Source organism: Hydrogenophaga sp. NFH-34 (genome assembly GCF_021401345.1).
GTDB lineage: Bacteria > Pseudomonadota > Gammaproteobacteria > Burkholderiales > Burkholderiaceae_C > Hydrogenophaga > Hydrogenophaga electricum.
On record NZ_JACBGE010000011.1, the window covers coordinates 1 to 53,939 of the forward strand.

General features: G+C 61.0%; 57 protein-coding genes, 20 tRNA genes and 2 pseudogenes (1 of these 79 running past the window's edge). 13 read left to right on the plus strand and 66 right to left on the minus strand.

What is annotated here, in order from left to right; genetic code table 11:
* Positions 1-211 precede the first annotated feature (211 nt).
* The 3 genes from L0977_RS11730 to L0977_RS11740 are packed head-to-tail and all read right to left on the minus strand — an operon-like array spanning position 212 to position 3,823.
* On the minus strand, positions 212-2,068 hold the full coding sequence (locus L0977_RS11730) for a glutamine--tRNA ligase/YqeY domain fusion protein (protein WP_234265055.1): 1,857 nt from the start codon (positions 2,066-2,068) through the stop codon (positions 212-214).
* Positions 2,069-2,088: 20 nt separating this feature from the next.
* Positions 2,089-3,240, minus strand: a complete 1,152-nt coding sequence (locus L0977_RS11735; RefSeq protein WP_234265056.1) for a glycoside hydrolase family 19 protein — start codon at positions 3,238-3,240, stop codon at positions 2,089-2,091.
* A gap of 13 nt (positions 3,241-3,253) precedes the next feature.
* Positions 3,254-3,823, minus strand: a complete 570-nt coding sequence (locus L0977_RS11740; RefSeq protein WP_234265057.1) for a hypothetical protein — start codon at positions 3,821-3,823, stop codon at positions 3,254-3,256.
* A gap of 269 nt (positions 3,824-4,092) precedes the next feature.
* Between L0977_RS11740 and L0977_RS11745 the strand changes: the two genes are divergently transcribed.
* The gene (locus tag L0977_RS11745; protein ID WP_234265058.1) at positions 4,093-4,458 is read left to right on the plus strand and encodes a hypothetical protein; all 366 of its coding nucleotides are present in this window, start codon (positions 4,093-4,095) and stop codon (positions 4,456-4,458) included.
* 149 nt (positions 4,459-4,607) lie between these two features.
* On the plus strand, positions 4,608-5,060 hold the full coding sequence (locus L0977_RS11750; protein WP_442786632.1) for a hypothetical protein: 453 nt from the start codon (positions 4,608-4,610) through the stop codon (positions 5,058-5,060).
* A 20-nt stretch (positions 5,061-5,080) separates the two neighbouring features.
* Here L0977_RS11750 and L0977_RS11755 read toward each other — a convergent pair whose 3' ends face one another.
* From L0977_RS11755 to L0977_RS11770, 4 genes are read right to left on the minus strand one after another with little or no spacing between them, the layout of a single operon-like run.
* The gene (locus tag L0977_RS11755; protein ID WP_234265059.1) at positions 5,081-5,917 is read right to left on the minus strand and encodes a LytR/AlgR family response regulator transcription factor; all 837 of its coding nucleotides are present in this window, start codon (positions 5,915-5,917) and stop codon (positions 5,081-5,083) included.
* The gene (locus L0977_RS11760; RefSeq protein WP_234265060.1) at positions 5,914-6,972 is read right to left on the minus strand and encodes a sensor histidine kinase; all 1,059 of its coding nucleotides are present in this window, start codon (positions 6,970-6,972) and stop codon (positions 5,914-5,916) included. Before L0977_RS11760 ends, L0977_RS11755 begins: the two co-directional genes overlap by 4 nt.
* Before the next feature lie 46 nt (positions 6,973-7,018).
* On the minus strand, positions 7,019-7,294 hold the full coding sequence (locus L0977_RS11765; RefSeq protein WP_234265061.1) for a 2TM domain-containing protein: 276 nt from the start codon (positions 7,292-7,294) through the stop codon (positions 7,019-7,021).
* A 29-nt stretch (positions 7,295-7,323) separates the two neighbouring features.
* Entirely contained in the window at positions 7,324-7,869 is a 546-nt protein-coding gene (locus tag L0977_RS11770) for a DUF6622 family protein (RefSeq protein ID WP_234265062.1), read from the minus strand.
* Between the two features lie 200 nt (positions 7,870-8,069).
* Between L0977_RS11770 and L0977_RS11775 the strand changes: the two genes are divergently transcribed.
* A complete protein-coding gene (locus L0977_RS11775) occupies positions 8,070-8,651 on the plus strand; it encodes a DUF1439 domain-containing protein (protein ID WP_234265063.1) in 582 nt (193 codons plus the stop codon).
* 27 nt (positions 8,652-8,678) lie between these two features.
* Here the strand turns inward: L0977_RS11775 and L0977_RS11780 are convergent, their stop codons facing one another.
* From L0977_RS11780 to mutS, 4 genes are all read right to left on the minus strand, one after another.
* Entirely contained in the window at positions 8,679-10,631 is a 1,953-nt protein-coding gene (locus L0977_RS11780; RefSeq protein ID WP_234265064.1) for a PAS domain S-box protein, read from the minus strand.
* A gap of 108 nt (positions 10,632-10,739) precedes the next feature.
* On the minus strand, positions 10,740-11,579 hold the full coding sequence (locus L0977_RS11785; protein ID WP_234265065.1) for an alpha/beta fold hydrolase: 840 nt from the start codon (positions 11,577-11,579) through the stop codon (positions 10,740-10,742).
* Between the two features lie 327 nt (positions 11,580-11,906).
* Complete coding sequence (locus L0977_RS11790) at positions 11,907-12,737, minus strand: proteasome-type protease (protein WP_234265066.1); 831 nt, start codon at positions 12,735-12,737, stop codon at positions 11,907-11,909.
* Entirely contained in the window at positions 12,734-15,463 is a 2,730-nt protein-coding gene (gene mutS / locus L0977_RS11795; protein WP_442786633.1) for a DNA mismatch repair protein MutS, read from the minus strand. Before mutS ends, L0977_RS11790 begins: the two co-directional genes overlap by 4 nt.
* A gap of 215 nt (positions 15,464-15,678) precedes the next feature.
* On the opposite strand from mutS, the gene L0977_RS11800 reads away from it, so the two are divergent.
* Positions 15,679-16,944, plus strand: a complete 1,266-nt coding sequence (locus L0977_RS11800) for a tyrosine-type recombinase/integrase (RefSeq protein WP_234265068.1) — start codon at positions 15,679-15,681, stop codon at positions 16,942-16,944.
* Here the strand turns inward: L0977_RS11800 and L0977_RS11805 are convergent.
* The 9 genes from L0977_RS11805 to L0977_RS11845 all read right to left on the minus strand — a co-directional run bounded on the left by L0977_RS11805 (position 16,904) and on the right by L0977_RS11845 (position 21,425).
* Positions 16,904-17,194 (minus strand): helix-turn-helix transcriptional regulator, encoded by a 291-nt coding sequence (locus L0977_RS11805; RefSeq protein WP_326491064.1) that lies wholly within the window; start codon positions 17,192-17,194, stop codon positions 16,904-16,906. The genes L0977_RS11800 and L0977_RS11805 overlap by 41 nt on opposite strands.
* Positions 17,195-17,247: 53 nt before the next feature.
* The gene (locus tag L0977_RS11810; RefSeq protein WP_234265069.1) at positions 17,248-17,478 is read right to left on the minus strand and encodes a hypothetical protein; all 231 of its coding nucleotides are present in this window, start codon (positions 17,476-17,478) and stop codon (positions 17,248-17,250) included.
* Complete coding sequence (locus L0977_RS11815; protein WP_234265070.1) at positions 17,475-17,822, minus strand: hypothetical protein; 348 nt, start codon at positions 17,820-17,822, stop codon at positions 17,475-17,477. The genes L0977_RS11810 and L0977_RS11815 overlap by 4 nt, the downstream gene beginning before the upstream one ends.
* Positions 17,823-17,865: 43 nt before the next feature.
* A complete protein-coding gene (locus tag L0977_RS11820) occupies positions 17,866-18,933 on the minus strand; it encodes a hypothetical protein (protein ID WP_234265071.1) in 1,068 nt (355 codons plus the stop codon).
* On the minus strand, positions 18,930-19,466 hold the full coding sequence (locus tag L0977_RS11825) for an HD domain-containing protein (RefSeq protein WP_234265072.1): 537 nt from the start codon (positions 19,464-19,466) through the stop codon (positions 18,930-18,932). The genes L0977_RS11820 and L0977_RS11825 overlap by 4 nt, the downstream gene beginning before the upstream one ends.
* A 135-nt stretch (positions 19,467-19,601) precedes the next feature.
* Positions 19,602-19,748 carry a hypothetical protein gene (locus L0977_RS11830; protein WP_234265073.1) on the minus strand — a complete coding sequence of 49 codons (147 nt, stop codon included), beginning with the start codon at positions 19,746-19,748 and terminating at the stop codon, positions 19,602-19,604.
* Positions 19,749-19,842: 94 nt separating this feature from the next.
* The gene (locus L0977_RS11835; RefSeq protein ID WP_234265074.1) at positions 19,843-20,292 is read right to left on the minus strand and encodes a hypothetical protein; all 450 of its coding nucleotides are present in this window, start codon (positions 20,290-20,292) and stop codon (positions 19,843-19,845) included.
* A 239-nt stretch (positions 20,293-20,531) separates the two neighbouring features.
* Positions 20,532-20,759, minus strand: coding sequence for a hypothetical protein (locus L0977_RS11840; RefSeq protein WP_234265075.1), 228 nt, complete (start codon positions 20,757-20,759; stop codon positions 20,532-20,534).
* 99 nt (positions 20,760-20,858) lie between these two features.
* On the minus strand, positions 20,859-21,425 hold the full coding sequence (locus L0977_RS11845) for an HNH endonuclease (protein WP_234265076.1): 567 nt from the start codon (positions 21,423-21,425) through the stop codon (positions 20,859-20,861).
* A 163-nt stretch (positions 21,426-21,588) separates the two neighbouring features.
* On the opposite strand from L0977_RS11845, the gene L0977_RS11850 reads away from it, so the two are divergent.
* Positions 21,589-22,806 carry an RNA-guided endonuclease InsQ/TnpB family protein gene (locus L0977_RS11850; protein ID WP_234265077.1) on the plus strand — a complete coding sequence of 406 codons (1,218 nt, stop codon included), beginning with the start codon at positions 21,589-21,591 and terminating at the stop codon, positions 22,804-22,806.
* A 25-nt stretch (positions 22,807-22,831) separates the two neighbouring features.
* Here the strand turns inward: L0977_RS11850 and L0977_RS25455 are convergent, their stop codons facing one another.
* Positions 22,832-23,221: an RtcB family protein gene (locus L0977_RS25455; protein ID WP_267966432.1), complete on the minus strand. Its 390-nt coding sequence runs from the start codon at positions 23,219-23,221 to the stop codon at positions 22,832-22,834.
* 47 nt (positions 23,222-23,268) lie between these two features.
* Positions 23,269-23,604 (minus strand): annotated as a pseudogene (locus L0977_RS25460) (RtcB family protein); the annotation flags it as partial.
* Between the two features lie 114 nt (positions 23,605-23,718).
* Here L0977_RS25460 and cutA point away from each other — a divergent pair.
* Positions 23,719-24,027: a divalent-cation tolerance protein CutA gene (cutA, locus tag L0977_RS11860; RefSeq protein ID WP_234265236.1), complete on the plus strand. Its 309-nt coding sequence runs from the start codon at positions 23,719-23,721 to the stop codon at positions 24,025-24,027.
* Between the two features lie 19 nt (positions 24,028-24,046).
* Here the strand turns inward: cutA and L0977_RS11865 are convergent.
* From L0977_RS11865 to L0977_RS11970, 22 genes are all read right to left on the minus strand, one after another.
* Positions 24,047-24,121, minus strand: a tRNA-Val gene (locus tag L0977_RS11865).
* Positions 24,122-24,125: 4 nt separating this feature from the next.
* Positions 24,126-24,201, minus strand: a tRNA-Lys gene (locus L0977_RS11870).
* Positions 24,202-24,218: 17 nt separating this feature from the next.
* Positions 24,219-24,294 (minus strand) — tRNA-His (locus tag L0977_RS11875).
* Positions 24,295-24,303: 9 nt separating this feature from the next.
* Positions 24,304-24,378 (minus strand) — tRNA-Ile (locus L0977_RS11880).
* A gap of 179 nt (positions 24,379-24,557) precedes the next feature.
* A tRNA-Asn gene (locus L0977_RS11885) sits at positions 24,558-24,633 on the minus strand.
* Positions 24,634-24,649: 16 nt separating this feature from the next.
* Entirely contained in the window at positions 24,650-24,817 is a 168-nt protein-coding gene (locus L0977_RS11890; RefSeq protein WP_234265078.1) for a short-chain dehydrogenase, read from the minus strand.
* Between the two features lie 34 nt (positions 24,818-24,851).
* Positions 24,852-24,928, minus strand: a tRNA-Arg gene (locus L0977_RS11895).
* Between the two features lie 9 nt (positions 24,929-24,937).
* Positions 24,938-25,023, minus strand: a tRNA-Cys gene (locus L0977_RS11900).
* Positions 25,024-25,052: 29 nt separating this feature from the next.
* Positions 25,053-25,128 (minus strand) — tRNA-Trp (locus L0977_RS11905).
* The gene (locus tag L0977_RS11910) at positions 25,119-25,520 is read right to left on the minus strand and encodes a hypothetical protein (protein ID WP_234265079.1); all 402 of its coding nucleotides are present in this window, start codon (positions 25,518-25,520) and stop codon (positions 25,119-25,121) included. Before L0977_RS11910 ends, L0977_RS11905 begins: the two co-directional genes overlap by 10 nt.
* Positions 25,493-25,582, minus strand: a tRNA-Ser gene (locus tag L0977_RS11915). Before L0977_RS11915 ends, L0977_RS11910 begins: the two co-directional genes overlap by 28 nt.
* A gap of 20 nt (positions 25,583-25,602) precedes the next feature.
* Positions 25,603-25,680: transfer RNA gene (locus L0977_RS11920), tRNA-Leu, on the minus strand.
* 18 nt (positions 25,681-25,698) lie between these two features.
* Positions 25,699-25,783: transfer RNA gene (locus tag L0977_RS11925), tRNA-Leu, on the minus strand.
* Between the two features lie 113 nt (positions 25,784-25,896).
* Positions 25,897-25,972, minus strand: a tRNA-Phe gene (locus tag L0977_RS11930).
* Positions 25,973-26,114: 142 nt separating this feature from the next.
* Positions 26,115-26,191: transfer RNA gene (locus L0977_RS11935), tRNA-Asp, on the minus strand.
* An 8-nt stretch (positions 26,192-26,199) separates the two neighbouring features.
* A tRNA-Pro gene (locus L0977_RS11940) sits at positions 26,200-26,275 on the minus strand.
* An 8-nt stretch (positions 26,276-26,283) separates the two neighbouring features.
* Positions 26,284-26,359, minus strand: a tRNA-Ala gene (locus L0977_RS11945).
* Positions 26,360-26,604: 245 nt separating this feature from the next.
* A tRNA-Tyr gene (locus L0977_RS11950) sits at positions 26,605-26,693 on the minus strand.
* Between the two features lie 6 nt (positions 26,694-26,699).
* Positions 26,700-26,777 (minus strand) — tRNA-Arg (locus tag L0977_RS11955).
* Between the two features lie 13 nt (positions 26,778-26,790).
* Positions 26,791-26,868 (minus strand) — tRNA-Arg (locus tag L0977_RS11960).
* A 164-nt stretch (positions 26,869-27,032) separates the two neighbouring features.
* Positions 27,033-27,121 (minus strand) — tRNA-Ser (locus L0977_RS11965).
* A 124-nt stretch (positions 27,122-27,245) separates the two neighbouring features.
* Positions 27,246-27,320 (minus strand) — tRNA-Gly (locus L0977_RS11970).
* 477 nt (positions 27,321-27,797) lie between these two features.
* Between L0977_RS11970 and L0977_RS11975 the strand changes: the two genes are divergently transcribed.
* Positions 27,798-28,199 (plus strand): hypothetical protein, encoded by a 402-nt coding sequence (locus L0977_RS11975; RefSeq protein WP_234265080.1) that lies wholly within the window; start codon positions 27,798-27,800, stop codon positions 28,197-28,199.
* Between the two features lie 623 nt (positions 28,200-28,822).
* On the opposite strand, the gene L0977_RS11980 is transcribed toward L0977_RS11975, so the two are convergent.
* Genes L0977_RS11980 through L0977_RS11990 form a run of 3 tightly spaced genes read right to left on the minus strand, consistent with a single transcriptional unit; the run spans position 28,823 to position 30,744 of the window.
* Positions 28,823-29,464: a hypothetical protein gene (locus L0977_RS11980; RefSeq protein WP_234265081.1), complete on the minus strand. Its 642-nt coding sequence runs from the start codon at positions 29,462-29,464 to the stop codon at positions 28,823-28,825.
* A gap of 6 nt (positions 29,465-29,470) precedes the next feature.
* A complete protein-coding gene (locus L0977_RS11985; RefSeq protein ID WP_234265082.1) occupies positions 29,471-30,172 on the minus strand; it encodes an SOS response-associated peptidase in 702 nt (233 codons plus the stop codon).
* Positions 30,173-30,177: 5 nt separating this feature from the next.
* Positions 30,178-30,744 carry a hypothetical protein gene (locus L0977_RS11990; RefSeq protein ID WP_234265083.1) on the minus strand — a complete coding sequence of 189 codons (567 nt, stop codon included), beginning with the start codon at positions 30,742-30,744 and terminating at the stop codon, positions 30,178-30,180.
* Between the two features lie 458 nt (positions 30,745-31,202).
* On the opposite strand from L0977_RS11990, the gene L0977_RS11995 reads away from it, so the two are divergent.
* Both L0977_RS11995 and L0977_RS12000 read left to right on the plus strand, forming a co-directional pair.
* On the plus strand, positions 31,203-31,592 hold the full coding sequence (locus L0977_RS11995) for a LexA family protein (RefSeq protein ID WP_234265084.1): 390 nt from the start codon (positions 31,203-31,205) through the stop codon (positions 31,590-31,592).
* A 3-nt stretch (positions 31,593-31,595) separates the two neighbouring features.
* On the plus strand, positions 31,596-32,900 hold the full coding sequence (locus L0977_RS12000) for a Y-family DNA polymerase (protein WP_234265085.1): 1,305 nt from the start codon (positions 31,596-31,598) through the stop codon (positions 32,898-32,900).
* Positions 32,901-33,002: 102 nt separating this feature from the next.
* On the opposite strand, the gene L0977_RS12005 is transcribed toward L0977_RS12000, so the two are convergent.
* The 9 genes and pseudogenes from L0977_RS12005 to L0977_RS12045 form a co-directional block, all read right to left on the minus strand.
* Positions 33,003-33,845 carry a hypothetical protein gene (locus tag L0977_RS12005; RefSeq protein ID WP_234265086.1) on the minus strand — a complete coding sequence of 281 codons (843 nt, stop codon included), beginning with the start codon at positions 33,843-33,845 and terminating at the stop codon, positions 33,003-33,005.
* Positions 33,846-33,984: 139 nt separating this feature from the next.
* Positions 33,985-34,497: an HNH endonuclease gene (locus L0977_RS12010; protein WP_234265087.1), complete on the minus strand. Its 513-nt coding sequence runs from the start codon at positions 34,495-34,497 to the stop codon at positions 33,985-33,987.
* The gene (locus L0977_RS12015; RefSeq protein WP_234265088.1) at positions 34,467-34,904 is read right to left on the minus strand and encodes an ASCH domain-containing protein; all 438 of its coding nucleotides are present in this window, start codon (positions 34,902-34,904) and stop codon (positions 34,467-34,469) included. Before L0977_RS12015 ends, L0977_RS12010 begins: the two co-directional genes overlap by 31 nt.
* 203 nt (positions 34,905-35,107) lie before the next feature.
* Positions 35,108-38,449, minus strand: coding sequence for a hypothetical protein (locus L0977_RS12020; RefSeq protein ID WP_234265089.1), 3,342 nt, complete (start codon positions 38,447-38,449; stop codon positions 35,108-35,110).
* A 357-nt stretch (positions 38,450-38,806) separates the two neighbouring features.
* Positions 38,807-39,106 (minus strand): annotated as a pseudogene (locus L0977_RS12025) (DUF6283 family protein).
* Between the two features lie 276 nt (positions 39,107-39,382).
* Entirely contained in the window at positions 39,383-40,261 is an 879-nt protein-coding gene (locus L0977_RS12030; RefSeq protein ID WP_234265090.1) for a hypothetical protein, read from the minus strand.
* Complete coding sequence (locus tag L0977_RS12035; protein WP_234265091.1) at positions 40,258-41,880, minus strand: ATP-binding protein; 1,623 nt, start codon at positions 41,878-41,880, stop codon at positions 40,258-40,260. The genes L0977_RS12030 and L0977_RS12035 overlap by 4 nt, the downstream gene beginning before the upstream one ends.
* A gap of 75 nt (positions 41,881-41,955) precedes the next feature.
* Positions 41,956-42,138, minus strand: a complete 183-nt coding sequence (locus L0977_RS12040; RefSeq protein WP_234265092.1) for a hypothetical protein — start codon at positions 42,136-42,138, stop codon at positions 41,956-41,958.
* Between the two features lie 176 nt (positions 42,139-42,314).
* Positions 42,315-42,578, minus strand: a complete 264-nt coding sequence (locus tag L0977_RS12045; RefSeq protein ID WP_234265093.1) for a hypothetical protein — start codon at positions 42,576-42,578, stop codon at positions 42,315-42,317.
* A gap of 399 nt (positions 42,579-42,977) precedes the next feature.
* Here L0977_RS12045 and L0977_RS12050 point away from each other — a divergent pair, with 399 nt between their 5' ends.
* Positions 42,978-43,226 (plus strand): hypothetical protein, encoded by a 249-nt coding sequence (locus L0977_RS12050; RefSeq protein WP_234265094.1) that lies wholly within the window; start codon positions 42,978-42,980, stop codon positions 43,224-43,226.
* Here L0977_RS12050 and L0977_RS12055 read toward each other — a convergent pair.
* The 9 genes from L0977_RS12055 to L0977_RS12095 all read right to left on the minus strand — a co-directional run bounded on the left by L0977_RS12055 (position 43,214) and on the right by L0977_RS12095 (position 50,008).
* A complete protein-coding gene (locus L0977_RS12055) occupies positions 43,214-44,137 on the minus strand; it encodes a ParB/RepB/Spo0J family partition protein (RefSeq protein WP_234265095.1) in 924 nt (307 codons plus the stop codon). The genes L0977_RS12050 and L0977_RS12055 overlap by 13 nt on opposite strands.
* A 57-nt stretch (positions 44,138-44,194) precedes the next feature.
* Positions 44,195-44,608, minus strand: a complete 414-nt coding sequence (locus tag L0977_RS12060; RefSeq protein ID WP_234265096.1) for an A1S_2505 family phage non-structural protein — start codon at positions 44,606-44,608, stop codon at positions 44,195-44,197.
* Between the two features lie 8 nt (positions 44,609-44,616).
* A complete protein-coding gene (locus L0977_RS12065; protein ID WP_234265097.1) occupies positions 44,617-44,898 on the minus strand; it encodes a hypothetical protein in 282 nt (93 codons plus the stop codon).
* Complete coding sequence (locus L0977_RS12070) at positions 44,899-46,389, minus strand: UvrD-helicase domain-containing protein (RefSeq protein ID WP_234265098.1); 1,491 nt, start codon at positions 46,387-46,389, stop codon at positions 44,899-44,901.
* 44 nt (positions 46,390-46,433) lie between these two features.
* A complete protein-coding gene (locus L0977_RS12075; RefSeq protein WP_234265099.1) occupies positions 46,434-46,886 on the minus strand; it encodes a hypothetical protein in 453 nt (150 codons plus the stop codon).
* The gene (locus L0977_RS12080) at positions 46,883-47,827 is read right to left on the minus strand and encodes a recombination-associated protein RdgC (protein WP_234265100.1); all 945 of its coding nucleotides are present in this window, start codon (positions 47,825-47,827) and stop codon (positions 46,883-46,885) included. The genes L0977_RS12075 and L0977_RS12080 overlap by 4 nt, the downstream gene beginning before the upstream one ends.
* A 74-nt stretch (positions 47,828-47,901) precedes the next feature.
* A complete protein-coding gene (locus L0977_RS12085) occupies positions 47,902-48,543 on the minus strand; it encodes a FlhC family transcriptional regulator (protein ID WP_234265101.1) in 642 nt (213 codons plus the stop codon).
* Positions 48,540-48,965: a hypothetical protein gene (locus L0977_RS12090; protein ID WP_234265102.1), complete on the minus strand. Its 426-nt coding sequence runs from the start codon at positions 48,963-48,965 to the stop codon at positions 48,540-48,542. Before L0977_RS12090 ends, L0977_RS12085 begins: the two co-directional genes overlap by 4 nt.
* A gap of 17 nt (positions 48,966-48,982) precedes the next feature.
* On the minus strand, positions 48,983-50,008 hold the full coding sequence (locus L0977_RS12095; RefSeq protein ID WP_234265103.1) for a hypothetical protein: 1,026 nt from the start codon (positions 50,006-50,008) through the stop codon (positions 48,983-48,985).
* Between the two features lie 124 nt (positions 50,009-50,132).
* Between L0977_RS12095 and L0977_RS12100 the strand changes: the two genes are divergently transcribed.
* The 3 genes from L0977_RS12100 to L0977_RS12110 are packed head-to-tail and all read left to right on the plus strand — an operon-like array spanning position 50,133 to position 53,787.
* Complete coding sequence (locus tag L0977_RS12100) at positions 50,133-51,248, plus strand: hypothetical protein (protein ID WP_234265104.1); 1,116 nt, start codon at positions 50,133-50,135, stop codon at positions 51,246-51,248.
* A complete protein-coding gene (gene traD, locus L0977_RS12105) occupies positions 51,248-53,161 on the plus strand; it encodes a conjugative transfer system coupling protein TraD (RefSeq protein WP_234265105.1) in 1,914 nt (637 codons plus the stop codon). Before L0977_RS12100 ends, traD begins: the two co-directional genes overlap by 1 nt.
* Positions 53,158-53,787, plus strand: a complete 630-nt coding sequence (locus L0977_RS12110; RefSeq protein WP_234265106.1) for a DUF4400 domain-containing protein — start codon at positions 53,158-53,160, stop codon at positions 53,785-53,787. Before traD ends, L0977_RS12110 begins: the two co-directional genes overlap by 4 nt.
* Positions 53,788-53,923: 136 nt before the next feature.
* Here the strand turns inward: L0977_RS12110 and L0977_RS12115 are convergent, their stop codons facing one another.
* On the minus strand, positions 53,924-53,939 hold the 3' portion of the coding sequence (locus tag L0977_RS12115) for an IS5 family transposase (RefSeq protein WP_234265107.1). 968 nt of this gene lie beyond the right edge of the window; only the last 16 of its 984 coding nucleotides appear in the window; its start codon lies beyond the right edge, outside the window; the stop codon is at positions 53,924-53,926.

A 53,939-nucleotide genomic window follows, 5' to 3' on the forward strand; every position in this document is an offset into this window, starting at 1 on the left:
AGAAGTACCTGCTGCTGGCCTGCCTCAACCTCGTGGAGTGCGTGGCCTACATCGGTGCAAAGTAGCAGTCCAAATGAGCCGCTTGCGGCCGGTCAAGATGGGTTGACTGGACGCTCACGTTCGGGCTGAGGTCTGCATTAAGAAGTGAAAAAAAAGGCCAGTGAGCGTCGCGCTCACTGGCCTTTTGGGATGGGTGTTCCTGACTAGGGCGCTACTTACCCCAAGAATCCTTCAACCCCGTCACCCGGTTGAACACCACCTTCCCGCCCACGCCGTGGTCCGCCCGGTCGGCCACAAAGTAGCCGTGCCGTTCAAACTGTAATTTCTGGTCCGGCTTGGCGGCGGCCAGTGACGGCTCCACGTAGGCCGTCACCACCTTCAGGCTGTCGGGGTTCAGCGCGTCCAGGAAGTTCTTGCCGCCCGCGTCGGGTTGCGGGTCGGTGAACAGGCGGTCGTACAGGCGCACTTCGGCGCTCACGCCGTCGGCAGCGCCCACCCAGGTGATGGCGGCTTTGGCCTTGACGCTGTCGGCGCCGGGGGTGCCGCTCTTGGTGCCGGCGATCACTTTGGCGTGCACTTCGGTCACCTGGCCGTCGGCGTCTTTGGCGCCCACGCCGGTGCATTCGATGACGTAGCCGCCCTTGAGGCGCACGACGTTGCCGGGGAACAGGCGCTTATAGCCCTTGGGCGGCACTTCTTCAAAGTCTTCGCGTTCGATCCACACGTCCTTGCCGATCTTGAACACGCGGTCTGGCGGCGGGGTCTGGCCTTCGGCAATTGCCGAGTGGGGCAGGGCGGGCTGGGTGCAGTCTTCGGTGTAGCCGTCGGAGCCGAACACTTCGGCCCAGTTGGTCAGCACCAGCTTGACGGGATCGAGCACGGCCATGCCGCGGTGGGCCTTGTTTTCCAGGTCTTCGCGCAGGCAGCCGTCGAGCGTGCTGTAGTCGATCCACGAATCGCTCTTGGTCACGCCGATGCGTTCGGCAAACAGCTGGATGGCTTCGGGCGTGTAGCCGCGGCGGCGCAGGCCGACGATGGTGGGCATGCGCGGGTCGTCCCAGCCGCTGACCTTCTTCTCGTTCACCAGTTGCGCGAGCTTGCGTTTGCTGGTGATGACGTAGGTGAGGTTCAGGCGCGCAAATTCGTACTGCCGCGGCGGCGGGGCCTTGAGCAGGCCGCCTTCGATCAAACGCTCCATCAGCCAGTCGTAGAAGGGGCGCTGGTCTTCAAATTCCAGCGTGCAGATGGAGTGGGTGATCTGCTCCAGCGCGTCCTCGATGGGGTGCGCGAAGGTGTACATGGGGTAGATGCACCAGGCGTCGCCCGTGTTGTGGTGCGTGGCGCGGCGAATGCGGTAGATGGCCGGGTCGCGCAGGTTGATGTTGGGCGACTGCATGCTGATCTTGGCGCGCAGCACGGCGGCGCCGTCGGCGAGTTTGCCGTCGCGCATTTCGCGGAAGCGGGCCAGGTTTTCTTCGGGGCTGCGGGCGCGGAAGGGGCTGTCCACGCCGGGCTTGCCGAAGTCGCCGCGGTTGACGCGCATTTCTTCGGCGGTCTGTTCGTCCACATAGGCGTGGCCGGCGGTGATGAGGTGTTCGGCCGCGCGGTACATGAAGTCGAAGTAGTTCGACGCGTAGTACAGGTGCTGTTCTGTCTTGCCGCTGAAGCTGCTCTGCCAGTTGAAGCCCAGCCACTGCACCGCGTCGAGGATGGAGTCCACGTACTCCTTCTCTTCCTTCTCGGGGTTGGTGTCGTCAAAGCGCATGTGGCAGACGCCGCCGTAGTCGCGCGCCAGGCCGAAGTTCAGGCAGATGCTCTTGGCGTGGCCCACGTGCAGGTAGCCGTTGGGCTCGGGCGGGAAGCGGGTGCGGATCTTGGCCGGGTCGGGCTGGCCGGCGTCGTGGAAGGCCGCATCGCCCGGGCCGCCGCCCCACTGGCGCTGGGCGTAGGTGCCGTGCTCCAGGTCTTTTTCGATGATCTGGCGCAGGAAGTTGGAGACCTTGTGCTCGGCGCCGTCGGCGGCGGGGGCGTTGTTTTTGTGGTGGGAAGAGGTGTTGCTGGAGCTCATCCGCCCATTCTAGGGCGGCGTCAGCGCTGCAGCGCCAGCGGTTCGGTGCCGCTCGCGAAGGCGAGGTCTACACCGGTTTCCCGGGGGGCCGGGGTGGCGGCCAGGGCCAGTTGCGTCACCGATTCGCTGGCCGGCGTGTTGGCCGCATCCAGCGCGCCCATCTGCCCTTCTTGGAGCGGGCTGCCATTGCCGTTGAACTGGGCAAAGTGGATGAGACCCTGTTCGACCTTCAGGTGCGTGATGCCGGTCAACCCCTGCGCCTGGGCTCGCTGAGCCAGGGCGAAGACGGTGTTGTCCATGCCCGGGTCCCAGGGCAGGCGGTAGCGCTCGGCGAGGTTGCGGACGTGGTGCTCGCTGTCTTGGATGAGCTGCAGGCTCTGCGGTGAGAGGCTCAAACTGGGTTGGAGGCGAAGCGGTGTCTGCTCGGGCGGGGTTGGTGAGCGCGTTGCTTGCTCGTCAGGCAAGGGGTGGCGCGCCAGCGCTTCTTGCAGGTAGCCTTCTTTGCCAAGGGCGGCTTCCCAGGCGGCAGCATTGGCTTGGCGGTCGGCGAGGCCTTTGACCTGATTTCCGATGCTTCCCGTGTTGATGATGGAGCCCGCCTCGACGACATCGGTGCGCGCCTGTCCCTTTGATTGAACGGCGGTTTGCCAGTAGTTGATGGCCAGGAGCTCGGCGTTTGGCTCGTTGGCAGCCAGTTCAGGGTGGTTCAGCAGATCGAGGCCCGTTGATGTGGCGTAGGCAGCGTAGTTCTTCTTGCCGGTAAGTTGCACATAGCCGCGGCCCCGGTAGTTGTAGCCGTCTCCGGGTTCGGTGTTGCCCAAGGCCCTGGCACCGTAGGCGCCTCCGTAGACCTGTTCGGCAACGGTCCGAGCGCGTTCTGTTTTGTCCGGAATGGCCGCAATGTCATTTGCCCGTTGGCTAGTCAGGCCATTGCGGGGGCCGAACACGTCAAACAGGCGGCCGCCGCTGTAGTTCAGGTTTTCTTCCAACTTGGAGAAGTTCTGACTTTCGTGCTGAACCTGCCCCATGAAGTTAGCGAGTTCTTTGGGATCGGTGATACCGCTGCGGTAGGCGTGTGCCAGAAGCGACTCGGCGCGTTGCCGCTGTTGATCGCTGTTCAGATGTGGGACATACGGGGCTGCCACAAGCACTCCTTCGGTTTCATTCGGCATGCACTCGGGTTGCTCAGTTCGTCGCAGGAGGGAGCTGGAGCAATACCGCATCGAAGTTTTCTCGATGCACTCTGTTCGTACAGTACGAATTGCCTCTCGTGGGTGCAGTCTCCACATGCCAGCCGGGAGGGAGGTTTTCAGGTGTCAGGCTGACCGGCGTCTCGGCGTCGCCATTCGCGTAAAAGAAGGTGCCTTTTTGAGACACTGCCTTCACGTAGGGCCAAGCCGACATCGTGGTCCCCGACGACAGGTATTTCTTGTACTCGCTGGGTTTGTCCGGGTAGCTGTATTGCACTTGCCCATGGAGCGAGCCCACGACAAGGTAGGCGTAGCCCGGGTTGTCTTTGGGCTGGCCGGCGAACTTCTCAAACCCTGGCGAGGCACACAGCGACAGCAGCCGGTGATCGTGCAGTTCGCAGGAGAAGCCGACCGTTTCCTGAGGTTGGCAGTTGTGGGTCAGGGTTGGTGCGCTGTGCTGGGGGTGCGGCTGGGAAGGGCCTGCAGCGCAGGCGCTGAGCGACAGTGTGAGCGCTGCCCATGCAGGCAGCGTGCCGACGCCGGCGGGACGGTTGAGGAAATGCATGGCAACCCTGAATTTGTAGAAGATTTAATTCATTTTATGTACACCTTCGGGCCCGTGATGGCGCGGCTTGCCACCCGGACTGTGAGCGGATGGGCAAGGGCATGGCGGGCTGCGTCTGCCGTCGTAGGGCTTGAGGGGCTGGCCGGGAAGGGGTGGCCGGGGTGTGAGCGCTGTGGCGCCGGGTGTTTGGGCTTACGCTTTGTTTCGGCTATCGTTGCAATCCAGCCGGCTGAAAAGCCGTGCATCAGCACTGAAACTGGAGGAACCCGATGCAGCCGAACGACAACCCGGACACCGTGAGCGTAGACGAACACTCCCACTGGGAAGCCACGCAGATGGAAGATGTGTTCCTGCCGTCGGTGCGGGTGCAGCTCGGCTGGGCCGATGTGGAGAAGGCGGTGGACCGGGGCGCGATCGTGCCGCAGCACGCGCATGCGCTCTGGGCAGCCTGGGCTGCGCCGGGCAGCCCCACCCGGGTGGGCGCCGACACGCACCAGCCGGCGTTTGAAAACACCGTGGCCGATGACCCTGACCTGCTGCCGGCGTCGGACACGAGCCCGTCGTCTTGGTGGCGTTGGGGTTCGTTGGTGGTGGCCGCGTTGTTGGGGGCCGGTGTGACTTTTTTCCTGCGTTGACGCAGCGGGTTCCTGCCAGCGCCCAGATTCGGCGCGCAATTTAACGTTTGGTAACGCCTTTGACCGAAGAAGCGGCATGCGTTACAGCGTGAACGCCTCTAATGCGGTCAGGGCAGAACAGGTGTTTTGCCCCCAACAGGAGCAAGACGATGGAAACGACAACTTTGCGTGCGGACAGCGGCCGTGGCGCGCGCTGGCTGGCGACGGCGGCGCTGGCGGCCGGTGCCTGGGGCTTGAGTGCGATGGCCACCCAGGCGCATGCGCGGGACGACGTTTACTGGTCGATCGGTGTGAACTCGCCCGGCGTGTCGGTGGGTGTGTCCAACGCGCGTCCGGTGTATGTGCAGCCGGCACCCGTGTACGTGCAACCGGCGCCGGTCTATGTGCGACCGCCACCGATGTATGTGCAGCCGGCACCTGTGTATGTGCAGCCGGCCCCGGTGTACCGGCCGGGCTATTACGTGCAGCCGGTGGTGCAGCCGCAGCCGGTCTATGTGTACCCGGGCTGGCGCCATGGGCACAACAGGTGGCGCGATGACGACCGCCGCGGCCCGCGCCACCGTGACCGCGACGATGACCGCCGGGGTGGCAACCGCTACTGATCGCCGAGTTCGCAGGGCGGTTACATCGCCTTGAACAGCGGGGCGTAGAGCCGGCTGACGGCCCAGCGCCCGGGGTGGTTGCGCAGCGTCAGATGCAGTTTGCCGGCCTCGTCGCGCAGCACGCTGTGAATGGCGGTGGCGCGAACCACGGTGCTGCGGTGGATCTGCCAGAACACGCTGGCGTCGAGCCGGGGCAACAATTCCCGAAGGGGCGTGCGAATGAGCAGTTCGCCGCCCCTTTCTGCTGCGTGCGCGGTGGTGATCACGCGCACGTATTTGTCGGCTGCTTCGAACACCAGCACCTCGTCCACCGGTACCAGGCGCAGGTGGGTGCCGGCATGGGCCTGGATCACTTTCAGCGTGGCGTGGGGCGGTGGTGCCAGCAGGGCGCGCAGGCGCTGCAGCGTGGCGTCATCGGGCCGCAGGGCGTCGCGGGAGGCGGGGGCCACCAAAGGGCGCCGTGTCGCCAGCAAGGCCTGCACCCGTTGCACCGTGCGTGCCAGTCGCTCCGGCACCACGGGTTTGAGCAGATAGTCCACCGCCTGGGCCTCGAAGGCCTGCAAGGCATATTGGTCGTAGGCCGTCACGAACACCAGCACCGGGAAGGGGGCCGCATCGGGCCCGCTGTCGGGCCACTCTTCGGCCAGCTCGGCCGCGGCCTCCAGGCCGCTCTGGCCGGGCATGCGGATGTCGAGAAACAGCACGTCCGGCCGGCAGGCCAGTGCCTGCTGAACGGCCGCCACGCCGTCGCAGGCCTGGGCCACGATGCGCAAGTCGGGCCAGGTTTGCGCCAGTTCGGCCTGCAGCGCGGCGGCGAGCAGGGGTTCGTCTTCGGCGATAAGGGCGGTGGCGTTCATGGCGATGGGGTGGCCGCTGCGGGCCACAGCGGCAATTGCAGGCGAACGCGGGTGCCCTGGCCGCGGGCACTGTGCCAGTGCAGGCGGGCTTGCGGGCCGTAGGCGTTGAGCAGGCGCTCGCGCACCTGGGCCAGGCCGAAGTCTTCGGTGGGGTCGCCGTCGCAGCCGATGCCGTCGTCGCGCACTTCGAGCCAGAGGGTCTGGCCGTCGCTTTCGGCGTGCACGGTGATTTCGCCGCCGCGCCGTGCGGGTTCGAGACCGTGGCGGATCGCGTTTTCCACCAGGGGCTGCAGCAGCAGTGGCGGCACCGGGTGGCTGGCCAGGGTGTCGGGCAGCGTCAGGGTGCAGCGCAGGCGCGCGCCCATGCGCACGCTCATCAGCGCCAGATAGTCACGCAGGCGGTCGTATTCGTCGGCCAGTGGGTGCCGGGTGTTGCGCGAGGCCTGCAAAGTGGCGCGGAGGAAGCGGTTGAGCTGGTCCAGCATGGCGATGGCGCGCGGGGGATCGGTGGCGATCAGGGCCCGCAGATTGGCCAGTGTGTTGAACAGCATGTGCGGCTCCAACTGGCTCTGCAGCAGGCGCAACTGTGATTCAGCAGCCAGGCCGCGCGCCTGCAGCATCTCGCGTTCCAGGTAAGCGCTGCGGCCCCGGCTGTAGAAGTAGTAGACGCCCACCACCGTCGCCACCAGCGTGATCAGCAGGCTGCGGCGGATCTCGGCCTGCAGGTCGACGGACGTGTTGGTGTGGTACCAGCCGAAGCGTTGGCACAGCAGGTCGGCCAGGGCATTGCCCAGCAGGTAGCCGGTCGCAATACCGGCCAGCACCAGCAGCACACCCGGCCAGCCGTGTGGCCAGCCCGTGCCGCGAGCTGCGGGCAAGGCGTGTCGGCCAAGGTCGATCACGGCCCAGGTGATAAGGCCGATGCACAGCGAATAGGCCAGCAGGGGTTGCCAGGGCCGGTCGGGCGCAAAACCGTATTGCAGCGCCGCGATGGCCAGGCAGAAACCGGCGGTCTGGGCCGCGTGCCGTGCTGCCGATGACCAGGGAATGGGCATGCCGAGGATTCTAGAGGCCGGTGTGCCCGTGTGGGGCTGCGGAGCGTCAGTCGCGGGGGTTGAGCCCGAGGCGGATGCGTTCGCGCTCGACCTGTTTTTCCAGCACGCCGCTGCCGTGCAGAAACACCACCACGCCGTGGATGGCCAGACCCAGGCCCCAGCCGAGCGTGGGGAAAATGGCCCAGTCGCGGCCGGCATGTTGCGCAAGGGTCCAGAGAAGCAGGGTGACCAGCGCGTACACGCTGGCGTGCACGTACCAGCCCAGTTTCATGCCGGCACGGCGGCGGGCGAGGTGTTCCAGGGTGTCGGGGTGGGGGTGCATGGTGGGGTTTTCTCCAGTGGGTTGAGGGCTCAGGCCAGGTTGGGGGGCGTCGGAAGGGTGGGGACCGTTGTGGCCAGAGCGGTGCGCCGCGCCAGATGGAGCAGCCGCATGGCGCGACCGGCGAACAGTCCGCTGAACAGCCCGTACAGGGCACTGATGCCCCAGGCCGTGGGCGCGTGCCGAACCAGTTCCGGGTGCAGGACCAGGGCCACGCCCACGGCGTACTTGGTCAGAAAGACCGCGAGGATGAGGATCAGCGGGATCACACTGCCGGGGATGCTGAAGCGCTGCCGCACCGTGTCGTAGCGGGTGCCGGCAGGCGGCGCACGGTGTGCGGTGCCGAGGTAGCTCACCACCGCGGTGCCCAGCCAGACGGGGACGGCAAGGGTGTGTCCGGCGAACGTGGAAAGCACGCCGTAAAACGACAGGCTGGCCATGGCCAGGCCCATGACCAGCACGCGGCGGAAACGGACCTCCCGCGCGAAACACTGGGTCAGACCGAGCCCGAGCAGGCCGGCCAGCAGCATGAAGACGGCAACGGGGGTGTGGCGGAGGATGTCGAGGATGGGCGGCATGGTGGGCTTCCGGGGGGAGATGGCGCGCACTGTGCCGGTTGCCGATGGCGGCAGCCACCACTTTGCGACGGGTCGCGGCTGCTGCTCGCGAAATGCCGCGCCCGTGCCGTGAAATGTCACCGCCTTTACCGGGGCGAAACCCGGCAAACGGGTGCTGGCTTCCTAGAATGGGCGCCAGCATCAGGCAGGAACAGACCGCTATGGATCGTCGGACGGGACTCAAAAGCATGGGCGCAGCGGGGCTGGCGCTGGCCTTCGGCATGGGGCTGAGCGCCTGCTCGGCCATGGCGCCGGGCCCGCGCACGGTGGAGGTCTCCGAGGCACGCCTGGCCGAAATGCTGGCGCGCCACTTTCCTGTGGACACGCGCTACATGGAGCTGTTTGATGTGTCGCTGACCCACCCGCGCCTGCGGCTGCTGCCCGCGCAGAACCGCATTGCGACCCAGATGGACTACACACTGGGCAGCGCGCTGACCGGCGGGCGCAGCCTGCAGGGGCTGCTGGAGCTGAGCTACGGACTGCGCTTCGAACCGAGCGACGGCACGCTGCGGCTGGACGCGGTGCGTGTGGAGCGCTTCGATGTGCCAGGCGTGCCGGTGGCCCAGCAACCGCGGGTCAGTCGCCTGGGTGGTGTGCTGGCCGAATCGGTGTTGCAGGACGCGGTGGTGCACCGCCTGCGGCCCGAACAGTTGCAGACGCTCGCGGGCTGGGGGTACGAACCCGGGCCGCTGCAGGTGGTACCCGGTGGGGTGCGCCTGACGCTGATGCCGGTCAAGCGCTGAGGTTTTGCGAGGCGCCGGCCCCTTTGTTCAGATGGACGGCGGCACCGAGGGCAGGGATTCGTTGTCTTCGTCGCGCAGGGTGAAGCGGAAGGTGGCGCCTTGGCCTGGGGTCGACACCGCGGTCATCACCCCGCCATGGCGCTGGACGATGCGCTGAGCGGTGGCCAGTCCGATGCCCAGCCCGGCGAATTCGTGCGGCTGGTGCAAGCGCTGGAAAGGCTGGAAGAGCTTTTCGGCGCGCTTCATGTCGAAGCCGGCGCCGTTGTCGCTGACGCAGTAGAACGGCTGGCCGTCGACGATGTCCTCATAGACACGGATGCGTGCCTCCGGCGTTTGTGAGGTGTACTTCCAGGCGTTGTGCAGCAGGTTCTGCAGCAGGGCCTCGACCAGGGCCGGATCGGCCTGCGCCTGCAGGTGGGGCTCGACGCGCCAGTCCACGCGGCGCTCGGGCGTTTGCAGTGCCAGGTCTTCCAGCAGCCGCGTCGACACCTGGCTGATGTTCACCGGTTCGCGCCGCAGGTCGCTGCGGCCGATCTGGGCCAACTGCAGCAGGCCGTCGATGAGTTCCCCCATCTTTTTGCTGGCGCCCATGATGCGGGCCAGGTGCTTGTGGCTGACCGCGTCGAGCGCCGGGTTGTCTTCCTCCAGCGCCTGGGCAAACCCGTTGATGACCCGCAGGGGCGAGCGCAGGTCGTGCGCCACCGCGTAGGAATAGCTTTCCAGTTCGTCGTAGGCAGCGCGCAGTTTGCGCGTGCGTTCCTGGATGCGCTGTTCCAGCGAGGCGTTCAGGCGGCGGATTTCGATCTCGGCGCGCTTGCGGTCGGTGATGTCCTGGGCCACGGCAAAGGCGCGCACCGCGTGCCCGTCGGCGTTGCGTTCGAATTCGGCACGGATGCCGACCCAGCGATCCTTGCCGTCGATGCGGATGCGGTAGTTGCCGTTGAACAGCGTGCTTTTGAGCGCTGCGCGCCACTCGGCCGCAAAGCGGTCGCGGTCGCGCGGATGCACGATGTCCAGCAGCTCGGTCGAGGTGTATTCCCCTTTGGGCAGTCCCAGGCGCTGGTGCGAGTTGTGGTGGGCACGGATGCGGTCGCCCTTGATGTCGGCCTCCCAGCTCGCAAACCCCGACAGGGCCTGGGCCTGCCGCAGCAGCCGTTCGTTGGTGCGCACCGTTTCTTCGGCCGCCTTGAGGCTGGTGATGTCCTGCACCACCGAGATCAGGTAGTCGGGCAGGCCATTGGGCTTGCGCACCATGGACACCGTCAGGTGCGCCCAGACCGTGCGGCCATCTTTGCGGCGGTAGCGTTTTTCCAGCGAATAGCTGCTGCGTTCGCCAGCCAGCACCTGTTTGATGAGCACCTCGTCCGGCCCGATGTCGTCGGGGAGGGTCAGGTCCTGAAAGCGCATCTGGCGCAGTTCCTCGAACGAATACCCCACCAGCCGGCAGAAGGTGCCGTTGACGCGCTGGAGCTGACCGTCAAAGCCGACGTGCGTGATGCCGGCGGCAGCATGCTCGAAGGTGTCCAGAAAGTGCTGCTGGCTGTCTCGGATGTGCTGGTTGCTTTCCTGCAGTTGCCGGTTCTGGGCCTGCATGCGCCAGATCGCCCCGATCACCACCAACTGGGTCACCAGAAACCAGGTGTTGAGCCAGAAGGCTTCGGCCGGGTTGGTGATGGCGAGCTGGAAGTACGGGTGGACGAGCAGAAAGTTGACCAGCACCATGCCCAGCAACGTGCTGAACAGGCCGGCGGCAAACCCGCCATACAGCGCCGACAGCGCGGCAGCCAGGGAAAACGTGATGAAGCGCCCGCCCGATTCGGCCGGCGCCAGCCCCTGGCGCAGCCACAGGGCGGCCAGCGTGATGAGCAGCGCCATGCCCAGCCGCTGCCAGAGGCGCAGGCGATCAGGCTGCCAGTGCAGCAGCCTGAGCCACCAGGGGCTGTCGGCGGTGGGCGCAGCTTCGGTGATCAGTCGCTTCATGAAAAGGCGCTGGGGCGCGGTGTTTGCTGCGTTATACCCAACATCTTGCCGGCGTGGTGTCGGTGACTGCACGGGGCCGCAGGTACCAGGTGCACCCGACGGGCGTTTTCAGCGGGCCAGCGCTTGCAGGCTGTTGTCGATGGCTGCCGCCGTGTCCAGCGGAATTTCCATGGGAAAGAGGTGGCTGCCAGGCAGCATGTTCAGGCGTTCAGGGTGCTGTTTGCCCACCAGACGCTGCGTCATCGCCATGCCCACCTGCTTCATTTCCAGCGATTCGGTGCCGCCCAGGAAGGCCACCGGGCACTGCAGGGGGTGCTTGCGCAGCAAGCGGTCCAGGTTGTGGGGCAGGGTGTTGTAAATGGCGGTTTCGACATCGCGGTCGAAAACCAGCTGTCGCTGTCGGCCGTTTGGCGTGTCCACGTCCACCGTGCCGTGCTCGATGTAGTCGCGCAATACCTGCGGGTCCCAGCGGGCAAAGGCCTTTTTGTGCTGAAAGTGAGCCAGTGCCTCGTCGGCGCCGGGCCAGGTGTTGCGGCGCTTGCGGCTGATCTTGCCCGGCGAGAGCGATCCCACCAACTGGGTGTGTTTGGCCAGGGCCAGCGCACGGGCGCGCCAGCCACCGAGCACGGGCGAGTCGAGCAGCAGCACCCCGCGCACCGGGTGGCCACCCAGCGTTGGGTGGCGGGCGGCGCACATAAGGCTGAGAAAGCCGCCCAGCGAATGCCCGACCAGCCAGGCCCCTTTGCCATGCCGCTCGATCTCGGGACCGGCAAAGTCGGCCAGTTGCTGCACCAGGAGCGGCCAGTTGCTGGTGACCGGGTACTGGGGTGCATGCCCGAACTTCTCCACGGCCCGCACCGTGTAACCCCGCGCGCGCAGGCTGCGAAAGAGCACCCCGTACGTGCTGGCCGGGAAGCTGTTGGCGTGGGAAAAGATGATCAGCGGCATGGTTCAAGAATGCAGGGAAGCGTCAGCAGCGATCTGCGAGGCGGTGGCGTGAGGGCAGTGACTCCTGCCAGGGTGACTCTGCTGGATGCCCGCCTGCGCGGGCATGACGGCGCTTCGCCCGCGACCCGCGCAGCAGTGGCGCATGGGGGCCAGAATCCCGCGCCGGGCCGTTCCCAAGCGGGATTCGCACCCCCTCGGGGGGCAGCGACCCGCGCAGCGGTGGAGCGTGGGGGCCAGAAGCCCGCGCCGGGCCGTTCCCAAGCGGGATTCGCACCCCCTCGGGGGGCAGCGACCCGCGCAGCGGCTGAGCGTGGGGGCCCACATTTTTCAGATCAGCTTTTCCTTCGGGCTGCTGATCTTGCGCAGCGGCAGCGCGCGCGCGCCTTCGCAGCGCAGCGGCACTTCGGTGTGACTGCCGTCCCAGGTGGGGTGCTCGATACCGTCGAACACCTCGCGCAGCTTCTCGCCCCAGACCCGGCGCACCATCAGGAAATACGGGTTGTTTTCGTCGATACAGGTGATCTTGTCGCTTTGCAGGCGGTCGGCCTCATAGACCACGAGGTCCAGCGGCAGGCCCACCGACAGGTTGGACTTGAGGGTGCTGTCCATCGACACCAGCACGCACTTGGCGGCTTCGTCCAGTGGTGTGTCGGGGGTGATCACGCGGTCCAGCACCGGCTTGCCGTATTTGGATTCACCGATCTGGAAGAACGGCGTTTCGGGCGTGGCCTCGATGAAGTTACCGGCCGAATAGACCTGGAACAGGCGCATGCCTTCGCTGCCGATCTGGCCACCAAAGATCATGGACACGTTGAAGTCCACACCGGCGTTCTTGAGCGCCTCGCCGTCGCGTTCGAACACGTGGCGCACGGCGGCGCCCAGCACCCGTGCGGCGTCGAACATGCTGCGGGCGTTCCAGATGGTGATCGGCTCGCCGCCTTCTTCATCGGGCGGCAACTGCTCGATCTGCAGGATCTCGCGCACCGACTGCGAGATGGAGAGGTTGCCGGCCGAGAGCAGGCACATGAAGCGGTCGCCCGGCTTCTCGTAGACGATCATCTTGCGGAAGGTGCTGATCTGGTCCAGCCCCGCATTGGTGCGGGAGTCGGAGAGAAAGACCAGGCCGGCCTTGAGCTTGACGGCAACACAGTAGGTCATGGGTTTCCAGCGATTTTTTTGAGGGTGTAGAGCTGCTCCAGCGCTTCGCGGGGCGACAGGGCGTCCGGGTCGATGGCGGCCAGCGCGGCCACCACCGGCGGGGTTTCGGCTTCGGGAGCGGCTGGCGGCGGCGCGAACAGGTCCACCTGCGAGCGGCTGCTTTCGCTGTGCGATTCCAGGGCCGCCAGCGCATGGCGCGCATGCTGCACCACGGCCGCCGGCACGCCGGCCAGGCGGGCGACCTGAATGCCGTAGCTGCGGCAGGCGGGCCCGGGTTCGATCTGGTGCAGGAAGACGATGCCGGCCTTGCCACCGCCTTCGGCCGCGCTCACGTGCACGTTGACGGCACCGTGGTGGCTGGCGGGGAATTCGGTCAGCTCGAAGTAATGGGTGGCGAACAGCGTGAAGCAGCGTGCCTTGTCATGCAGGTGGGCGGCGATGCCCCCGGCCAGCGCGAGGCCGTCGAAGGTCGAGGTGCCGCGGCCGATCTCGTCCATCAGCACCAGCGAATAGGCGCCCCCTGGACGGGGCTGTGCCCCGTCCTCCCCCCGAGGGGGGGCCGTAAGCTTGGGGCGGCCCGGCGCTTCCTTCGGTGTGACCGCGTTCAGGATCTGCGCCGCTTCGGTCATCTCGACCATGAAGGTGGATTGCGCGTTGGCCAGGTCGTCGGCGGCACCGATGCGGGTGTGGATGGCGTCGATAGGGCCCAGCCGGCAGCTCTGCGCCGGCACGTAGCTGCCCATGCTGGCCAGCAGGGCGATGACCGCCACCTGGCGCATGTAGGTGCTCTTGCCGCCCATGTTGGGGCCGGTGATGACCTGCATGCGCGCCTTGGGACCCAGCACGGTGTCGTTGGCGATGAAGCTGCCGCCCGTGGTCTCGTTCAGGCGCGCTTCCACCACCGGGTGGCGGCCGCCACGGATTTCGATGCAGGGCTCGGGCGTGAAGGCCGGTTCGCTCCAGTTCAGCGTGAGCGAGCGCTCGGCGAGCGCACACAGCGCGTCCAGCGCGGCCATGGCGCGCGCCAGGCGGGTCAGCGGGTCGATGAAGGCCTGCAACTGGTCCAGCAGGTGTTCATAGAGCCACTTTTCGCGCGCTAGCGCCCGCTCCTGCGCGCTCAGGGCCTTGTCCTCGAAGGCCTTGAGTTCGGGGGTGATGAAGCGCTCGGCGTTTTTCAGCGTCTGGCGGCGGCGGTAGTCGTCGGGCACCTTGTCGATCTGGCCCTGGGTGACCTCGATGTAGAAGCCGTGCACCTTGTTGTATTGCACGCGCAGGTTGGCGATGCCGGTGCGCGCGCGCTCGCGGGTCTCCAGGTCGATGAGGAAACCGTCGCAGTTGGTCTGGATGGCGCGCAGCTCGTCGAGCTCGGTATCGAAGCCGTCGGCGATCACGCCGCCATCGCGCACCAGCGCCGCCGGTTCGGGCTGGATGGCCTGGGTCAGCAGTTCGGCGCAGCCGGCCGGTGGCATCAGATCGGCGGCGGTGCGGGCCAGCAAGGCGGGGGTTTCGGGGCCGAGGGCGCTGGCCAGCGACTGCGACAGGGCTTGCGCACGGGCCAGGGTCTGGGTCAGGCCGACCAGCTCGCGCGGGCGCACCTGGCGCAGTGCGGTGCGGGCGGTGATGCGTTCCACATCGCTGGCGCCTTTGAGCGCGCTGCGCAGGCGCTGGAACAGGCCGTCGCGTAACCGCCCGATGGCGGCCAGCCGTTCGCGGGCCTGGGTGCGCTCGCGCTGGGGCTCCAGCAGCCACTGGCGCAGGGTGCGGCTGCCCATGCCGGTGTGGCAGGTGTCCAGCAGCGACAGCAGGGTGGGCTGGGTTTCGCCGCGCAGGGTGTGGGTGAGCTCCAGATTGCGGCGCGTGTTGAGCGGCAGGTCGATCAGGTCGCCACTGCGCGCCACCTGCAGGCTGCGCACGTGCGTGAGCGCCTGGCCCTGCGTGTGTTCGGCGTAGGCGAGCAGGGCGGCCGCCGCAGCGTGGGCGTCGCGCAGGTCCTGCGCGTCCCAGGCGGCCAGGCTGGCGGCCTGCAACTGTTCGAGCAGCTTGCGTTCGCCCAGCCCGGCGTCGAAGGCCCAGGCTGGCCGCACCACGGCCACGGTGCGTTGACCACTGGTCAGCGGCTGTGCCGCCAGGGCCTGCAGGCGTTTTTCGAACGTGGGCGTCACTTCGGCGCTGTAGAGCACTTCGCCGGGGTTGATGCGCGAGAGCCAGTCGGGCAGGTCGTCGCTGTCGCACTGCGCGAGGAAGACGATGCCCTGCGTGACCGAAAGCCAGGCCAGGCCCAGGCCGGTGCGCGCGCCGGGATGCACGGCCAGCAGCACCGCTTCGGCCTTTTCGGACAGCAATTCGGTGTCGGTCAGGGTGCCGGGCGTGACCACGCGCACCACCTTGCGCTCCACCGGTCCCTTGGCCGTGGCGACGTCGCCCACCTGCTCGCAGATGGCCACCGACTCGCCCAGTTTGATCAGCCGGGCCAGGTAGCTTTCCACCGAATGGAAGGGCACGCCAGCCATGATGACGGGCTCGCCGGCAGACTGGCCGCGCTGCGTGAGCGTGATGTCCAGCAGCCGCGCCGCCTTTTCGGCGTCGGCGAAGAACATCTCGTAGAAGTCACCCATGCGGTAGAACACCAGGGTGTGCGGGTACGACGCCTTGATGGCGAGGTACTGCTGCATCATGGGGGTGTGGCGAGAATCGGAAGATCCTTGATTTTCCAGGGGATTTTCCATATCTCGTTGATTTTTCAAGACTTTTCCCTCATCGCCAACTCATCGCGCTAGAAATTTAGACTCCATCTACATGCATCAACATACAGCTACACTTCCATTTTTGGTGTAGTTTTTTTTGCCATCCTCAAGAAAACTACACCACGCAGAGCGGTGCAGAAAAAAACTACACCTAGCGAACACTTCAACTGAGTCACAGCACAACGGAGAGCACACCAATGGAGTTCGATGCGCGACAGGCGAAGATTCTTGCACAAGGCTCAAACCTGACCTTCGACTCACATCCGGGCCTTAGGCTGACAGCCAGGCAAAGGAAGAAAACGTGGTCCTACCGGTACAGGAGTCCGGTGGACGATGCGCTTCGTCAGATCAAGATCGGGGAGTGGCCTTCCATGTCGTACCATGCGGCCGTTGCCAAGTGGGAAAAACTCAGGCAAGACAGAGAAGATGGCCTCGACCCGGCACTGGAAAAGAAGAAACGTAGCAAGAGCAAAACGAGCACGCAAGCATCGGGTACAGAAAAAACCGTGAGGCAGGTATGCGACATCTACCTGGCAGGGCACGTCAAGAATCGAGCCAAGAAGGGGCGAGATGAAGTCGCCCGAACTTTCGATACGATGCTCGGAGATATCGCAGACATGCGAGCTATAGATGTGACGCGGAAGATCGCATTTGCACACATCAAGCAGTACGACCATATCCCCGTCCAGGCTTCAAACCTACGTCGTGAGCTTGGCGCTGCATGGGACTACTGCCTCGATTCAGGCGACCTACCCGATAACACGCCTAACTGGTGGCGGCAGATCCTTCGCGGGAAATTGAAGTCCAAAGGCCCCAAGAAGCTTGGTGTGCATAAGGGAACCGGCAAGAGAGTTTTAAGTCCGGATGAGGTCGGTGAACTTGTCCGATGGCTTCCTAACTTCTCCAGGGCTGTTAATGATTTCTTGACAATCTATTTGTGGACCGCAGTTAGAGGGGCGGAAATTGAGAAAATAGAGGGAAGGGAAATATCAGAAGAGAAAACCGGGGTTTGGTGGACGATTCCCAAGATCAAGACAAAGAACAAGAATCGCGACGATGCTGACGATCAGCGTGTCCCATTAATTGGAAGAGCCAGAGAGATAGTTCTTCGTCGAAAAGAAGCCTATGGCGATGGTTACTTGTTCCCATCAAGTGGGGAGTTGGGATACTTTACCCAGAAATCGGCCGGAGTGGCGGTATACCACCACATGCCATATAGTAGAACTACGCCCAATCGGGAAAGAGTGCGTCTCACAGTTGAAAACTGGGCGCCGCATGATTTGAGGCGAACAGCAAGGACGTTCCTTGCCTCACTGGGTTGTCCAAGAGATATTGGGGAGGTAATCCTTGGCCATATTTTGGAAGGCGTCGAGGGAACTTATAACCGATACACCTTTGACAAGGAAAGGAGGCATTGGTTAACTAAGCTGGACTCATATCTTGAGTCGCTTGTGAGCAGGTGACTCTGGATTTCCGAGCGCCAGTGTTTGCCGGTGGTGGAATATCAGAGACAGGTCTATTCTCAGCCCACTCAACGATTTCACGGTAGAGCCAAGCTGATCTCCTTTGAGACAGTTGGCGCGGGGCAGGAAACTCGCCCTTGATGACCATAGAGTGGATCAAGGAAGCGGAGAGTGTAGTCAGTCTCAGCACTTCATCATGCTCAAGATACAAGGGCGGAATTGAATCCAGTTTAGCCATGATGAACATCATGGAGTAAACAAAAGAAAGTCAATTCTCAAATGTCGCAGCAGGAAGGGGGGAATTCAATAGCTGCGGCAAACTGAGTATTGCACGCATCGGACCCCGTTTCGTTTGAAATCTGCGAGATGAGTGAGCCCACAATCGATCAGATCTCGCTCAAGCGAATCAAGGTCGGAATCATCCAGGCATGCGATCTCCAGCACCATCTGACCTGGGTAGCTGGACAGGTAGTAGCGCACCCAGGTGGTGTTGGCCACCAGCTCCGCAATGCGCATGAAGCGCTCAAGCTTCATCTCGCTTTCCCGGAAGCAAGGGCGTCGATTTGCTCTGTTCGGAGTCTTTTAACAATCTCCGGTGACTTCCCTATATTGCACGTCCTATGGGCCTCTCGAAGATCGCCATACTTCAATGGACCGTCAAATGGCATCAGATTTTCTCGAAGCACTTCTTTCACGCATGAGTTTTCGGCGGTGATGGTTTCTGGTTGAATCAGTAGTTCATCATTTGCGCTGCGCATTTGAAGAACAATGGCGGAAATAATTGCGCAGAGGATTACGAAGGCAAATGAGACGGCAAACAAGTTGGACCAATCGCCATGATCTTTTGATTTTGTTGCTCGCATATTTTGGTGCCCCATAATGGATTTGTGAATGTAGGATTATTTTCTATACGATCGATATTCAAACCTCCTCGAAGATGCTGATCTGTCTTTTTTCATTGATGGGCTTCATCAGGAACACACGACTTGATCTCGAATCAAGGGCGTTGTCCGGATCACGCATGCTGTCGGCCAGGGCGATAAACCTTTCACGATCAGCTTCACCGCGGAGCACTCGGAAGTCGGTATCTACGACCTGGTTGACCCGAGCCCACTGGTTCCAAGCGAAGCTGCGTCCCAGACCCACGCACGTGTTGCTCGAAGGGAAGCAGTCGGCGTTGCGAACCAGGTCTTCCCACTTGGCTCCGAACTCGACCTCATCGAATCGACTGTGCTTGCCGGTCAATGCACGGCGTTCCAGCCGGAGGGCATCCTCAAGAAGCTCAGGGTGGTGGGCAGCCAGCCAGAACAGCTCCCAGTGTTTGGATGCCGGGCAGAAGAAGCAAGCGCTCTTGATGGGAACCATGTCCGCGCCGATCGATTGGGCAATGGCCCGCACGCACTCAGTGCGCGTCCATTCGATGATCTGAAGCGGGTAGAGATAGGCGAAGTCAGCATCGTGCTCGGGCAGGTTCTTCGAGCGCCGCAAGTCGGCCCGGCCGCAGTCGTATCCGATCAGCTTTGTGATGCGCCTGCCCTCTGCCTGTGCTCGCTCCCATATGGGGTGCGGGGGCTTAGCAGCGGGACCACGCTTGCACCCTTTGATGAATTGGTCTTGTGGCCCCTGCTTCCACTTGATGCTGCAGCTCTTCATGCCGAAGGCCAAAGAGGGCAGCGTCTCGTTCTTCCAGCAGTTCCCGTAGAGGTCGGAGTAGCCGGTACGCTCCAAGGTCTTCTTACGCACCGTTTCGATCAACGGCCAGCCCCAACTTGCCAGGATAGTGTTCATCCGCTCGGCGTGCGTGATGCTCCCGGGCTTTTCACCGCCTGTGTCAGCGAAGGTGATGAGTTCAGGTTTGATCCCGGCCTCATGTAGAGCCACCAGCATCGCCGTGGAATCGACGCCGGAGCCAAAGCAAACCGCCAGGAGCTTGCCATCCAGAGCCGCGTGGAGGGCGTCGATCTGGTGTGGCATGAGGATGGCGCTCATACCAACCTCGACAGGTTGATCTCCTGAATTTGCTTGAGCGCCAGAGCATGCAGTCGGCGATCGGCTCTGCCAAGCACATACAGTAGATCCTGGCGTTCAGGGACATATACCCTTGCGAACTTGGGATCGTGCAGGGCAATCGACGAGGTATTGCTGATGAGGTCGGCGCACTTGATCGTCTGAACCCATCCAGGGGCTGCAGCCAGTCGGGCACGCGCCAAGGCCTTGCGAGTGGCACGGTTGCCCTCACCCAGGTCAGAAAGGAGGGTGACTCCATGCGCCACCTCGACACCGAATCGGCTTTCGATCTCGGCCTCCGAGATGCCGCAGTCCTCTCTCGTGTCATGGAGATAGGCCGTGGCCAACATCCCACCGACCGAGACTTCCGAAATCCATTCGGCGGCGACGGCCGAGACCGTCCCCGCGACCTCGGCAAGGTGGGTGAAGTAGGGATCGCCTGTGTATTTACGCTTCTGGCCTGCGTGAGCCTGAAGCGCAAAGGTCATTGCATCAAAGGCGAGGGATTGCTGCATGTGAGTCCTGGAATCGGGCTCTTCGTGAGCCTTAACCCAGAATCACATGCAGCAAGTGCAAATCAAGTCTGAAAAGAGTGAAATCAGCCCCTCGGATCGGCGCAGTAGCAGGCGGACGGCGGTACAGCGCAGGCTTCAAGGCGGGCTCTGCTTGAGCACCACATCGCCAATGGTGTACGCAACGATCGCCAGTGCCAAAAGGCCGATGAGGGCGAGGATCGGGACAAGTTCCACGTTCCTTTGCCAGAAGCTTTCTGGGCTATCGATTTCAGTGTGATTCATGGCTGTTTTCGAGCGCTCAAATTTGGACGCTGCTCTGTGGATGGATGATGGCCGAAGGCATGCATGGCAGACAGGCGTTGAGTGACCATCACGTTCAAAGGACATCCTCCTTCTCACATTGGATGACAGTCGCCACCGGCTCGGGGTCATGCGTGCAGCGCAACTGAAGTCCGTAGTGCGTCACACCCGGAGAGTTGGGGTTGGGGTCGCGGTGGTCGGCTAGCGCCTTGTCCAGCACCTTCTGCACCTCGTAGGCACGCCTACCAGCCAGGTGAACTCGGGTGTTGTGGATGCCCAGTGAAGCGCCTGGCAAGAAACCAAGAGCACGACTCATCTCGTGAGTCAGACTCTCGATGCGATCAGCGATCTCGCAGAAGCGGTCGGCGTTCTCGACCCGGTAGGTGGGGACACGCTCGAAGCGGAATGCATGGCTGATTTCTCGAACCTGCCCGATGGCCAGGCGGCTGTACAGGTCCAGCGCCGCGGAGATGGCGTCAGCCTGCTCAGGGGTAACTTCGATAGTGATGCGGGTCTTAGCGGTCATTGTCTTTTTCCGAACACTGGTTCACGCCCTTTTCCGCCTCCGAGGCTACGGAATCAACCAGCCGCTGCCACTCTTCTCGCTCTCGACTCTGAGCAAGCATCTGCTCCGTGCGCTTCCTGCCTTCTTCGATATCGGCCTCAGTGGGTTTCATTATCATGAGCCAAAGGAACGCAACGCCTATGCCAGCAGCGTAAGCGAGCAGTTCATCAAGGTCTTTTATCCCTGACGCGATCATTAGTTCAGGCCTCAGCCATGTCGCGATCTAGGCCAAGGTACTCCCTGGCTTGCCCAAGGGTGAGGCCTTCGCCATCCACCTTTTTGCAGATAGAACCGTCCTGCCCGATCTCCAAACCGATCTTGTGGCTTCTGCTGATGATGGTCCGTCCTGACCAGACCACGACCTGAAAATCATTGTCCTTCGCGTCTTTCACGAGGATCTGGATGGGGCTGAGATCGGCGATATCCATGGAGCGCTCCGAAGGGTAGTAGTTCTGCAATACTCCCCCCGCGTACCCGTAAGTCAAAAATGAAAAAGGCCCCCAATGCGTGCACATTGGGGGCCTCGTTCAGTTCAGTCTGGAGTTCTTTGGCAACTTGGCCGACAGCCAGTCATGAACATCGGCACGGATGTTGCGGCCTTGCAGGATGAAGTCTTCGTAGCGGCTGGGCACGTAGGGCACGTACAGCAGCCGCATACCGGCTTCTTCCGGCAGGCGAGCGCCTTTGCGTGCATTGCAGACGGCGCACGCGCTCACCAGGTTCATCCAGGTGTACTCACCGCCTCGCGATTCCGGGAAGATATGCTCGGCCTGCAGGCGCCGCCAGTCAAACACATCGCCACAGTAGGCGCAGGTATGCCGGTCGCGCACGAACAGCTTGCGCCTTGTCACCGTGGGTTCGACTTCATGGAGGTTGACCCGGGAACATCCACGTAGAGCGATGATGGGTGCGATCTCCATGCGAGATTGCCGGCCCAGGCGGACATTGAATCCTCCACGTAGGGTTGTCAGCGGGGTGTCGCCGATCGTCCACGCCACGTCCTCTGTGGCGTAGTGCAGGGCAGCCTGCTCCGCGGTGATCCAGGCCTGCGGTGTTCCCTGGATGTCGAGCTGGAGGACTTGGAGGGGATGCATGGGAAGCTCCTTGTGGTTGGGGTGCACGGCCGGGGCCGGCCCCATCCCCAGGAGTCAACCCTTGACCTGATTGCGTGACATGCCCCGTCATTCAGATCGGGGAAGAATTAGCGCCGGGCGAAGCCCGACTTGAACTTTCAATGCTGGGCAATATCATGGATGAATGTCCAGTGAGCGCCTGCAAGCCTTCAAATTCGAGTTGATGCCCGATAGTGCTCAGACTCGCTTGTTGGGTCGATTCTCTGGAGCCTGTCGCTTCGTCTACAACAGGGCGCTGGCCTTGCAAAAGCTGCGGTTCGAGGCGGGCGAGAAGAAGCTGGGCTACGCGGCTCTGTGTCGCGCCCTCACCGAATGGCGTCACGCACCAGAGACGGCCTGGCTGGCGCTCGCACCGGTTCATGCTCAACAGCAGGCGCTCAAGGATCTGGAGCGGGCCTACGCCAACTTCTTCGCCGGCCGCGGCGCCTTTCCGAAGTTCAAGGCGCGTGATCGGGGCCAGGGCCTGCGGTTTCCCGACCCCAAGCAGTTCAAGCTGGATCAGCCCAACGCCCGTGTCTTCATCCCCAAGCTCGGATGGGTGCGGTACCGCAAGAGCCGGAACGTGCTGGGTGATCTCCGCAACATCACCGTCACCGAGTGCCTGGGCCGCTGGTACGTGAGCATCCAGAGTGTCCGTGAGGTGGCCATCCCTGTTCACCCTGAGCAACAGCGAGAGATCGGCATCGACATGGGAGCGCGCAAGGACTGGGCGCTGCTGATCGGCCAGGACGGGGCGATGGTCAAAACCCTGAACGCCTACCGCGCGGCCGAGCACCGGCTCAAGCACTACCAGCGCTGCCTCTCTCGCAAGAAGAAAGGATCGAAGAATCGGGCGAAGGCACGGTACAGGTTGGCCAAGTGCCACCAGCGCGTGACCAACACCCGGGCCGACTTCCTGCACAAGGTCAGCCACCACCTCACCCGCGACTACGGCGTCGTCTGCATCGAGGATCTGAAGGTCCAGGTGATGACCGCGGCGAAGGTCAATCCTCGCCAGCGCAACAAAGCCATCCTCGATCAGGGCTGGTTCATGCTGCGCACGCTGCTGGAGTACAAGGCCGAGTGGCGCGGTGGTCTGGTCATTGCAGTGGATCCAGTCCACACGAGCACCACGTGCAGCATGTGCGGTCACAACGATCCCGGGAACCGGAAGTCGCCAGACAAGTTCGAGTGCCTTCGCTGCGGGCACGCGGATCAGGCGGACAAGAACGCCGCCAAGAACATCAGAAGGGCCGGGCAGGCCCGGATAGCCTGTGGAGAGCACGTCAGACACCGCTCCGGTGGTGCAGGCTCCGCGAAGCAGGAACCCATCGAAGCGACTCGTCAAGGTCCAGCACCTTGATAGGCGTGGTAGGAATCCCCCGCCTTCAGGCGGGGGAGGATGTCAAGACGCGGAACAGCATCAGGTCGCGGTTGAGCGCCGCATAGTCCTGTGCCCAGTCCAGCGCCTGGACATACCGGTTGAACTCGGGCGTTCCTTCGTTCAGCCAGGCCAGATCCCGGTCGGGCAGGGCGATGTTCTCGCGCTGTGCCGCCTCGCGAGGCATGCCGATGGCAGCCTCGCCGATGGTCTTCCCGATGTTGCGTGAGCCGGAATGCAGCATGATCCAGACCGTCCCGGCCTCGTCCAGGCAGACCTCGATGAAGTGGTTGCCGCCGCCGAGTGTGCCGAGCTGGCGCCAGATTCGCCGGGCATCGACCTTGCCCAGAATGGACAGGATTTCGAGCTTCTCGAAGCGGTCGAAAAGAACTTGCATCCGGGCACGAAGATCACGGCCATGCGGCCCTTCGTGGGTCGGTTCAGCTCCTTCTGGTGCAGATCAAACCCCACTGGAACGGCCGCCTCGATGGCGCTACGCATCCGCGACAGACTCTCGGGCAGATCGTTGGCCATCAGCCCCGTCTTCACCGCGGCCATGCCGCAGCCGATGTCCACGCCCACAGCGGCCGGGATGATGGCGCCGAGCGTTGGCAATACCGTTCCCACGGTGGCGCCCTTGCCCAGGTGGACGTCGGGCATGACCGCGACATGCCCGGCCACGATCGGCAGTCCCGCGATGTTGCGGATCTGGTTGATGGCATCGTGTTCGACCTCGATGCCTTGCGTCCAAGCCTGGACGTTCTTCATGTGGCTGAACATCGTCGCCTCCTATTTATCGTGGAATTTGCCAAGAGCATTTGCAACGAAGTTGCTTGCACCAGGCTTGAGAATGGGGCGACACGTATCGCCAAGAATGTGATGGGGAAAATGGAAATGTTCGTAGAGATCAACAGCACATGCCCAACCAAGGAAGAAGCGCAACGGATCGCCAGGCTGGCAGTGGAAGCGCGGCTGTGCGCCTGTGCTCACATCTACCCTGTCGATAGCGTGTACCGATGGAAAGGTGATGTTGTTGTCGATCAGGAGTTCGTCGTGTCGATGAAGACAAACGATGAACGTGCAGTGGAGATTGAGGCGCTGGTCAAGAGGGAGCACAGCTACGAACTGCCGGCCTTCTTCAAGCGCGAGATCATCGGCGGATCGGCTGAGTACATGCGCTGGATCGCCGAGAACTCGAAATAGTGCTGCTCATGCGAGAAACTGGTAGTCCTGGGGAATTCCGAGATCCCGACCCCCGTCTTGTAAGGACGACGCTCTGCCTCTGAGCTACAGGACCGGTTTGGTGCGGGCACAGGGATTCGAACCCTGGACCTGCCGGTTAAAAGCCGGCTGCTCTACGCACTGAGCTACGCCCGCGAAAGAGATGAATGGGGTGGGGTGTCCTGCCGGACTCGAACCGGCGACCACCCGGACCACAACCGGGAGCGCTGCCAACTGCGCCAAAGACACCATCGAAACTGGTAGCCACGGTTGGGATCGAACCAACGACTCCCGCCTTATCAAGACGATGCTCTACCACTGAGCTACATGGCCATGTTGAAGTCGATCGATTAGGATCAACCTGTCTTGTCTCTCATAATGTGGCTTTTCTGAGATTCAAACCGGGTTGCCTTGAAAGCGTGAGCGTCAACCTGCCTTGTCTCTCATGAGCCTGCGTTCTTGAGAAGCAAATGATGCACGGGCGTGTTCGCTGTGCCCGAGGCTGTGTGTGTTGGCTCCCCCGGCAGGGCTCGAACCTGCGACAACCGCATTAACAGTGCGGCGCTCTACCAACTGAGCAACGGGGGATCGGAAGCTGTGCGGCCTACCACTCGCCCACCTCGCGCACGCGCTGGTCCACATCCTTGCGGTCGTGGTCCTTCTGGCGCTTGGCACGGGTGTGTCTGCCACCGCTTGCGATGGTGAGTAGGGTGAGAGCAAGTACCACGCGGTTGCGCGGCTTGCTGGCGGGGATGGAGATCTTCCTGCGCATGTCGCGCTCCTTTCATGGTGTTGGTGGAGAAGGGTGGTCCGCCCGGCAGGATTCGAACCTGGCGACAAACCGCTTAGAAGGCGGCTGCTCTGTCCGCTGAGCTACGGGCGGTGGGATGAATGGACACGGCTGCCGGATTCGAACCGGCGTGTGCTTGCGCATGCGGGTTTGCAGCCCGCCGCCTTCGACCGCTCGACCAAGCCGTGTCTGGATATGGTTTGTGGGGAGGGGAGGGTGGCATCCCGGGAAGGAATCGAACCTTCAACCTTCGGCTTTGGAGGCCGCTGCACTGCCTGTTGTGCTACCGAGATATGCTCTGCTTGTTCGCTGAGCGCCTGGCAAACCAGAACCCTGCTGCCATTGCTGCTGGAACTGCCAAGGCGTTGGCCGTGACGTACATGATGATTTCGAGTGGACTTGCGCTTGGGGAAAGAACTCGACCCAAGACAAGGATGTTCAGAGCTGCGACGCCTGTTGCTGCTGCGGCTGCACCGGCCATCGACTTGAGCTGAATGGCCACAGTCTGCAAGGCGATGAAGAAGACCTGGACGAATGTTGCTGCGAAGATGGTTACTGCTTGGAGCATCCGAGCATTTGAATGCTGCTGTCCCACGGCAAAGAAGCAAAAGCATGCATCGTTCCGCAGGCTCTCATGTTGGAGTGCGGGGGATGGGGTGGCGGGCGCTGTGAGATTCGAACTCACGGACCGGTTCCCCGGTCGGCAGTTTTCAAGACCGCTGCAATAGACCACTCTGCCAAGCGCCCAGGATAAAAAAGATGTGAGGTGGTGCCCGAGGTGGGACTCGAACCCACGGAGAACTCGCTTTTGAAACGAGCGCGTCTACCAATTCCGCCACTCGGGCATGAGGGTCGGTTGCTGGTGGTACCCAGGGCGGGACTCGAACCCGCACGCCTTTCGACACCGGCCCCTCAAGCCGGCGCGTCTACCAATTCCGCCACCTGGGTGAACACTCATCAGGGAGATCCGTGCCGATCAGCCTTTCGTTTGCCGGCGTGCTTGAAACGCCTAGCGCGGGTTGGCCTGCCGTCGCCACGGCTGTCTATGGCGAGGGCTATGCTGGCGCATCAGGATGGAATCGAACCACCGACGCCTGCGCCTTCAACGCAGCGCTCTACCGGCTGAGCTACTGATGCAGCTTTTTGATCAAGACCCCGCAAGGGTGGCCTATGCAACCATGCACGCCCCGGAGTCGAACCGAGGCGTTTGGGGGCATGATCCCCGCTGCAGCCAACCGCATCACCGTGACGCCGGGGCCTTGATCAAAGAACTGAACAATGGCGCCTCGAAGGGGATTCGAACCCCTGACCTCCCGCTAGACAGGCGGGCACTCTAGGCCGCTGAGTTACCGAGGCTGATGAAATGGTCTCCGTGGACGGTCTCGAACCGCCGACCCCATGCTCCCAAAGCAAGTGCGCTACCAACTGCGCTACACGGAGACGAACACTGGTGGAAGTAGCCGGCCTCGAACCGGCGACCCCCTGCTTGCAAAGCAGGTGCTCTCCCAACTGAGCTATACCCCCTGGAAATGGTTGATGGCGACGGGCCTTCACCGTTCTGGCCTCGTACAGCGACCCTTTCCCAGTCCGCCAGTTCACGCTGGCGCCGTCGGCGGTATCGCTGGTTTGATGGACGTGCCATAGTGCCCTTGCCCCGGCCAACGACCTGACAGCCGTTCCGTGAGGGGTCACAACGAACCCGTCGCCATCGTCGAAACAACCTCAATGAAGTGGCTTCGATGATGGGCCGCGTGCGCGGCGCATCTGACTGGTGGAACGTCCTGGGTTCGAACCAGGTATGCCCCGAAGGGAGCCAGATTTACAGTCTGGTGCAGTCAACCCATGCTGCTCACGTTCCGTGGCCTGGAGCCACCCGCAGGATTCGAACCTGCGACCCCCGCGTTCGTAGCGCGGTGCTCTAGTCCAACTGAGCTAGGGCGGCGAATTTTGTTCGGTGGTGCGCGTGGATGGATTCGAACCACCGGCCTCCGGCATCGGAAGCCGGTGCTCTGGTCCAACTGAGCTACACGCGCTGGATTGATGACTGGTCGTTCCGGGTCCACCGCACGCAGGCTTATGAGCCCAGTGCTCTACCGCTGAGTTACGAAACGATCTGGCAGACCCTGCTGGACTCGAACCAGCGACACCCGGGATCAAAACCCGGTGCTCTACCAACTGAGCTAAGGGCCAACGGAACTGGCGGATGGTGCAGGGTTCGAACCTGCGCAGCCCTTGCGGGATGACGGGTTAGCAACCCGCTGCCTTGGACCACTCGGCCAACCATCCCGCACGCGGGGAGTGGCTTAGCCACCCGGTTCGCCCGCTGCACCAGAGCCTTTCGGATCCAGCACATAGCGCCCACCGTTCCCTCGGCAGATCTTGGACGCCAGGTGCACGGACACACCCGAAATGGAGCGGATACGGGGAATTGAACCCACGGTCCTCTGCTTGGAAGGCAGTCGCTCTACCATTGAGCTATATCCGCAAATTTGCACCAATGCACTGCCGTCCAGTTACGACAGCGTTGGTGCGGCAAGTTGTGAAAGAACCACCCCTCGCGGGGCAGACGGCACGATCACCGTCATTTCAGTTTGCGGCTCTAAACCGCGAAGTCAAAAATGAAAAAGGCCCGGAACCTTGCGGAATCCGGGCCTCGTTGGAGGTTGAGGGGAGCTATGCCACTACAGCACGGCCTCCCTGCCCGGATTGATCTGGGGCTCATAAGCAAAGCACTGGCTCCAATCGGAACCATGGCCCAGCGACATCCCCAGCAAGCGCCGATTCGGCGCAAGCGCAGCAGCGCGCATCGGTCGGATGACCGATGTTTTGCTGGTTGAGATGGTCCTGGAGTTCATGGTGGAATCTGAGTTCAGTGATCTGCGAAAGTTCGATAGGGATGTACTGTAAAGACTCTTTACAATGCTCGTCAAGCCCCCAATGAACAATTTTTTCGAGGTTGCATTTGAACAACACACAAGCCCAGATTGAGCACGACACGACGGTAACGCGAAGGGCGCGACTACACGTCTTGCTGCAGGAGCACGTGCAGAGTCAGGTCGCGCAGGGCGTGCCACCAAAGGGGTTGGAACAAGCCTTCGCCGCCGTGCTGCAGGTCTCGCCAAGCCTGCTCAGCCAGATCAAGAAGTCACGGCCGATCGGCGACAAGCTGGCCCGGCAGATCGAAGCGGCGTGCCATGTGCCCATTGGGTGGCTTGATCAGCCTGTCAAGGATGCCGGCCCGAGCGATGCTGAAGAGGCCTTTGTCGAACTGGCCCGGCAGGCCTGGAGAAAGGCGAATGCCAGCGAGAAGAGGGAGCTGAGACGATTCTTGCAAGGCCCGACTTCAAACCTCGGGAGCCCTTGAAAAGTGAGCAGGTGGCACCATGTGCGAACACCATTTTTCATGGAGTATTTGCATGCCACCTCTTCACCCGCCTACGTCGATCCTAGGACTATTCGCTCTCTTGGATCGCTACGCATCCTTGTTCTCAACCGACCAGATTCCTCCTCTACTTGCTCGTGAGGAAGGGAATAGGATTTATCTGGAACAGGGGATCGATGTTCTTCGGAAGCTCGTTTCGGAGAAGGAGAAAGCCCTGGATCAGCTTCAGGTGCATTCTGCGATCCAGATGAAGGTGCCGCCCCAGGAAAATCGTTAACTTGGCTATGGCCCGGCTGCTGGCAATGTGACTGAAGACGACTTCGTGTGAACGTTATGCTAGTGACTCGGCGGTGATCCCGTACTGGCGCATAGTGGCCAGGATGTCACGTATGACTGTCTTCCGCTCGGCCATCCATCGTTCATGTTGAAGCTCGCGCTCTCGGGCGGCGCGGCGCTTCTCTTCTCCATCATCGGCCTTGGAAAAGGCCTCCCCCAATTGCCGCATTAGGTCTTCATAGCGATGGTCGCCCATAGGTACATGGGGCCGATCCTGAGCAGCAGAGCCGTGGCTTCGGGGAGTTCTGTTCCGATATTGCATTCCTTGCCTATCCATTGATGCCGCCGAGAGTGGCGGGGTCAATCTTCTGGCGCTTCCATCGCCTGGTGGTGGCGTCCAGCCAACCTTCAAGGCGGTCGGTAGCTTCCTGTGGCTGGATTTTCTCCGAAAAGTCCATGATGGCAAGCACGATGTTGGCCTTGCGCTCTGCATCGCCCTCGCCGGGAACGTGCCACCAATCGGTCATGTACTGGAGAGCCGAGCCTATCGAACTGGCCAGCAGTGGCCGGTGCATCTTGCAGCCAGCCAGTTCCATGAAGTGAATCTGGTAGCCGATGGCTCGGATTTCCCTGATCGTTGGTTGGGCCGATCGGTGCTCAACGTACCTCTGGCCCAGCACCTCGATCCAGCGATTTTTGAAGTAGAAGGACCCTTCGACGCAGCGGGTTGCGAAGTTCTCCGCACCAAATTCGGCTGCGTGGCCAAGCTCATGGAAGATGTTCTGAACATCAACCTTCGGGCCTGCTTTGGCGCCAAACACATAGTCGCGGTAGCCTTCCTGTTTGGCTCTCCACCGCAGGGCAGGATGCTTGCCAACCGGAAGGCGTGCCAGCCGCTCGCGGATGACTCTCTCGACCCGGTGTATCTGCTGCTCTGTCTGCCACATGCGGGTATTGTCGGTCTCCGCCAAGCTCCATCAAGTCGGAAGACGAACCGAGACCTTGGGGTCGGCCGGCCCATGATCGTAGATCGATGCATCGGGCACCTTGATGAGCTGCTCCGCGGCCTGCATCGGCCCATGAAGCCACAGATCCCAGTCCTCCCGTTCAATTGGCACCGGCGTGCGCTTGTCCTGCTGGTCCGGGCCTGCCTTCGGGTCCGGCTTGTGCATGAGCGAGAGGACAGGGTGCCCATCGCAGTTCTGGGTGATCATCGTGAACGACAGCCAGATCTGGCCCGTGGCATTCTCGGTCCATTGGTCCCAGAGCCCGGCAAGCGCCCACGGCAGACCATCCGAGCGCCTGAATCGCCAGCGCACGTGCTTGCCCAGGGTCATGGGGTCCTCGTGCGAAATGCCCCAGTAGGGCTCATCGAAGCTCAGCGCAGGGATCAGGCATCGCTTGCCCCTGGCCCATGCGCCGCGGTACGTGAACGCAGTCGCCATCCTCTCCCGTCGAGCGTTGTTCGTGCTCATCCGCTTGCCTTCGCGGGTCTTCGGGATGTGTTCCCGGCTGCTCGGCGGGATCATTCCCCATTGGCCAAGCTCACACGCCATGTCGGTGCGGATGAAGGGGCCAACGCTCAGAGGCGACATGTTGGGGGTGTACTGGCCGGGTGCGTCTACGCCAAAATGTTCGTGCAGCATCTCGGGGCTGGGTGTCTCGTAGAAATTGCACATCCACTTCACCTCGAAACGGCCAGCTCCATCAGACATTTCCGCTTGGCGCACAAGAGATTGTGTAGCTGGTGGGCCGCCAGGCCGCGGAACTCGATCGGAAACGCCGATACAGGTGTGGTTCTGGGTCGTCCAGGGTCTTTCCTGATGCCAGGTAGCACCCACCCTGCGCCGTCCCTTGCGCCGGTAACCAGGTACACCTCCTTGGGGCCATGTTCCTCCAGGCCCTTGTGAAAGGCGATTCTGAGCGATGTGTCGTAGATGTAGAGGGCTCCGATGCCGTGGATACCTCCAACCGTCTTCGTTACCAAGTTGTAGATGGCATCGAATCCATGGGCCTTCGACAGCTTCCGGTGAACGGAGATGAGGGCCTCCGTTGCATCTTTCCGCACGCCACACGGAATGCGTCGCTGATGATCGGCTACGCCCCCCGTTTCGGCTTTGGCCATCCCTATCTTCTTCAGTGCTTTGCTCAGGCGGTCGGGTGAGCGGTACCAAGCCTCTTCTTGATCAAGTTTTCGGAAGCCTTTTTTTTGATATTCACGAACGATCTGAGCGTACGACAAGTTCTTCACTGGGCGCCTCCAGGGGAGCGCTCAAATTTGGGCGCTCGAAAGAGCGGTCATTTTCGGCGGCTTTTATCAGAGGCGGAAGTATCGCCAGGTCTTCAGGCCTGCCCGCACGGCGGCAGCGCGGGCATCCTCCCTAGCCGAGAACACCGTCACGCGCTGCAAGTCCAGCTCCGGTAGAAGCTCAACGCTGACCTTCCCGCCTTCGCCGCGGGTGAAGCGGTACCACTGCACTACACTCGTGGTTGTTCCGAGGATCCATTGAATCGATGTCACGCGGCTGTTCTAGGGGTAGCTGAAACCGGGCAATCCTAGCCCGGGATGCAGGTCTTCAAACCTGCGAAAAACCCGATCCGGAGTGCGGGGCTTGTCGTGGGTGGGTCTTCCGTACGTCTACACCGCGGGAATATACTGTATTTATGAACAGTATTTGTGATTCCCCCGTACCCGTGAGCCTAGCGGAGATGGATCTGCCCATGATCGGGTCGTCGGTGCAGTGCGGCTTCCCCAGCCCCGCCGAGGACTTCCAGGTCAGCCGCCTGGACTTGACCAACCTGCTGATCAAGCATCCCCAGGCCACTTTCTTTTTCCGCGCAGCAGGAACGTCGATGATCGAGGCGGGCATCGATCACGGTGACTTGCTTGCCGTGGACCGGGCTATCAAGCCTACCAACCGCCACATCGTGGTCGCTGTGGTGGACGGCGAGTTCACGGTCAAGTACCTCCAGATCCGCGCCGGCCGGCTGCGCCTGAAAGCGGCCAACGCGACATTCCCCGACATCGTTCCCCGTGACGACCAGACGATCGAGGTCTGGGGCGTTGTCACCGCGTGCATCAAACTGTTTAAGGCCTAAATCATGTTCGCGCTGATCGATGGCAATAACTTCTACGCCTCCTGTGAAAGGGTGTTCAGGCCCGCTCTACAGGGCGTGCCCATGGTGGTACTGAGCAACAACGACGGCTGCTGCGTGGCTCGCTCGAACGAGGCAAAAGACCTGGGCATCAAGATGGCCCAGCCCTGGTTCGAGGTGAAGCACTTCGAGCAGTCGGCGGGGCTCGTGGGGCTATCTGCAAACTTCGTGCTCTATGGCGACATGTCCGACAGGATGATGAGTCTGGCGGCCGGGCTCGGCCCGACGCAGGAGGTCTACAGCATCGACGAATCGTTCATCGGTCTGCACGGCGTGCCCGGCGATCTCGTCCACCGCAGCCGGTGCGTGCGCGAGCGCATCCTGCAGTGGATCGGGATCCCAACCTGCGTCGGCATCGCGCCGACAAAGACGTTGGCCAAGCTCGCCAATCACATCGCCAAGACGGCAGAGCGCAAACCTGGCAGCTACCCGGGTGACCTGGCGCAGGTGTGCAACCTGGCGGCGCTGCCGGCGAGCGATTTTGAGGCCGTGCTGCGAGCCACCGAGGTCGGTGAGGTTTGGGGTATCGGCCCGCGCATCGGACGCCAACTCGTGGACAGCGGCGTGTGCTCGGTTTGGGATCTCGTCAACATGGACGTGGCCGCTGTGCGCTCACGCTGGGGCGTGGTTCTTGAGCGCACCATGCGCGAGTTGCGTGGTCAGTCCTGCATCACCTTGGATGACGCCGCCGAGCCGAAACAGCAGATCGCCTGCACCAGGTCATTCGGTCGGGCGGTGGCGGACCTGCCGCCGCTGATCGAGGCGGTCAGTGAGTTTGCCGGCCGAGCTGGCGAGAAACTGAGGGGGCAGGGCGGGCTCGCTGGTCAGGTTCTGGTGTTCATCCGGACATCGCCGTTTCGCCAGGGACCGCAGTATTCACGGTCGGTGGTCGTGCCGCTGCGCCGGCCCACCGCAGACTCCAGGGCGCTCGCCCGGGCTGCAATCAAAGGCCTGAGCAGCATCTACCGCGAGGGATTCGACTACGCCAAGGCGGGCGTGATGCTGCTGGAGCTGCAGGACGCTGAAGTTGAACAGGGGGAGCTGGATCTGGCCACCGAGCCCGAAGAGACTCGGGACGCCAACCGGCTCATGGCCGCTCTCGATGCGGTGAACGGGCGCTTTGGCAAGGGAGTGATCCACGTGGCATCGACCGGCCAGACCAAGCCCAAGAGGACGTGGGGGATGCGCCAAGAACGCCGAACGCCTCAGTACACAACGCGGTGGGCGGATGTGCCGCTGGCGCGGGCTTGAGGTTCAGTTGTCCAGAGGAACATCGATCGAGCGTGCCTGATCCCGAGACACGTCCTTCTCGTATGCAGGAAGGGCCGCGATAGTTTTTTCGGAAGCTGGGAGCTATGCGCAGGAGGTCTGAGGTATCCCACAGGGGACAGATGTACTTGAGCTGGGGCCAGCATCGTTGTGCTCCACGCGCCCCCCGTCTTTCATCTCGACCGAGGTCATGGGCGGGTTACCTTGAACGGTGACAAGGGAGTTCTTGTCTCTTGCCAGGCCGCGGAACTGGTCCCGGACATTGGCCCGGATGTGAGCCCCCTGTACGGCGCTGATCGGGTCCCCGCTTTGAGCCTGCAGATCGCTTGCCAGTACGCTGGTAGCTTCGCCGGCAGCAAAGCATGCCAGATTCTCGACCTGGCCCCTGAGGCAGAGCGTTCCACCGTACACTTGCGTGCAGACACTGTACTGATCGACCCCATCGACCAGGACAAGGGCATTTGCATGCTGGATGATGTCGGGTACTTTGGGTGCCGTGATCTTCAGGACAAGGGCTCCACGTGGGGGGCGAATGCCAAACAGCCGGGACATCAGGCGCATGAACCGGTTCGCTGTGGCAAGGTGCATGCCGGGTGGCATGGACACTTCGTGCTTGAAACCTTCGTCCGCGTCAACCCACATCGATGAGTTGATTTTGCTCTTCAGCCTTGGCTTGATGACGAGGGCATGGCTCGATCCCTCAAGTTCGATCGCATCGGCGAAGTAGCTGTAGTCGGCGCTGATGTGGATGCTGGTCGATTCCCCCGGTGTCACAGTGAGCAGGACGATCGCGGGAGCAAGGATGTCAATACGTCGATACAGGGGAAATTCCCCGATGTAACGCTGCACGGGTAGTGCATGCGCAAGAGCCTCGATGTCGCCGCGATCGAACTTCGTGATGAGCTGCTGGGGGAGTTTCATGGACATGAAAGGTGGTCTGGAATCCACCAATCTTGGAAGCGGTGGCCTGCCAATGGCGGGCGATTGTCTGGCGCGACAACTCAGGTTTTGAGATGTGGTGTGCAAGATGCCTTTGGGCCGTAGGGCTGAGGCAATGCCGGCACTTTCAACCCGTCTCAGGAGACTCCAGAAAAGCTGCGCACTGATCGGCGCTCCAGTCAGGCAGGTCCCTCAGGAGCACAGGCAAGCGGCACAGCTCTGCCAGGCGCGGATGCTTGAGCGACAGCGCATGCTTGAGGCGACGGTGCATGATTTGCCAGCAGCGGGTCTTCAGCACGCCCCATGAGCCCAAGTCACGAGGGATCGCCAGGAACGGTTCAGCCGCGGCTTTTGCCTGTGAGATCTTCTCGTCTCTCTCCTTGGCCATCCGCTCGAAGCGAGCGCGGCGCTCTTCAGCGGTCATCAGGCGCAGGTTGTCTTTGCGGCAGTCGAGCAAATTGCCATTCAGTGCGATGACGCGCTGCCCATGTTTCGCGCCCATCACCAATGTATGCACGGCACGCTGTCCGCAGCGGGCGAATCCCCACACGTGCGAAACCGTCAGCCGACCACCGCTCTGAATCAGGTCGTCGTCTGCATCGTCCAGGATCAGCGTGCGGCCGTCGATGACGTGTTCCATGGTGTGCTCCGTGCGATCAAGTCGTCGGGAAAAGACCAGAGGCCTTGCGAGCCAATGAAGGGGATGGGTACGATGCGCTGTACGTTGTCCAGAACCCAGCAGTAGGGGCCAACGGTGTGCGGGTGATCGCTCAGCCAGGGGTAAACCTCGTCGTATACGCCTGCGTAAACATCACGCACATGAACCACGTCCACCAGCTCGCAAACGGCGACCACTGCGCCGAAGACAAGAGGGTCGCCTATCGCGGCGTACCTGTCGGCCTCTCCAGGATCCAGCATCGTCCGGTTCTTGCTGGCATGGATGGCCAGCCGCCCCCGATAGCGCGTGGCCCACGTCCTGTTCTCGACGCGCTTTTCTCCGCGCACGATCAGGTGCGGATAGGGTTGATGGATGGAGAGGGCTTTCACGGTCGCAGCGGAAGATGATCGGTTTTTAGAGGCCGATCGCGGTCAGTGCAGAGCCGACGACGGCCAGGGTGAGTACGGCGGACACGGCGTGCACCAGCAAGTCGCGGCCGGAAAGGGAGGGGTAGGTCATGGTTTTCATGAAATCAGGATGAACCGAATGTTGGCGAAATCAACTTCGCTTCAAAGTTGAAAAGCCTTGGACGTCAGGCCGCTTTCTTCTCGGCGCAACGGCCAGACAGGTAACGGTTGGCCACCGATCGGCCATGCTGATCGTCCCACAGGCATCCAGCAATCTCGATTGCAGCCTTCACCGGTGCCTCGAATCTTCGAACGCGCTCCGCTTTGCGCTCCTCGGCCACGGTGTTTCCGTCACTGCTGATGCCGTGCCAGATATCCTTCACACGCTTTTCCACGCTGCGGTAGAAAGCCTTGCTGTGCAGAGGCGCTACTCCCATGAGGTGATCAATGGCCCGGCTCCATGACAGATTCGCTGAATGCCGGTCGTGGAGAGGTCTTCCGCCTTCCGACCTGCGCTCGGCCCTGGTAGAGCCTCTTCCGATCCATGATTTGCCGCGAGAACTTCGACTGTAGCCGCCCGGCTTGTGGGTTGAGAACTTGACCCACGGCGCTTCTTCGTAATCAGACAATTCGCCTGAACGTTGAAGCCACTTCGATTCCAGTGTCTTCTTGATGATTGCTCTCCAGGAGATGGGCTTTGTAGAGCGGGCACTTTTTCGCATCGACTCAGATCGAAATCCCCTCGTGTTCAGGGTAAATTCAAGCTGTTCGGCTGTTCCATAGACACGAACCACATCCAGGAAGCTGGCGCGTGCGTAAGCGAAGACCGGTGGCGCATGTGGGCTAACCTGGTAGACCGCGATCGGGACTGTCAGGTAGAAATTCTGGGTGTAAGTCAGTTTTTCTGCGCTCGCCCTTGCAGTTTCGAGCCACTGCCTGAGCATGTCGCTGGGGATGCCATCACCGCTGCGCTGCGCAGTATCCAGTGTCTCCAGCAAACGGCTGCCCTCATTGATGGCTTTGTGTGCCTTTTTCAACGCAGGAAGCCGGATCGGCTCGGGGCTCGTATGGAGCCAGGTATCCAGCTCTGGCCAGCGCGTCACAACCTCTTCCGTGGCCTCCAGCGTCTTGTCCAGCAGCCAGACCGTGGATGCCGAGCCCAGTGACGCCTTGCTGCCCGAGACCTTCAGCAGATGCCGACGCACCCAGCTCCAGACCACAGCCGAGCCATATTCCTTGCGCTCTTCCTCGGGGACCACAGAGTACAGAGCGAACTGATTCTTGCCCGTGCGCGTCAGCATGAGCGGCTGCAGGCCGTGCTTGTCGCACAGAGAACCCACCAGCGGCGCCATTGAATCTGCGAGGCTTGCCACAGGGAAAACCAGGGACATGAGCTGGCCGATGCCTGTCTTGTCGTTGAGGCTGGGTACAGGTGCTCCGCGGTGATCGGCTCGCCATGTCGCTACCGCCTGGTCGATGGCCTCACTGATCTCGGATTCGGGCAGCACCTTCGCTTCGAGAGCTGCTTGGCGGATGTGCTCGCGAACCTTGGCCTCTGCCGCTTGATCGTTTTGCAGAACACGCTCAACCCGGCGCAGCGTGCGAAGCCAGTTGATGGAACTGAATCGCTGGTCCCGGTCGTAGATGTAGCGGCGGACTTCAGCGAGCTTTACCCGGTCGATGCACAGCCACCATGATTGCAGATCCTCGCCCCGGTATGCATCGGGTCCGGTGAGCCATGCAGATCCGTTCTTTCGCCCGCGATCGGTTGAGACGGGGACTTGCAGGAAGATGTTGCCGGCCTTCTCGCTGGCGATCAGCGCGAGTCCATCCAGAGCGCTGCGGTCGATTCTCGCGTAGTTCTCCCTGCGAACCAAGGCAGTCGCCATGCTCAGTGTGTTGCCGCTGTCCACCACGACACGGGAACCCGAGCGAATGCCCTGGTTGTGTCGGCGCATCCATGCGTAAACCGTCTCATCCTGTCCGCCCAGCAGTAGTCCGGGGTCATCGTTTTCCAGGAACCGCATGTAGCGCTGCTGGAAATCGACGCTCATGAAGGAAGCCTTCGATTCAGGGGGCGCGAAGTCACCAAACAGGTTCAGACGATGATCCAGGCCGCACAGCAGGATCAGAAAACGCCGGTAGTGCAGGGCCTGGTCCTCGAACCGACCAACAGCCTTGCCGAAGGCCACATCCTGAAGTCCGATAGTCGAGCCGTCGATGCCCTGAAAGGGCTTTTGAATGTCAAAACGGGTCGGGAAAAGTCGCTCGGCAGCCTCGTGCGACGGCTCGCATGAGTAGACCGCATGCACGTTGTGGCCGTTTCGAACCAGCAGGAACACGCGCTTGTTCTCCAGGTCGCGTGCCACCCTCTCGAAGGGGCTCATCTTCTCGCTGTACTCGACATTTCGGCGCGTGACTTGAACCGATACGACGCACCGTGGCGAGGGCAGGACCTGCCGGAGCAGTTCATCGTTGTCCGCAAGTCGGGTAAAGAACTTGCTCGTACTGGAGCAGTCGAAGCTCTCTTCCACGTCCACGTGGACGGCAAGTTCCTCATCCATGGCCAACTTGCCCTGAACGATGGTCAGTGGTTCGCTGGACGGCGCATCCTCTCCTTCGCGAACGGTGAACACGTCCACGCCTGCACCCGTGTAGAGGTTAAGGGATGCAATGCCTCGGCTGATCTGCTTGACCAGATCGATGCTCTTGCTGGACAGCGCCATGGCCACCTGGGCTTGCTCCGCCACATAGGGCGTAAGGCGCTTGAGGGTGCTCCCCATGTCCTCCGTTCGCGACTTGAGCCATTTCGATGTAGCCTCGGCGATAGCAACACGCCGACCGGCTTCAATCTGGAGGTCGCGCACCCCATCGGCAGTGACCCCCTCGCTGATCATCACGTCCAGCCGGTCGGAAATCGTGGTCTTGCGAACAGCAATGGGGTTGCCCTTGGCCTCGGAGCGACGTGCGGCTCGGCGGTGAATCCGGCGAAGGTCGGATTCCCGTTGTTCCTTATCCTTGACTTCGGACTGCACTCGTGACGCTTCTTCATGTTCGAAGCGCTCGACTGCTTCTTTTGCGGCTTCCTGTACCCCGGGCAGTTGGAGAGGGTTGATCTGTGCATCCAGCATCTCCTGCTGAAGGGACTGCACTTTGGCCATGATGGCAGCTTGGCCAGCAGCGCGGTCGATTGCGGCATCCTCGTCGCTGACACGCTCGAAGGCATCGAAGAACTGATTGGCCAAGAACGTATGGCGAGAGAACTGATCTCCCCATGTATTTCGGGGGTGCCCCAGCACCGTTACCGAATGAAGCACACCCTCGAAGTAGAAGAGTGAGACGACGAGGTGAATGTCTCCAACTTGCAGGTCGGTGTCACGGCTCCCCCATTCGCCAGTACCCTTTGCTGTGACATCCTTGACGGCCCGCCAATACTGGCCGGGCTCAAGGGTGTTCGAGCCTTCGATTCGATTCAGCGAAGGCTCATCAGGCGTGCCAGAGGGATCGAGAGAGGGCAAGTGTTCCATGCAACCAGCATCACACGCCCTGTGCTGGTTTCAAGAATAAAAAAGTAGCGCATTGCTTAGCGCTTCTTGCCTCCTTCGAATGAGCCAGGTATGCGGCGGTTCAGTGCATCCATTGCGGACTTTGACTTGCGAATACTAGTAGGGGCTATTGCCGGCGCGGTTTCAGTGTACTTTCGAGCTGCCTTTATGCACTCGGAGCATAAATGCAAGTAGCCTTGATTGGTTTCGACTCCGAAATGCGGTAACCAGATCATGCACGTAGTGCATGGACCTGTCTTGTGCAAGGGACTTGCTTCGCCATGGATGCGAAGCTGAGCCAGCTTTCGTGGGCGACGCTTCATGGGGACAGGATGGTTACTATCGGCAGGCCTTGATTGTCTCATCCTCGGGGTCGACGCCGTTGGCCACGGCCATATCCCGGTAGTTCTTGAACAGCGCCCGACCATCGTCATGAATCTTCGACATGTCGAGGTCGCCCCGAATCTGGGCCAGACGAACAGCCAGGTTGTTGTCCGCGCCACGCAGGAGGAAGCCGGCGCAGGCAGCAGGCTTTTAAGAGTCGGATTCGTGGCAAGAGAACACGTGGTCGCTCATGTCATAGGCCGTTCTCGCTGAATGGCGAAAAGCCTCTGCAGGGAACGACCCGGCATTCTCCATGACCCAGGGGCAACCGCCACTTGGCTGTGCGCGATAGCATCGCTTTGCCCCCCCTTGACGGTGACCACCTGATGATCAGGGCCGGCAGGTCGGACTTCGAGGATTTCTTTCATGTGTAGACAAGGCCAGTGGCCAATGTGAGCATGCATTGTTCGTGCTCGCCGCCAGATTACCCCATGGACGAACACCTTTGGCAAAAATTCTGCCCTGTGGCGAAGACGGTTGCGAGCAGGACGAAAAAGAGGAACAGCCCACCGAGAAACAGCGAACGGATGCTCATAAAGGCGCTCTTTTGGACCAATCAGGATTCGCCAGGGTGGGCAACGAGAGGGCCTCGGACAGCGCCGCTTGCACTTGCGAAAGAGCCGTTCTAAGGAAAACCACTTCGCTGTCCTTGCTCAAGCGTAGTGCATGCTCTTCGGCCCGGATCTTGATGCGGGACACAGACGAGTCGGGAGGTAACCCAAGTGCAACTGCCAGATCCGCACGAACCGCATCCACCTTCGTGGCCTTCTGTCGAGCTTCATCAATCAACTTTTCCTCAAGCACGCGAACGCGCTCGGCCTGGCCCTCGGCTGCTTTGCGTAACGCCTCCGTTTCTCGCTCAAAGTGGGACTCCGCAGCGCCTCGGTCATCTAGGACCTGTCGGACATGCTTCCCAAGCTTCGAGCCAATTCGATGCCGAGCGAGCCATTCGTCAGAAAAACTGGGTGAAAGAGAAAGTGCGATTCGTGAGTGTTCACGCCCCAAGCCATCGATCAGCAGCTTGCACCAGGCCTCATGGGGGAGGGTGTTGATCGGCCTGAGGGTCGGGGCCTTGACAGTGCGCCAGCCGGCTTCGCTTCTGGTCATCAAGCCGCATCCTTCAGGAAGATCATTTTTGTTGATTAGTCCGGCCGGAACCGCGAACGTGATGCCAGCGGCATAGGGCAAGTAGGTTTGCCACTTGCCGCTGGTGACATCGCGCCGGTAATCCGCGACGGAAACCTTGACCTCGTAGGCCAGCGGACGAAACTTCACGAACGACGGTTCGAGTGAGTAGACATCCGGCCGCGGTGATCCGCTGGGGCCAAGTTGCATGTCGGTCCAGACCAGTCGGACAGATCTGCCCCTGACGTGGTTTGCCAGATCCTTGGCCAACTCGTCGTGGGTCATCTTGCGCCCTCCAAGGGGGTCATATCGATGGCCCGGAACATGGCACACTGGCGGAAGAGGTCGATGGACAGCGGTTGCTCCCTTTTTTTCGCCATCCGAAGCACCAGGCGCAGCAGCATCTTGATGTCCCGCGGAGCGATCTGAGGGAACAGCTTCAAAAGCTGCTCCACCAATGCCGTATCGAGGGTTGTGTCGAAATGGGCCGCGATCACACTCCAAATCTTGCGTGCGTCAGCGGGAAAGGGTGGGCTGTAGTCGATGATGGCGGCGCACCGGGAGAGGAAGGCCTCATCGATGTCATCCGGCCTGTTGGTCGTCATGAAGATCAAGCCGTCGAAGTATTCGAGCGTGCGCAGGAACTCCGCGACGATGGCATTTTGCTCAATGCTGGTACCGCGCTTGCTCACGAAGACATCGCACTCGTCCAGCAGCAGGACGCAATTCCAGCGCCTTGCCCTGTTGAAAATCACCTTCAGGTTCCTCTCGATGGCTTCGGCCGTTGTGCCAAGGCTGCCCGAGTGGACCTTGTACAGGGGCTTTTCGATCAGCTCGGCATACACCTCGGCGGTCAGCGTCTTGCCAACGCCTGGGATGCCCTTGCACAGGATGATGTTGCCCGCGCTCTTGCCCTCGATGATGTCGCCTGTGAACGCGCCAATGTCGGTCGTGAGAACGTCCAGGAGATCGCGGTGAGTTTCGGGCAATATGAGCTTGCTGCCCAGGGACTTGTCGTAGTCGTAGGGCATCAGGTGGCAGGTGTTCACCCAAAAGGACTCCTGGCACTCCATGTCGAACGCTACGGCCAGCGGGTGCTCGGGTACGTTGCCGTGGCCATCGTGGTCCGGTACCTTCTCGAAGATGACTGATTCTTCACTCTGCAGACGTGAGCCGCGAGCTTCATCATCCAGGTCCCAGATCACACGGCTGGCGTTGAATCGAAAGCCTTCGCTTCCGTAGCCTTCGACTTTCCGCAGCATCGGCCCAGTAGCGCGAAACTGCTTTGAGAACGCACCGGCCTCAAGGCCATGATGCCGGTCCATGGCCGCCTGATATTCCGCCTTCAGGCGCTCGGACTCCTTGAGGATGCCGTGCGACTCAAGAATCGAATCAACCCGTTTGCGTGCCACGGCGTTGGGGTGGAAGGTATGGGTGCGGCGACAGGTGTCCATTGTCGACCCATGACCATCGGCCATTGTGTATGAGATTGTCGAGATCGAAACGGAGGGCGTCGAATCTCGTCTGTAGCCATCATGGTACGAAATGTCTGTGACAAGCTCCGGCAGCAACTGGCCGTCCGAGCGCTCCACATAGATCCATCCATCGATGGCCTCGTGTCGAATGTAGGAAGTCAGTACCTCCTTGAAGGCATTGAAGTTCGGGACCGGCTTGGAAAAGTCTCCTTCCAGAGCCTGGAGGATGACCTCGATAGTCCTTGAAAGCTTCGCTTGCTTGTGATCGCAGGCCAGCCGCAGAAGCTCGGTCAAGGCATCTTTATCGAGGTGGTCCGACAAGAGCTGGATATCTTCGTCGCTTCGATGGGAACCAACCCTCTCCCGAGCACGCTTGAGTTTCTCATTGGAGGTTGCCAGTAGGATTTCTTTGGAGACGATCAGGGACATGGGTGTTGCCGTTCGAAATGGAAATGGCCTTGGTTGCGCTGAACCAGCATCCCATCGTGCGTCTTTCAGTCAAACTCATGCCAGGCCAAATCGCCGAGCCCAGTCCTTCATGCATTCGGAAGCAAAGGCCACAAGCGGCGCCGGCAACGACACCTGGATGCGTCCGACATACACCAGCACCGAAAGCACAAAGAGAATCGCCCCCGCGTAGACACCTGCGACGAAGATCGCAGCTCTCCTGTCTCTGGTGTCCTGCATGGGCATGGTTCGTACTGACATGCCCCCATGTTCGAGCCTGCTCAAGATCGCTGTGACTCGATTCAGAGTCCATGCTCGCTGTCATTTGCCAGTCCACATACGAGCGGGGACCGCAACTGCGCGAACAAAAAAAGACCGCCCAAATTTGAGCGGTCCCGATCGAGATGGTGGAGCCTTCAGTCCGTTTGGACCTGCTGAGCGATTTGCTTGCACTCGGTGGCCAGATCGATTTCGCCGGATGCGATGATCTTCAGACTTTCGGTGCTCAGAATGTCCATCACCACGCTCAGACGCCGTTCAAGGGCCTGATGAGCTATGGTGGGCCATAAATCCTTGGCATGAGTGATATCGTTGATCATGCTCGGACGTCCAGTCAGGAGTCTGGCGATTGCCTGACGTTCTTCGACGGACAGCCCGGGGGGCTTGTTCGGATTCGTCATGTAGTTGTGCGCGGGAGACCCCTAGTGGGGCTGGATAGTGTCCTGCGTCGGCAGATGTCGTTCCCGCTTCTCCTTTCCATGCACTATCCAAAATACTCCGCAGGCCGTGCGGCACGGGCCTTCCCACCCAGTCGCCTTGTGAAATGAAGCATGAGGTCAACCTCGGATTTGACGGGGGTAGAAGTGCAAAGTAAGTATTTCATGGAAAACATGAAACTCAACCCTTCATATGACTTAAACTGCAACCGCCGGTTAACCGGTCCCGCTTTTCCTCCCTGAGCGGGCTGACCAATGGTCAGTTCAAGACCCCGCAATCCGGGGTCTTTTCTTTGGGGAATCGGCTATTGCTTTGAGTCGGTTTCGATGTTGGCATGAGCATCGCGCCTCCTATCCTCGGGTATGGCAAAGTGGATCGCGTGCACCGAGCAAACCGCCTCCGAGTTCAAGGACGCCATCAGGGGATGGCCCGAGGTAGACAACCTGATCAGAGGACTTCAGGCCCAGGGCGTCTTTCCTGGAATGAAGAACATGCGGATGGTCTTCGATCCCGAAAAAATAGCGCCTGAAGACCCCCTAAGGGTGCGTCTTCAGGCGCTACAGAATGCAGAGGATGCCCGTCTTGCGGGTGGGCGAGATCAGGAGGGCTGAGCGTCCTTCTTGCTGGCCTTCTCGGCCTTGGCCGCCTTCTTCTGGGCCTTTTCCTGCTCGGCAGCGATGAAGCCCTTGAGTTCGTCGGCCGTCTTCATGCCGCCCAGGAACGCCAGGAACTTCAGGAAGCGCTCGTCGTCATCGAGCTTCTCCTGCCGCAGGTAGTCGATACTACGTACGAGGACCGGCTTGGCCACACGGGGCGTCGCATTGATGTGCTTGGGCGTCATGCGCGTCTTGCCGGACGCCTCGGCCTTGGCCAGGCCTGCCTTGAGCATTTCCAGTGCCTTCGGGCCATGCTTCTTGAGCATGTCGATCGCCAGGCTGGCGCTCACCTTGTCCACTTCGACCAGCTTGCGAACTTCGCTCGGCGCCGCCATCAGGGTCATCAGGCCGTCCAGATAGGTTTCGGTGAAGCCCATCTTCTTTGCGATCGTGGCGATTTCCATGCCGTATCCGGCGAGCCGCTTGCAGACGAGGGCCTGCTCGAACGGGGTCAGCGGGTTGCCGTTGTTGCCCACATGCAATGCGATGGTCAGGTCTTCCATCGACGTGCCATGGGGCTTGGTGACCACAGGCAGCAGCTCGATTTCAGCACCCTCGGAGATCGCCAGGTCAACGGCGTCCAGACGGGTGTGACCATCCGTGACGATGATGACCTGCTGACCGCCATCATCGAGGGCCACATATCCTGCCAGGGGCTTGTCGGGGTAAAAGCCGTTTTCCTTGATGGAGTCGGCGATCTCGCGCACACGTGCGGCGTACTTGTCGTTGCGGACACGGACGTTGAAGTCCTTGGCGACCTGGATGTTGGAGCGCGGAACTTTCCACAGATCGCTACTGCCGGCGCCGGCCTCCTTCATGGCCTTCTTGACCGAGCCCGGGAAAAACTGGATTTGCTGTTCAGACATGGATTGCTCCTACAAGTTGGTTTAGGTGATATCAGCTTCTCACCCACAACTTCATAATCAAGTTCGGGTCTCGGTGGTATCGAGATATCGGCGCCACGGTTCAGGAAATGAGCAGTTCTCGGGCGCGCCAACGAAACAAGGCGCAATATCGTCGTCGTCGAAATTTGCGAGGCCGCAACCGATCCGCGTGATGAAGAACAGGGTTTCTGGTTTCGAGTGCGCGAAGTTGATGAAGGCCAGAATGCCGTCTCGAACTTCATCCAGGCTCAACGTCTTGAGGTGCCTGTCCTTGGTCGGGATGGCGTAGGCTTTGCCTGTAGGCCCCTCACCCACGCCGTACTTGGCTCCAAAGTTCACGTGAGCGGCTTTGGCCGCCCCCGCACCGTGACGGCCAGCCAGATTCGAGCCGAAGACGTAGACCCAGCCATTGCCCTTGGGCATCGTGTTGTCGGGGTGATAGTTGCGTGGCATAGTCGTATTCACCATGAGATTGCAGTGACGCTGTTGACGTGGTGGGGGCCAAAGGTTGGGAAATGGTGGTCGTGCACCACCTCGAAGTGGTCCTCGCGCAGTTCCTGCCAAAGCAGTGCTTCTTCCGAGCGTGAAACCGGCCCATCGAAGCTGGCGAGCGGATCCACAATCTTTCTCAGACCAACTTCCGCGGATTGCCGGATGAGCGAATCAACGTGCGTTCTTGCTGCATCCAGCGTCGGTGTCCGCACAGCGTGACGGGCAAGTGCTCGGGCCGCTTCGGCGTTCATTCAGAACTCCACTTCAGAGTCGCGTATCTGTCTCCAGTACGACTGGAAATCCACGACCGTTTGGTTGATCGTCAGGCTCTGACGTGCGCGGGTCAGCGCCACATACATCAGATGCACTTCCTGGGCGTTGATCTTGTAGTTCGGGTCATCACCGCAGAGCAGATCAGGGAAGTCGTCTGCGAGCGTGACGTGTTCGAGGGTTGCTCCCTTGCTCCTGTGGGCAGTGGACAGAACCAGGGCTGGAGGAAGAAGGCCGAGCTTCTTGCCTTCTGCCGTCCTCTCATCACCAAATGTTCTGCCCTTGGCGATAATTTCCGGCACCAGCTCGAACAGTTGGTCCCCGTAGGCGGCAGCCGTTTTGAGCAGCCGCAACAGGTCATGCTCTTCCGTCTCCTCCGCGTAGTCCTCCATCTGTTGGAGCGATGTGAAGCCGCGGATGAATGGGTCCCGAATTGAGTTATGCAACCCGGCTGCAAGGTTCTGAACATCAAGCAGTCTTTCGAACTGATAGGAGTTCACGCCGCCCACATATGCGATCGACAGACCCTGCAGATGAGCCTGAACAGCGTGCTCGAATAGTGCTGCGTTCGTCCTGGACAAAACGGCATGTTGGCCACTTGTCTTGTGGCCTGGGTTGAACACGGCCGTGTTCACACCAGAACCGACCAACTTCTTCGTCTCACCGAAGTGGGCAAAGAGAATGTCGTTCGCGATGTTCGCGATTGACTGACCAAAGCGAAAGCTCTGCGACAGATGGAAGTGCGACGTGGCATCGAAGACATTCATCGCGTTGACTGCACCGCGGAATGCGTAGATCGATTGGTACGGGTCTCCAACCACGATGATGGGCTGCGGCTGCCGGCCGATGATGTCCAGCGTCACTGGGTTGGTGTCCTGGAACTCATCGACCATGAGGTAATCACCTGGCAGGCGAGGGCGGCTCAGTTGGTACAGCTTGAAGTAGCCGTCGTGAGGCATCTTGAATGGCGATGTGACATCGCGCATCTTTTTCCAGACCTCTTCGGCCAGCCGCATCAACTCCCTGGCTCGCGCCTCCGAGATGCTCGGGCTGATGTACATTGCGCCAGCATCGGGGAATTGCTCTTCTGCGTTGATGCAGTAGTGCTTGATCGCCGAGATGATCAGTTGGGCCTCGGGGTACAAGTCGACAACCCCGAGATCGACAAGATCTCTCGCCCGGATGTCCCCGAGCTTTCGTCTGTACCGACTGCCATACACCCTGAAGGCAAGAGCGTGCCCTGTCCGGGCGACAGCGGTATCACCAAAGCGCTCTTCGGCTTCCAATTGAGCGCTTTTGTTGAAGGCCATGTACAGGCCCTTCATCCGATGTGTGTTGGCCAGGTGCTCTGCTTTGAGTACAAGAGTTGTCGTCTTCGAGGCGCCTGCGTACGCCTTGACCTTCGTGATCCCGCGCAGCGGCGCGTGGATGATTTCTTCTTGTTCCTGAGTGGGATTGAAGGTTGATTCCATGATCTCCAAAGTTCTCATGGCAGGAGCGCCAAGCAAGTTCAAAATCAAGCACTGGCGCATGCGGAATTGGATCGGGTCTTCATTGAGCGGAAAGGCCAGGCAACCAGCGCAGCATCCCGTTCATGTTGATTCGAAGGCTTGTCCCGCCCGACAAACTTGTTGAAGGTCTGCGAATCGAGCTTCGTACCCTTTTCCCTTGGACTTCGGCCGATGAAATCGATGTTCTGCCGCTTGCACAGGTCTTCGATCTGCCTGCACCATGCGTCGATCTGACCAACGTTCCTGGCAAGCTTCTGTTGGGCGGTTGGAGAGAGTCCTGGACGCGCCCAAGTGTGTGAAGTCAGGCGCGAGTCCTCGATCACGACGAGTCCAGGGCGAGCTGAGATGATCTCGCGCAGCAAGTCGGTGGGAAGCAGGGTCACCAGTACCACAAGCCTGCCAGATTCATACCTGGCAAGACCTGTGGACATTCCTGGATCGACACCGAAGATGATCATCCGCCGGCCTCGGCCTTCTGGGCGCTTGTCTCGCTCTTTTCGGCCAGTTCTCCGCCGAGCATGGCGATCAGAGCCGGCAGGAAACTGCGCAGCTCACCTGTGCTCAGGGCTACGTCGGAATCGAATGGGTCTTCGCCCTCGGCGCTGGGCCGGTCCTCGAACACGCCCTCCAGGAAGCTGAGCTTCTTGAGCCTGAAGTTCTCCGAGAGATGGAAGCCGATCCGGCCCTCCCAAGTCAGAGCCAGGCGCGTCGGAAGCTTTCCTTCGGTGATGTGCTTGCGCACGTCATCGTTCAGCAAATGGTGGCGTGTGAGGCGAACCACCGACTTTTCCTCGCTGTGCGATTTCAGCTCGCACTCGCGCTCCACCGCCAGCCCCTCGGGCCAGTCATCGGGCGATTTGGCCAGAAGCCACTGTGTCATCGCGGTTTGAGGTGTCTGGGCCGTGTTGAGGTTGTGGATCTTTGTACCGGGCAGGAGCGTGACGAGACTGGTGATGAGGTCGTCGTTGGCCAGGGTCGTTGCCGCATCGGTGATCAGCATCCCTCGCTCGACATCGAGCCACACCATGACCGATTTGCGGCGGGCGAATGCCTGGGGCAGCAGGGCCTGCAATGCATCCTCGCGCAGGGCCTTGGTTTCCTTCTTGCCGGGCTTGCGACCGGTGGTCGCCTCGATCCTGTCAGCTTCCTCCTGTGCCTTCTTGCGCACCTCGGCGCCGGGAACCCCTTTCGTCTCGATCATGAAGCGCAGGAGTCTCTGACCATTGACTGATTCCACGAGGGGGCCGTGTTCCTGGCCGCGGGGCTCTACCCAGCCGAAGGATCTCTCCTGTGTCGCACCGCAGGGGGTGAACCGCGCAGCGTCAAGCGCTTGCTCCATGCCCTCCAGATCCTGGACGGGGCCAAGCTCGATGCGGAAGAGGTTGATATTTTTGAACATTTGATGTGCGTGTAGATGAATGCCTGGGCGGCATGGCGCCCAGGATTTCGGGTTGAATAGGGAACGAGTAGGGGTCAGCCGGTGCACAAGGGGCAGTACCTTCCGGCCTCGTTCTCGGTGCTCATGTACATGCCCCCGCATTCGCCCTTCTGGCAGCGTTTGATCTTGAGCGTGCACTTGCGCTGGCCAGTGCTCAGTAGCTCGTCCGAGTAGGATTTGCAGATGAAATGAGCACGAGCAAAAGAGATCTCGTAGTCCTTCTCGGATGCCCGGAACGCGGGGTCGCCACGTTCCTGCCACACCCCTCGGCTGACCATGGAACCGGTGATCCGGCCGTAGTGGTAATAGGCGTGCGTCAGCGCCGCATACTCGGGCATCGTGCGCAGTGCCCTCACGTAAAGCTGGACGATGAGCGCCGAGTGGTAGCGTCTCGTCGGCGTCTTCAGGTACCAGTTCAGGTCGTTGGGTTGCTGCCCGCTGGGACTTGAGCGACCGGCGATCTGTTGCCACAGGTCGCGCACCTCCAGGGATGGCAAGCCGGTGAGTTGCGTGATCACGCAGGCGCGTGCATTCATCTGCACCATGAGCCGCACGCACTGGTACATCGCAGCGAGTTCAGTTTTCGTGCGCTTGAGCTTCTTGGGCGAGCGCAGGGAGTCCCCTGGCACCTTTGCCGCCTGAGCCGTGTTCGCATCGTTGAGCAGTCCTGGGCTCATGGCAGCCTCCGCTTCTTCGTCGCCCGCGTCACCACGTCCAGCGAAAAGGAGTCCGTGAATGCGCGGATGGCGTCCGAGTCGCCAGAACCGTTCTTGACCATCCGTTCAACGAGGTGGTGATCACGAATGCGGGCCTTGACCAGTGGAAAGCCGAACGACATGTCCAGCATCCGATCGACGACACGGCTGTCGCTGAACAGCTCGATGACCTGTTGCGGGACATCCAGCAGATCGGGAGCCAGAGGCTCCGCTGGGCCGAGCAGGGCAGCCACGCGCATGACGTTGATGTAGGCGCGATTGAGGTCGTCGATGGCGCCCTGCAATGCAGTTCCGGCTACGCGATCGACAAGAGGAATCTCCGGCAACTCGAACGAATCCTTCGATGAGTCCGGGGAGGTAGTCGCTTTTGCAGCTATTGCCATTTTGGTTCTCCCCGCGGTCAGACGATAGTCGGGTCAAGCTGCTCGGCCAGCTCGCGCAACTCGTTGGCGATCTTGGTGAACATCGGCCCATACTGGTGCGGGTTGACGCGCTTGACTTTCAGAAGAAATGCCTCGGACCAAACCGAACGCAGAGTCTGCAGCGATGCCTGCAGCTCATCCACTGCCCGCGCTGCATCGCGGACCTCCCGGTTCTTACGCTCGACGTCTTCGAAAGCGGCTTTGGCCCGCTGAAATTCGCTTTGCGTGCGATCCAGGTCCCGCTTGATGTCCTCGCGTTGATGTTCCAGATTGGCGATCTCGTCGCGCAGCGTCTTGCTGGTGGGGTCCGAATCGACCACGGTGACAGCCTGCTCTTTCGCCGCGAGCAGCCTGGAGTTGCTCTCGTCCAGCTTTGCACGCAAGGTGGACATCTCGGCTTCGCGGTCTTGCAGGGTGTTCACGATGCGGGCGATCGCCTGATCCTTCTCGCTCAGCTTGCCCTGGGCCTGCGCCAGTTCCACCTTCATTTCGTTGAGCTGGGCTTCGACATCCTTGGCAGTCGGGGCCAAGCCACCCTTTTCTTCAATCTGCTGAGCGATACGCTCGATCAGGCCGCCCTGGATCTCGTCGGGCGCGGAGCCGAGCACCTTGACCGCGCTCATCGACATGTCCTTGAGCAGCGAAATCTCCTTGCCACCCTCGGCGCCGATGCGGGCCATGTAGTTGACGATCGCCCGGCCGGTACTGACGCAAGAGCGGATGTGTCCCTGGCTCATGCCCAGATCCGAGAAATTGGCCTCGCAGAATTTCTGCCAGCCCTCATCACCGGATTGCCGGAATGCTTCCCGGCACTGGTACAGGCGAATGCACACGTTGACCGCGGCTTCGGCGTGTTGAATCCAGGCTTCGATGGCCCCGATGGCGCTGGCGATGATCTGTTGCTGGCTTGACTCGTCTTCCTCGACGCCCAGCAGACTCAGTTGGTTCTTGCGCTGAAGCTTGATCGTGATGGCAGTGTTGTCGATGGTGACTTTTTGATCCATGTGTGCTCCGAGTTGTTGACTTCCAAAGAATCACCCGGCACAACGCATAGTCAAATTCAAAAGCCGGCACTTTTGATGCTGCTTTTGATCGGAGCCCATAGCCCATCTTGAAGAACATGGGGTAGTGAAACCCCGACAAATCGACCCGCTTCCACCTTCAGAGCTGTTCAGGCAATACGCCGACACCGGGTCGTTCGCAAGCCTGGCGACAGTTGTGGGACGCGAAGACTTCGCGGCCTTTTACCTCCCTCTTGCAGAACGCGCTGCAACGAGGCTGCAGGAACTCCCTCTTTCGCAAACAGCATTCCCGGATCGCGGGGGTGCGCTGCAGTGCGCGTTTAGGTCTGGATTGCTTGCCGTACGGATGTGCGACAAGACGATCTTCTCTCCCACAGCTTCTGCGGCTGAGCGCATGGTAGGAGATCGCAATTACCGGTGGCTTTCATATTGCGCGGTGCTCGCAACCGTGTATCTTCAAGCGATTGCAAATTGTGAAACCATTCTTGAATCGGGCGAAGTGTATTCACATGCCGACGATGAATCTCTTTTCGAACTCAAACAAAAGTACGAGTTGAGGTGGCGCTCCAAGGGCTCCTTGACACTGTCGAGGTTGCACATTCTGCTCAGTGAGTTCTGGTTTCCTGGACAGTTTGCTCACCTTTCGTTCGCCGTGCTCAACGATCTGGGGCAGGCTATCAATCCTGCCATGGCCTCTTCCGCCAGCGAGCCACCACTCGCAAGGCTCGTACGCCAATCAATCGAAAGAACACTTTCGGATGACATTGCCGAAAGGGCCTGCGCGGTAGGCGAAGGCAAGGCAATGCCCGGAGTGGCATCCATGCCCGAGGAAGCGCAGCCGGCGACAAGTGCCCAAGCGCCTCAGGCTGCGGAGAAGCAGGCGCCAAGGACTGCGCCGACTGCCCCACCGGAAAGCCCCACATCAAGACCAGCTCCTGGGCCTGCTGCAGAACCCCAGAACCCGGCGGCTCAAAAGGCCATTGAGTGGATACGAGCCATTGCGATGGACGCCACGTTCGATGGCGAAATCCATCAGTTGTCTGATGGGAGCATTGACTTCTCCCGGAAGGCATTTTCGTTTGGTGCTGCGCCAAAAGATACCTACACCTTGCTGCACACGGCAGGATTCATCGAGCGAAAGGCCGAGAAGTCCGCATCGATCAAGGCCATGTACGCCCACATCTACCTGGATGCTCGCAGAAAACGTGAAGGGGGGGTGTGATGAGCCGCCGCGAATACGAGAACATGTTCCGCGGCGCCCATGAGGTCGCTGCGGTGTTTGCATGGGGTTTCTCGATTCTGATCCTAGTCGCCTATCGGCCTCCATTCTGGCCGGTGATGATCCTTGCGAGCGCGTTGCTGGGCATCATCAGGTTTCAGAAGATCAAGGAAATCTGGCAGTTCAGGGCTTCGATCAGCCTCAACCGGATGCGGACCATTTCGTTGGACATGATGCTCCAACGACTGCAAAGGCTCACGAAGATGCGCCAGATCCTACCCATTGGCCGAGGATTCAAGTGGAGCCAGCGCCACGCCGAGCTGGCCGTTGAAATGCTCAACCGAAATCCGGACGAGCTACCTGACATCCCACAGTTCATCAAAACCGAGTTGATGCGCCTTGATGGTGTCTCGGAGCACGAGCGCACCATGCTGGACAAGGCGATTGCCATGGCCATCAAGGGGATCATGCCCCCCAATACGAAACCGATACTGGACTCGGACATCGGTAGTCCCTGGATACATGGAATCGGGTTGAGCGCTGAAGAGGAAATCGGAATCCCGTTCCCAGCCCTGCCAGGCCATACGCTCATCACGGGCACAACCCGGGCCGGCAAAACCCGTCTATACGAGTCACTGACAGCGCAGATCGTCAAAATGGGGAAAGCGCTCATCGTGATCGACCCCAAAAAAGACATCGACTGGGTGTCGATGCTCCACACGATGTGCAAGAAGGAGGGGCGCAAGTTCCTCTACTTCGACCCTGCTCAGCCCCACAAGTCCATCCGCATCCAGCCGCTCAAGAACTGGAACAACATCTCCGAGCCAGCAACCCGGATCGGCCAGCTCGTTGACGCTGACGGCTCGTTTGCGGCCTTCGCCTGGAAAACTCTATACCGCATTCACCGGGCACTTATCGCCGCCGGCGAACGCCCTGACATCCGCAACACCAAGCGCTATGTGCAGATGGGTGTGGAGGGGCTAGCAGAGAAGGTCATCGCAATCCACTTCAACCGCAAGCATGGACCAGAGTGGGACAAGGACTTCAAGGCCCTGCCCAGTGCTGGCAAGAACGCTCTGACACGGCTTGAATGGTCCATCATGAAGTACGCTGACGAGGGCGATACCGACGACACAATCGACGGCATCATCTCAATGGTCCGGCACTCGAAAGAGCACTACAGCAAGATGGTGCAGGTTCTGGAGCCCATCCTGGAGATGTTGGGGTCCGACGAGATTGGAGATCTCCTTTCGCCCGATCCGATGGTCACGTCCGACACGCGAGACTCATGGGACATGCGCCGTGTCATCGATGAGGGCGCCGTCCTCTATATCGCACTGGATTCGCTGTCGAACAAGATCATTGCCAGTGCCATCGGCTCAATCTTGCTGGCGGACCTGGCATCTACATTGGGTGCTATCTATAACTTCTCCAAGCCTGCAGACGCCTACCTTTTTGTTGACGAAGTAGCCGAAGTCGCCAATGAGCAGTTGATCCAGATCCTGAACAAGGGCGGCGGGGCGGGCATCAAGTGCTTCCTTGCAATGCAGGCGATTGCGGACCTGGTTGTCCGCCTGGGCTCCAAGGAGAAGGCTGAACAGGTCTTGGCCAACCTGAACAACCTCATCAGCTTGCGGGTTCGCAGCATTGAGACGGCAAAGTATGTCAGCGACATGTTCGGCCAGGTCATGGTGCGATCGATGGACGTGTCCTACTCGTCGGGCAGCGAATCATCCCAGGCGTTTACCGAGTTCCGAAGTAATACAAGTCGGTCGCTGAAATCCACCGCGTCGGCGCTCATCCCACCGGAGTTGCTGACCCGGCTGCCGCCTCTGCACTACTTCGCATTCGTTGCCGGTCGAGGCACATACAAGGGCATCGTCGAGTACATCGAGGCGGACAGGATCGCACCGTGATTGAAATCAAGAATCAGTTTGCCCGCCACATGATCCTGTGGATACTGACGGGGCCTTTTCTAGCCGTGTTCCTCATGCCGGTGTTCATGGGTACCGAAAAGCTGCGGGTCCCGGACAGTGAGTATGAAACGCTCCAGGAACTCGGAATCGAACATGACCTGGTGACACAGCGAGCCAACACCGTCTTCTCTTCTTTGTTCGTTGAAACGGGAGCAGTCCAGTGGACCCGAAAGTTCGCCAGCAGCAAGAACGGGTTCGGAACCCTGGGTGAGCGAAACATCAACAGAGGGTCGAACAGCTACGTGGAAGGCTTCTGGCACCTCATCTACAGGGCAATCTGGCGCTTCATGGGCATGTGGCCTGTGCTCTCGGTGCTGCTGCTGGCATTTGCGTTGCCGGCTTTCATCGATGGCATTGTGATCAGGGAAACGAAGCTGGATCAGTTCAAGCCGCACAACCCGGTGTTCTTCTGGCTTTCCATGCACTCTGTCATCTCGATAGCAGGGTCGTTCCTTTTTCTGCCGCTACTGCCAATAGCGATCACGATTCCCGTTCTCTACGGCGCGGTAGCACTGGTGTCGATCGGGCTTTGGACGCTCACGGCAAACCTCCAGACGGGCAACTAAGGAAGGTCTGCACAACACCCGCTGCAGCGTGAGTTGATGCACTCGATTTCGGCTTGCGCCGGTTGCTGGCTCGCAGGGGCTGTTTGGAGTCCGATTTCGCCCCGATTGGCGGCCTTCTGGCCGCCTGCAGACGCACTCATCCCTGCATCTCT

Bases quoted from the DNA above. Each gene is read 5' to 3' on its own strand.
- L0977_RS11730 (WP_234265055.1), bottom strand. From the start codon at position 2,068: ATGAGCTCCAGCAACACCTCTTCCCACCACAAAAACAACGCCCCCGCC.
- L0977_RS11735 (WP_234265056.1), bottom strand. From the start codon at position 3,240: ATGCCGAATGAAACCGAAGGAGTGCTTGTGGCAGCCCCGTATGTCCCA.
- L0977_RS11740 (WP_234265057.1), bottom strand. From the start codon at position 3,823: ATGCATTTCCTCAACCGTCCCGCCGGCGTCGGCACGCTGCCTGCATGG.
- L0977_RS11745 (WP_234265058.1), top strand. From the start codon at position 4,093: ATGCAGCCGAACGACAACCCGGACACCGTGAGCGTAGACGAACACTCC.
- L0977_RS11750 (WP_442786632.1), top strand. From the start codon at position 4,608: ATGGAAACGACAACTTTGCGTGCGGACAGCGGCCGTGGCGCGCGCTGG.
- L0977_RS11755 (WP_234265059.1), bottom strand. From the start codon at position 5,917: ATGAACGCCACCGCCCTTATCGCCGAAGACGAACCCCTGCTCGCCGCC.
- L0977_RS11760 (WP_234265060.1), bottom strand. From the start codon at position 6,972: ATGCCCATTCCCTGGTCATCGGCAGCACGGCACGCGGCCCAGACCGCC.
- L0977_RS11765 (WP_234265061.1), bottom strand. From the start codon at position 7,294: ATGCACCCCCACCCCGACACCCTGGAACACCTCGCCCGCCGCCGTGCC.
- L0977_RS11770 (WP_234265062.1), bottom strand. From the start codon at position 7,869: ATGCCGCCCATCCTCGACATCCTCCGCCACACCCCCGTTGCCGTCTTC.
- L0977_RS11775 (WP_234265063.1), top strand. From the start codon at position 8,070: ATGGATCGTCGGACGGGACTCAAAAGCATGGGCGCAGCGGGGCTGGCG.
- L0977_RS11780 (WP_234265064.1), bottom strand. From the start codon at position 10,631: ATGAAGCGACTGATCACCGAAGCTGCGCCCACCGCCGACAGCCCCTGG.
- L0977_RS11785 (WP_234265065.1), bottom strand. From the start codon at position 11,579: ATGCCGCTGATCATCTTTTCCCACGCCAACAGCTTCCCGGCCAGCACG.
- L0977_RS11790 (WP_234265066.1), bottom strand. From the start codon at position 12,737: ATGACCTACTGTGTTGCCGTCAAGCTCAAGGCCGGCCTGGTCTTTCTC.
- mutS (WP_442786633.1), bottom strand. From the start codon at position 15,463: ATGGAAAATCCCCTGGAAAATCAAGGATCTTCCGATTCTCGCCACACC.
- L0977_RS11800 (WP_234265068.1), top strand. From the start codon at position 15,679: ATGGAGTTCGATGCGCGACAGGCGAAGATTCTTGCACAAGGCTCAAAC.
- L0977_RS11805 (WP_326491064.1), bottom strand. From the start codon at position 17,194: ATGATGTTCATCATGGCTAAACTGGATTCAATTCCGCCCTTGTATCTT.
- L0977_RS11810 (WP_234265069.1), bottom strand. From the start codon at position 17,478: ATGAAGCTTGAGCGCTTCATGCGCATTGCGGAGCTGGTGGCCAACACC.
- L0977_RS11815 (WP_234265070.1), bottom strand. From the start codon at position 17,822: ATGGGGCACCAAAATATGCGAGCAACAAAATCAAAAGATCATGGCGAT.
- L0977_RS11820 (WP_234265071.1), bottom strand. From the start codon at position 18,933: ATGAGCGCCATCCTCATGCCACACCAGATCGACGCCCTCCACGCGGCT.
- L0977_RS11825 (WP_234265072.1), bottom strand. From the start codon at position 19,466: ATGCAGCAATCCCTCGCCTTTGATGCAATGACCTTTGCGCTTCAGGCT.
- L0977_RS11830 (WP_234265073.1), bottom strand. From the start codon at position 19,748: ATGAATCACACTGAAATCGATAGCCCAGAAAGCTTCTGGCAAAGGAAC.
- L0977_RS11835 (WP_234265074.1), bottom strand. From the start codon at position 20,292: ATGACCGCTAAGACCCGCATCACTATCGAAGTTACCCCTGAGCAGGCT.
- L0977_RS11840 (WP_234265075.1), bottom strand. From the start codon at position 20,759: ATGGATATCGCCGATCTCAGCCCCATCCAGATCCTCGTGAAAGACGCG.
- L0977_RS11845 (WP_234265076.1), bottom strand. From the start codon at position 21,425: ATGCATCCCCTCCAAGTCCTCCAGCTCGACATCCAGGGAACACCGCAG.
- L0977_RS11850 (WP_234265077.1), top strand. From the start codon at position 21,589: ATGTCCAGTGAGCGCCTGCAAGCCTTCAAATTCGAGTTGATGCCCGAT.
- L0977_RS25455 (WP_267966432.1), bottom strand. From the start codon at position 23,221: ATGCAAGTTCTTTTCGACCGCTTCGAGAAGCTCGAAATCCTGTCCATT.
- cutA (WP_234265236.1), top strand. From the start codon at position 23,719: ATGTTCGTAGAGATCAACAGCACATGCCCAACCAAGGAAGAAGCGCAA.
- L0977_RS11890 (WP_234265078.1), bottom strand. From the start codon at position 24,817: ATGCGCAGGAAGATCTCCATCCCCGCCAGCAAGCCGCGCAACCGCGTG.
- L0977_RS11985 (WP_234265082.1), bottom strand. From the start codon at position 30,172: ATGTGCAATTTCTACGAGACACCCAGCCCCGAGATGCTGCACGAACAT.
- L0977_RS11995 (WP_234265084.1), top strand. From the start codon at position 31,203: ATGGATCTGCCCATGATCGGGTCGTCGGTGCAGTGCGGCTTCCCCAGC.
- L0977_RS12000 (WP_234265085.1), top strand. From the start codon at position 31,596: ATGTTCGCGCTGATCGATGGCAATAACTTCTACGCCTCCTGTGAAAGG.
- L0977_RS12005 (WP_234265086.1), bottom strand. From the start codon at position 33,845: ATGTCCATGAAACTCCCCCAGCAGCTCATCACGAAGTTCGATCGCGGC.
- L0977_RS12010 (WP_234265087.1), bottom strand. From the start codon at position 34,497: ATGGAACACGTCATCGACGGCCGCACGCTGATCCTGGACGATGCAGAC.
- L0977_RS12020 (WP_234265089.1), bottom strand. From the start codon at position 38,449: ATGGAACACTTGCCCTCTCTCGATCCCTCTGGCACGCCTGATGAGCCT.
- L0977_RS12030 (WP_234265090.1), bottom strand. From the start codon at position 40,261: ATGACCCACGACGAGTTGGCCAAGGATCTGGCAAACCACGTCAGGGGC.
- L0977_RS12035 (WP_234265091.1), bottom strand. From the start codon at position 41,880: ATGTCCCTGATCGTCTCCAAAGAAATCCTACTGGCAACCTCCAATGAG.
- L0977_RS12040 (WP_234265092.1), bottom strand. From the start codon at position 42,138: ATGCAGGACACCAGAGACAGGAGAGCTGCGATCTTCGTCGCAGGTGTC.
- L0977_RS12045 (WP_234265093.1), bottom strand. From the start codon at position 42,578: ATGACGAATCCGAACAAGCCCCCCGGGCTGTCCGTCGAAGAACGTCAG.
- L0977_RS12050 (WP_234265094.1), top strand. From the start codon at position 42,978: ATGGCAAAGTGGATCGCGTGCACCGAGCAAACCGCCTCCGAGTTCAAG.
- L0977_RS12055 (WP_234265095.1), bottom strand. From the start codon at position 44,137: ATGTCTGAACAGCAAATCCAGTTTTTCCCGGGCTCGGTCAAGAAGGCC.
- L0977_RS12060 (WP_234265096.1), bottom strand. From the start codon at position 44,608: ATGCCACGCAACTATCACCCCGACAACACGATGCCCAAGGGCAATGGC.
- L0977_RS12065 (WP_234265097.1), bottom strand. From the start codon at position 44,898: ATGAACGCCGAAGCGGCCCGAGCACTTGCCCGTCACGCTGTGCGGACA.
- L0977_RS12070 (WP_234265098.1), bottom strand. From the start codon at position 46,389: ATGGAATCAACCTTCAATCCCACTCAGGAACAAGAAGAAATCATCCAC.
- L0977_RS12075 (WP_234265099.1), bottom strand. From the start codon at position 46,886: ATGATCATCTTCGGTGTCGATCCAGGAATGTCCACAGGTCTTGCCAGG.
- L0977_RS12080 (WP_234265100.1), bottom strand. From the start codon at position 47,827: ATGTTCAAAAATATCAACCTCTTCCGCATCGAGCTTGGCCCCGTCCAG.
- L0977_RS12085 (WP_234265101.1), bottom strand. From the start codon at position 48,543: ATGAGCCCAGGACTGCTCAACGATGCGAACACGGCTCAGGCGGCAAAG.
- L0977_RS12090 (WP_234265102.1), bottom strand. From the start codon at position 48,965: ATGGCAATAGCTGCAAAAGCGACTACCTCCCCGGACTCATCGAAGGAT.
- L0977_RS12095 (WP_234265103.1), bottom strand. From the start codon at position 50,008: ATGGATCAAAAAGTCACCATCGACAACACTGCCATCACGATCAAGCTT.
- traD (WP_234265105.1), top strand. From the start codon at position 51,248: ATGAGCCGCCGCGAATACGAGAACATGTTCCGCGGCGCCCATGAGGTC.